This is a genomic window from Pseudomonas sp. AC247, from assembly GCF_979258015.1.
Genome location: NZ_OZ409829.1, coordinates 5028966 through 5086636, shown reverse-complemented (window position 1 = coordinate 5086636; position 57671 = coordinate 5028966). Strand labels below are relative to the sequence as shown.

Annotated in this window: 47 protein-coding genes (2 of these 47 cut by a window edge); 19 read left to right on the top strand and 28 right to left on the bottom strand. The window is 60.6% G+C overall.

Features of this window, described 5'->3' with window-relative positions; translation table 11 throughout:
- The 12 genes from urtC to cbiE form a co-directional block, all read right to left on the bottom strand.
- Positions 1 to 707, bottom strand: partial view of an urea ABC transporter permease subunit UrtC gene (gene urtC / locus ACZZ0B_RS23115; RefSeq protein ID WP_008078130.1) — the 5' portion only. It extends 373 nt beyond the left edge of the window; 707 of the gene's 1080 nt are visible here — the first part of the coding sequence; it begins with the start codon at positions 705 to 707; its stop codon lies beyond the left edge, outside the window.
- Positions 707 to 2218, bottom strand: coding sequence for an urea ABC transporter permease subunit UrtB (gene urtB / locus ACZZ0B_RS23110; protein WP_463546321.1), 1512 nt, complete (start codon positions 2216 to 2218; stop codon positions 707 to 709). Before urtB ends, urtC begins: the two co-directional genes overlap by 1 nt.
- A 238-nt stretch (positions 2219 to 2456) precedes the next feature.
- Entirely contained in the window at positions 2457 to 3722 is a 1266-nt protein-coding gene (gene urtA / locus ACZZ0B_RS23105) for an urea ABC transporter substrate-binding protein (protein ID WP_397482639.1), read from the bottom strand.
- A gap of 298 nt (positions 3723 to 4020) precedes the next feature.
- Entirely contained in the window at positions 4021 to 5400 is a 1380-nt protein-coding gene (locus tag ACZZ0B_RS23100; RefSeq protein ID WP_463546320.1) for a PepSY-associated TM helix domain-containing protein, read from the bottom strand.
- Between the two features lie 101 nt (positions 5401 to 5501).
- Positions 5502 to 7622: a TonB-dependent copper receptor gene (locus tag ACZZ0B_RS23095; RefSeq protein WP_463546319.1), complete on the bottom strand. Its 2121-nt coding sequence runs from the start codon at positions 7620 to 7622 to the stop codon at positions 5502 to 5504.
- Between the two features lie 84 nt (positions 7623 to 7706).
- Positions 7707 to 8153: a DUF2946 domain-containing protein gene (locus ACZZ0B_RS23090; RefSeq protein ID WP_463546318.1), complete on the bottom strand. Its 447-nt coding sequence runs from the start codon at positions 8151 to 8153 to the stop codon at positions 7707 to 7709.
- 21 nt (positions 8154 to 8174) lie between these two features.
- Positions 8175 to 8654, bottom strand: a complete 480-nt coding sequence (locus ACZZ0B_RS23085) for a copper chaperone PCu(A)C (RefSeq protein ID WP_463546317.1) — start codon at positions 8652 to 8654, stop codon at positions 8175 to 8177.
- A 48-nt stretch (positions 8655 to 8702) separates the two neighbouring features.
- Positions 8703 to 9101, bottom strand: coding sequence for a DUF2946 domain-containing protein (locus ACZZ0B_RS23080; RefSeq protein WP_440094951.1), 399 nt, complete (start codon positions 9099 to 9101; stop codon positions 8703 to 8705).
- Positions 9102 to 9148: 47 nt separating this feature from the next.
- Positions 9149 to 9460 (bottom strand): hypothetical protein, encoded by a 312-nt coding sequence (locus ACZZ0B_RS23075; RefSeq protein ID WP_463546316.1) that lies wholly within the window; start codon positions 9458 to 9460, stop codon positions 9149 to 9151.
- Between the two features lie 353 nt (positions 9461 to 9813).
- Positions 9814 to 10542, bottom strand: coding sequence for a cobalt-precorrin-6A reductase (locus ACZZ0B_RS23070; protein ID WP_463546315.1), 729 nt, complete (start codon positions 10540 to 10542; stop codon positions 9814 to 9816).
- Positions 10539 to 11636 carry a cobalt-precorrin-5B (C(1))-methyltransferase gene (locus tag ACZZ0B_RS23065; RefSeq protein ID WP_463546314.1) on the bottom strand — a complete coding sequence of 366 codons (1098 nt, stop codon included), beginning with the start codon at positions 11634 to 11636 and terminating at the stop codon, positions 10539 to 10541. Before ACZZ0B_RS23065 ends, ACZZ0B_RS23070 begins: the two co-directional genes overlap by 4 nt.
- Positions 11629 to 12840: a precorrin-6y C5,15-methyltransferase (decarboxylating) subunit CbiE gene (cbiE, locus tag ACZZ0B_RS23060; protein ID WP_463546313.1), complete on the bottom strand. Its 1212-nt coding sequence runs from the start codon at positions 12838 to 12840 to the stop codon at positions 11629 to 11631. Before cbiE ends, ACZZ0B_RS23065 begins: the two co-directional genes overlap by 8 nt.
- 132 nt (positions 12841 to 12972) lie before the next feature.
- On the opposite strand from cbiE, the gene cobG reads away from it, so the two are divergent.
- The 5 genes from cobG to ACZZ0B_RS23035 all read left to right on the top strand — a co-directional run bounded on the left by cobG (position 12973) and on the right by ACZZ0B_RS23035 (position 24874).
- Complete coding sequence (gene cobG / locus ACZZ0B_RS23055) at positions 12973 to 14271, top strand: precorrin-3B synthase (protein ID WP_463546312.1); 1299 nt, start codon at positions 12973 to 12975, stop codon at positions 14269 to 14271.
- Positions 14264 to 14890, top strand: coding sequence for a precorrin-8X methylmutase (locus ACZZ0B_RS23050; protein ID WP_008078150.1), 627 nt, complete (start codon positions 14264 to 14266; stop codon positions 14888 to 14890). Before cobG ends, ACZZ0B_RS23050 begins: the two co-directional genes overlap by 8 nt.
- Positions 14887 to 15621, top strand: a complete 735-nt coding sequence (locus tag ACZZ0B_RS23045) for a precorrin-2 C(20)-methyltransferase (RefSeq protein ID WP_008078151.1) — start codon at positions 14887 to 14889, stop codon at positions 15619 to 15621. Before ACZZ0B_RS23050 ends, ACZZ0B_RS23045 begins: the two co-directional genes overlap by 4 nt.
- Positions 15621 to 17321, top strand: coding sequence for a precorrin-3B C(17)-methyltransferase (gene cobJ, locus ACZZ0B_RS23040; protein WP_008078152.1), 1701 nt, complete (start codon positions 15621 to 15623; stop codon positions 17319 to 17321). The genes ACZZ0B_RS23045 and cobJ overlap by 1 nt, the downstream gene beginning before the upstream one ends.
- Positions 17322 to 17959: 638 nt before the next feature.
- Positions 17960 to 24874: a TcdA/TcdB pore-forming domain-containing protein gene (locus ACZZ0B_RS23035; RefSeq protein ID WP_463546311.1), complete on the top strand. Its 6915-nt coding sequence runs from the start codon at positions 17960 to 17962 to the stop codon at positions 24872 to 24874.
- A gap of 64 nt (positions 24875 to 24938) precedes the next feature.
- Here the strand turns inward: ACZZ0B_RS23035 and ACZZ0B_RS23030 are convergent, their stop codons facing one another.
- Positions 24939 to 25739: a hypothetical protein gene (locus tag ACZZ0B_RS23030; RefSeq protein ID WP_463546310.1), complete on the bottom strand. Its 801-nt coding sequence runs from the start codon at positions 25737 to 25739 to the stop codon at positions 24939 to 24941.
- Positions 25740 to 25838: 99 nt separating this feature from the next.
- Here ACZZ0B_RS23030 and ACZZ0B_RS23025 point away from each other — a divergent pair, with 99 nt between their 5' ends.
- Positions 25839 to 26657 carry a hypothetical protein gene (locus tag ACZZ0B_RS23025; RefSeq protein WP_463546309.1) on the top strand — a complete coding sequence of 273 codons (819 nt, stop codon included), beginning with the start codon at positions 25839 to 25841 and terminating at the stop codon, positions 26655 to 26657.
- A gap of 52 nt (positions 26658 to 26709) precedes the next feature.
- Positions 26710 to 27393, top strand: a complete 684-nt coding sequence (locus ACZZ0B_RS23020) for a hypothetical protein (protein ID WP_008078158.1) — start codon at positions 26710 to 26712, stop codon at positions 27391 to 27393.
- A 35-nt stretch (positions 27394 to 27428) separates the two neighbouring features.
- On the opposite strand, the gene ACZZ0B_RS23015 is transcribed toward ACZZ0B_RS23020, so the two are convergent.
- From ACZZ0B_RS23015 to gcbA, 13 genes are all read right to left on the bottom strand, one after another.
- Positions 27429 to 28025, bottom strand: coding sequence for a MarC family protein (locus ACZZ0B_RS23015; RefSeq protein WP_008078162.1), 597 nt, complete (start codon positions 28023 to 28025; stop codon positions 27429 to 27431).
- Between the two features lie 47 nt (positions 28026 to 28072).
- Positions 28073 to 30850, bottom strand: coding sequence for a hybrid sensor histidine kinase/response regulator (locus ACZZ0B_RS23010; RefSeq protein ID WP_008078166.1), 2778 nt, complete (start codon positions 30848 to 30850; stop codon positions 28073 to 28075).
- Positions 30851 to 30949: 99 nt separating this feature from the next.
- Positions 30950 to 32245, bottom strand: coding sequence for a phosphoribosylamine--glycine ligase (gene purD / locus ACZZ0B_RS23005; protein WP_463546308.1), 1296 nt, complete (start codon positions 32243 to 32245; stop codon positions 30950 to 30952).
- A gap of 174 nt (positions 32246 to 32419) precedes the next feature.
- Positions 32420 to 34027, bottom strand: coding sequence for a bifunctional phosphoribosylaminoimidazolecarboxamide formyltransferase/IMP cyclohydrolase (gene purH, locus ACZZ0B_RS23000; protein ID WP_440094966.1), 1608 nt, complete (start codon positions 34025 to 34027; stop codon positions 32420 to 32422).
- A gap of 83 nt (positions 34028 to 34110) precedes the next feature.
- Positions 34111 to 34431, bottom strand: a complete 321-nt coding sequence (gene fis / locus ACZZ0B_RS22995; RefSeq protein WP_003221275.1) for a DNA-binding transcriptional regulator Fis — start codon at positions 34429 to 34431, stop codon at positions 34111 to 34113.
- On the bottom strand, positions 34428 to 35438 hold the full coding sequence (dusB, locus tag ACZZ0B_RS22990; protein ID WP_008078180.1) for a tRNA dihydrouridine synthase DusB: 1011 nt from the start codon (positions 35436 to 35438) through the stop codon (positions 34428 to 34430). Before dusB ends, fis begins: the two co-directional genes overlap by 4 nt.
- 185 nt (positions 35439 to 35623) lie before the next feature.
- Positions 35624 to 36910 carry a DUF3426 domain-containing protein gene (locus ACZZ0B_RS22985; RefSeq protein ID WP_463546307.1) on the bottom strand — a complete coding sequence of 429 codons (1287 nt, stop codon included), beginning with the start codon at positions 36908 to 36910 and terminating at the stop codon, positions 35624 to 35626.
- Between the two features lie 30 nt (positions 36911 to 36940).
- Entirely contained in the window at positions 36941 to 37819 is an 879-nt protein-coding gene (gene prmA / locus ACZZ0B_RS22980; protein ID WP_008078183.1) for a 50S ribosomal protein L11 methyltransferase, read from the bottom strand.
- Between the two features lie 268 nt (positions 37820 to 38087).
- The gene (gene accC / locus ACZZ0B_RS22975) at positions 38088 to 39446 is read right to left on the bottom strand and encodes an acetyl-CoA carboxylase biotin carboxylase subunit (protein ID WP_102899385.1); all 1359 of its coding nucleotides are present in this window, start codon (positions 39444 to 39446) and stop codon (positions 38088 to 38090) included.
- A 17-nt stretch (positions 39447 to 39463) separates the two neighbouring features.
- A complete protein-coding gene (accB, locus tag ACZZ0B_RS22970; RefSeq protein WP_008078186.1) occupies positions 39464 to 39922 on the bottom strand; it encodes an acetyl-CoA carboxylase biotin carboxyl carrier protein in 459 nt (152 codons plus the stop codon).
- A 48-nt stretch (positions 39923 to 39970) separates the two neighbouring features.
- Positions 39971 to 40423 carry a type II 3-dehydroquinate dehydratase gene (gene aroQ, locus ACZZ0B_RS22965; protein WP_008078187.1) on the bottom strand — a complete coding sequence of 151 codons (453 nt, stop codon included), beginning with the start codon at positions 40421 to 40423 and terminating at the stop codon, positions 39971 to 39973.
- A gap of 248 nt (positions 40424 to 40671) precedes the next feature.
- On the bottom strand, positions 40672 to 41715 hold the full coding sequence (locus ACZZ0B_RS22960; protein WP_463546958.1) for a methyl-accepting chemotaxis protein: 1044 nt from the start codon (positions 41713 to 41715) through the stop codon (positions 40672 to 40674).
- Between the two features lie 954 nt (positions 41716 to 42669).
- Complete coding sequence (gene gcbA / locus ACZZ0B_RS22955) at positions 42670 to 44340, bottom strand: diguanylate cyclase GcbA (RefSeq protein ID WP_463546306.1); 1671 nt, start codon at positions 44338 to 44340, stop codon at positions 42670 to 42672.
- A gap of 436 nt (positions 44341 to 44776) precedes the next feature.
- Here gcbA and ACZZ0B_RS22950 point away from each other — a divergent pair, with 436 nt between their 5' ends.
- The 7 genes from ACZZ0B_RS22950 (at position 44777) to ACZZ0B_RS22920 (ending at position 52482) form a co-directional block, all read left to right on the top strand.
- Positions 44777 to 45844 (top strand): DUF2333 family protein, encoded by a 1068-nt coding sequence (locus ACZZ0B_RS22950; protein WP_008078193.1) that lies wholly within the window; start codon positions 44777 to 44779, stop codon positions 45842 to 45844.
- A gap of 3 nt (positions 45845 to 45847) precedes the next feature.
- Complete coding sequence (locus ACZZ0B_RS22945) at positions 45848 to 46405, top strand: NUDIX hydrolase (protein ID WP_008078197.1); 558 nt, start codon at positions 45848 to 45850, stop codon at positions 46403 to 46405.
- A 308-nt stretch (positions 46406 to 46713) separates the two neighbouring features.
- Positions 46714 to 47085, top strand: coding sequence for a translation initiation factor Sui1 (locus ACZZ0B_RS22940; RefSeq protein WP_007914613.1), 372 nt, complete (start codon positions 46714 to 46716; stop codon positions 47083 to 47085).
- 219 nt (positions 47086 to 47304) lie between these two features.
- On the top strand, positions 47305 to 49218 hold the full coding sequence (gene speA, locus ACZZ0B_RS22935) for an arginine decarboxylase (RefSeq protein WP_463546305.1): 1914 nt from the start codon (positions 47305 to 47307) through the stop codon (positions 49216 to 49218).
- Positions 49219 to 49450: 232 nt separating this feature from the next.
- Complete coding sequence (locus tag ACZZ0B_RS22930) at positions 49451 to 50797, top strand: contractile injection system protein, VgrG/Pvc8 family (RefSeq protein ID WP_463546304.1); 1347 nt, start codon at positions 49451 to 49453, stop codon at positions 50795 to 50797.
- A complete protein-coding gene (locus ACZZ0B_RS22925) occupies positions 50794 to 51588 on the top strand; it encodes a DUF4123 domain-containing protein (protein ID WP_463546303.1) in 795 nt (264 codons plus the stop codon). Before ACZZ0B_RS22930 ends, ACZZ0B_RS22925 begins: the two co-directional genes overlap by 4 nt.
- A gap of 18 nt (positions 51589 to 51606) precedes the next feature.
- Entirely contained in the window at positions 51607 to 52482 is an 876-nt protein-coding gene (locus ACZZ0B_RS22920; RefSeq protein ID WP_463546302.1) for an alpha/beta hydrolase, read from the top strand.
- On the opposite strand, the gene ACZZ0B_RS22915 is transcribed toward ACZZ0B_RS22920, so the two are convergent.
- The gene (locus tag ACZZ0B_RS22915) at positions 52476 to 53825 is read right to left on the bottom strand and encodes an MATE family efflux transporter (RefSeq protein ID WP_463546301.1); all 1350 of its coding nucleotides are present in this window, start codon (positions 53823 to 53825) and stop codon (positions 52476 to 52478) included. The two genes, ACZZ0B_RS22920 and ACZZ0B_RS22915, sit on opposite strands and share 7 nt — an antisense overlap.
- Before the next feature lie 149 nt (positions 53826 to 53974).
- Entirely contained in the window at positions 53975 to 54268 is a 294-nt protein-coding gene (locus ACZZ0B_RS22910; protein WP_007914623.1) for a hypothetical protein, read from the bottom strand.
- Between the two features lie 235 nt (positions 54269 to 54503).
- Between ACZZ0B_RS22910 and ACZZ0B_RS22905 the strand changes: the two genes are divergently transcribed.
- From ACZZ0B_RS22905 to ACZZ0B_RS22885, 5 genes are all read left to right on the top strand, one after another.
- The gene (locus ACZZ0B_RS22905; RefSeq protein WP_007914625.1) at positions 54504 to 54806 is read left to right on the top strand and encodes a MazG-like family protein; all 303 of its coding nucleotides are present in this window, start codon (positions 54504 to 54506) and stop codon (positions 54804 to 54806) included.
- Positions 54806 to 55555 (top strand): methyltransferase, encoded by a 750-nt coding sequence (locus ACZZ0B_RS22900; protein WP_440094979.1) that lies wholly within the window; start codon positions 54806 to 54808, stop codon positions 55553 to 55555. Before ACZZ0B_RS22905 ends, ACZZ0B_RS22900 begins: the two co-directional genes overlap by 1 nt.
- Positions 55556 to 55567: 12 nt before the next feature.
- Positions 55568 to 56182, top strand: coding sequence for a DUF4136 domain-containing protein (locus tag ACZZ0B_RS22895; protein ID WP_463546300.1), 615 nt, complete (start codon positions 55568 to 55570; stop codon positions 56180 to 56182).
- Between the two features lie 54 nt (positions 56183 to 56236).
- The gene (locus tag ACZZ0B_RS22890) at positions 56237 to 56794 is read left to right on the top strand and encodes a DUF4136 domain-containing protein (protein WP_008078236.1); all 558 of its coding nucleotides are present in this window, start codon (positions 56237 to 56239) and stop codon (positions 56792 to 56794) included.
- 284 nt (positions 56795 to 57078) lie between these two features.
- Positions 57079 to 57671, top strand: partial view of a hypothetical protein gene (locus tag ACZZ0B_RS22885; protein ID WP_463546299.1) — the start only. It continues 1396 nt past the right edge of the window; 593 of the gene's 1989 nt are visible here — the first part of the coding sequence; it begins with the start codon at positions 57079 to 57081; its stop codon lies beyond the right edge, outside the window.

Sequence of the window (57671 nt, the reverse complement as noted above, 5' to 3'; positions counted from 1 at the left end):
GCGGTCAGCACGCGACCGAACTTGCTCTGCGCCAAACGCCAACCGATGAACAGGCTCGCTACCAGCAACAACACCGTGGCCAGAAACAGCACCGCACGGGTGCCCGGTTCAGTGATGCCGAAACCGAGAATCGTGCGGAAATTGGTGAAGCCGTTGTTGCCGCCAAACCCGGTCTCGTTGCGGAAAAACAGGAGCATGCCGGCGAAGGTCAGGGCCTGGGTCATGATCGAGAAATACACGCCTTTGATCCGCGAACGGAAGGCGAAGAAACCGAACACCAGCGCCAGCAAACCCGGGGCCAACACCACCAGACACATCGCCCAGAGGAAGCTGCTGGTGCCGGTCCAGTACCATGGCAATTCGCTCCACGACAGGAAGGTCATGAACGCCGGCAGACCATCGCCGGCAGCCTGACGCATCAGGTACATGCCCATCGCGTAGCCGCCGAGGGCGAAGAACAGACCGTGGCCCAGTGACAGCAAACCGGCGTAACCCCAGACCAGATCCAGCGCCAAAGCGACGATGGCGTAGCAGAGGATTTTGCCGACCAGCGTCAGCGTGTACGCCGAGATGTGCAGCGCATTGTCGGGCGACAACAACGACAGCAGCGGCAAGGCGATCAGCAGGGCGAGGATTACCGCACCGATGGCAATGGTGACTTTCGGCCCGGCCTTTTGCGTGGCCGTGACTAACAGAGGCTGGTTCATCAGTCGATCACCCGTCCTTTCAGTGCGAAGAGGCCTTGCGGACGTTTCTGGATAAACAGAATGATCAGCGCGAGGATCAGGATCTTGCCGAGCACCGCACCGATCTGCGGTTCGAGAATTTTGTTGGCGATGCCCAAACCAAATGCCGCGAGCACGCTACCGGCCAACTGGCCGACGCCGCCGAGTACCACCACCAGGAATGAATCGATGATGTAGCTCTGGCCGAGGTCCGGGCCGACGTTGCCGATCTGGCTCAGCGCCACACCGCCGAGGCCGGCGATGCCCGAGCCGAGACCGAAGGCGAGCATGTCGACGCGACCGGTCGGCACACCGCAGCAAGCCGCCATGTTGCGGTTCTGGGTAACGGCGCGGACGTTGAGGCCCAAGCGCGTTTTGTTCAGCAGCAGCCACGTCAGCACGACGACGAACAGTGCGAAAGCGATGATGACGATGCGGTTGTACGGCAGCACCAGATTCGGCAGCACTTGAATACCGCCGGACAGCCACGCCGGGTTGGCGACTTCAACGTTCTGCGCGCCGAACAACAGGCGCACCAGTTGAATCAGCATCAGGCTGATGCCCCACGTGGCGAGCAGGGTTTCCAGTGGTCGGCCATAGAGGTGACGAATCACCGTGCGCTCCAGTGCCATGCCGATTGCCGCCGTGACGAAGAACGCCACCGGCAGCGCGATCAACGGGTAGAACTCAATCGCTTGCGGTGCGTAGCGCTGGAACATCAGTTGCACCACATACGTCGAGTAGGCGCCGAGCATCAGCATCTCGCCGTGGGCCATGTTGATCACGCCGAGCAGGCCGAACGTGATCGCCAGACCGAGTGCCGCCAACAGCAGGATCGAACCGAGGGACATGCCGCTGAAGGCCTGACCGAGGATCTCGCCGATCAGCAGTTTGCGTTTGACCTGGGCGAGACTGGTTTCGGCGGCGGTGCGCACGTTGGTGTCGGCTTCGACGCCGGGTTCGAGCAAGCCTTCAAGGCGAGTGCGGGCGAGTGGATCGCCGGTTTCGCCGAGCAATCGCACGGCGGCGAGGCGCACGGTAGGGTCAGTGTCGACCAGTTGCAGATTGGCCAGCGCCAGGCTGAGGGCGGCGTGGACGCTGTCATCTTTTTCGCCAGCGAGTTGCTGGTCGAGGAATTTCAGCTGCGCGGGTTTCGCGCTTTTCTGCAATTGCTGCGCGGCAGTCAGACGGATTTTGGCGTCGGCAGCGAGCAATTGATGGCTGGCCATGGCGGTGTCGATCAGACCCCGCAGGCGATTGTTCAGGCGCAGGGTTTTCGGTTGGCCGTCGATGGTCAACTCGCCTTGTTGCAGGGCGTTGATCAGTTCGATACGCGCCGGGTCGGGCTGCGCGGCCCAGGTTTCCAGCAGTTTGGCCTGTTGCACGGGATTGGCCGCGACGAAGTCTTCGGCATCGCCGGCATCGCCGGCATGGGCGAGCATTGGCAGCAACAGTGCGATGGCACAGATAAAGCGGTAGAGAGCAGTGGGCATAGTCAGTCGCCTTGACGCGGACATTGTCGGATCGAGCTTTTGTGGCGAGGGGATTTATCCCCGATGGGTTGCGAAGCAGCCCCTAATCCAGCAGTCGCGGTGTATCAGAATGATCGCGTCGACTGATTTCGCGACTGCTTCGCAGCCGATCGGGGATAAATCCCCTCACCACAAAAACTCACTCCTACAGGGGGATTGTGTCGGGCCGATAATCCTCGTCAGCCCGACATCCAGTGACTCAGTTGCTCTTCACCGCATAATCCGGCTTCTTGTCGTTGCCCTGAATGAACGGGCTCCACGGTTGCGCACGGATCGGCCCTTCGGTCTGCCACACGACGTTGAACTGACCATCGGCCTGAATCTCGCCGATCATCACCGGTTTGTGCAGGTGGTGGTTGGTCTTGTCCATGGTCAGCGTGTAGCCCGACGGCGCCGCAAACGTCTGCCCGGCCAGCGCTTCACGCACCTTGTCGACGTCAGTGGATTTGGCTTTTTCAACTGCCTGCGCCCACATGTGGATGCCGACGTAAGTGGCTTCCATCGGGTCGTTGGTCACGGCTTTGTCCGCGCCCGGCAGGTTGTGTTTCTTCGCGTAGGCTTTCCAGTCAGCGACGAATTTCTTGTTCTGCGGGTTTTCGACGGATTCGAAGTAGTTCCACGCCGCGAGGTTGCCCACCAGCGGTTTGGTGTCGATGCCGCGCAGTTCTTCTTCGCCGACCGAGAACGCCACCACCGGTACGTCGGTGGCTTTCAGGCCTTGGTTGGCCAGTTCTTTATAGAACGGCACGTTGGAGTCGCCGTTGACCGTCGAGATGACCGCAGTCTTGCCGCCGGCCGAGAATTTTTTGATGTTGGCGACGATGGTTTGATAGTCGCTGTGACCGAACGGCGTGTAGACCTCTTCGATGTCCTTGTCGGCGACGCCTTTGGAATGCAGGAACGAACGCAGGATTTTGTTGGTGGTGCGCGGGTAGACGTAGTCGGTGCCGAGCAGGAAGTAGCGTTTGGCGCTGCCGCCTTCTTCGCTCATCAGATATTCAACAGCAGGGATCGCTTGCTGGTTTGGCGCGGCGCCGGTGTAGAAGACGTTCGGCGACATCTCTTCGCCTTCGTATTGCACCGGGTAGAACAGCAGGCCGTTGAGCTCTTCGAACACCGGCAACACCGATTTACGCGACACCGAGGTCCAGCAGCCGAACACCACGGCAACCTTGTCCTGAGTCAGCAACTGCCGGCCCTTTTCGGCGAACAGCGGCCAGTTCGATGCCGGGTCAACCACCACCGGCTCAAGCATCTTGCCGTTGACGCCGCCCTTGGCGTTGATCTCGTCGATGGTCATCAGCGCCATATCTTTGAGCGACGTTTCGGAGATCGCCATGGTGCCGGACAACGAATGCAGAATCCCGACCTTGATGGTCTCGGCGGCCTGGACAGTCCAGGTCATGCCCATCGCGGCAATCGATGCCGAGAGTGTGAAAGCCTTGATCAAACTGCGACGCTTCATTGTGCGATCTCCATGAACGTTAAAGTTTTTTATGGTTGGCAGATGCGGACGACTGAAGGTGTGTTTTGCAAGGGCTGTGCCCGGTCGGGTTCAGGCAGGAAAATGTCGTGTTAGAGCGCTTGCGCGGTTTTGCGCTGCACCACGAAGGGACGCGCAGGGCGCGTTGGTGCATGCGGTCGCGCCACTTTGGGGCGCGAAAAATCATGTGTAGGAGCTGCCGAAGGCTGCGATCTTTTGATCTTGCTCTTAAAACAAGATCAAAAGATCGCAGCCTGCGGCAGCTCCTGTATGGGGTGGATCAGGATGGGGTCGAGGCGGACTCGGTTTGCCTGCTCAGGCGCGACAGCAGCAGGCGATCCAGCAACCACACCACCACCAGCGAAGCCCCCACCAGCGGGAAAATCACCGCCAGCGCGAGCATGATCAGCACGCCGGTTTTCCACTTCGGCAGGTCATGGCGCAGCGGCGGCACGCCGACTTTGCCCTGTGGCCGGCGCTTCCACCAGATCACCACGCCGCTGACGGCACTGAGCAGAATCATCAGGCAGATCAGCAGCACAACGATCTGATTGAAGGTGCCGAACATTTTGCCTTCGTGAAGCATCACGCCAATTTCCGTGGCACGCGCTACTGCGCCGTACTGCTCGAAACGCACATCGGCGAGGACTTTGCCGGTGTATTGATCGACGTGCAGGGTGGCGTCGTTGCGTGGGTCATCGGCGAACACGGCGATGGTGAACACGCCGGTGGCGGTGGTCGGCAACGTGATGCTGTAGCCGGGTTCGACGTTGTGTCCGGTGGCGATGTTCTGCACGTTTTGCAGGCTGATGGTCGGTGCCGCCGGGCCTGCGTTGGCACCACCGTGGGCCATGTGTTCGGCGTGGTCGCCGGACATCGGCATCGGCGTGTTTTCCATTGCCCAAGGCACGGTCTGGCGCGTGGCGCTGTTGAGGCTGCGGGCTTCAACATCGGAGGTCGGCACGTTGTCCCACATCGCTGCCGGGAAGACGTTCCACACTTGCGCGTATTGCTTGCCCCAGAAACCGGTCCAGGTCATGCCGCTGAGCAACATCACCAACAGCAGTGTCGCGCCCCAGAAACCGGTGACCGCGTGCAGATCCCGCCACAACACACGACCGCGACTGTTCAGCCGTGGCCACAAAATGCCTGCGGCCTGACCGCGCGGCCACCACAGGAACAGCCCGGACACCACCAGCACCACGCCCCAACCGGCGGCCATTTCGATGAGCCGATCACCGACGGTGCCGATCATCAATTCTCCGTGGATGGCGCGGGCGATGGCTTGCAGGTTCTGCTTGGCATCCTGTTCGCCAAGGATGTCGCCGTGGTACGGATCGACGAACACATTGAGTTCGTGACCGGCGTTGGTCACGACGAATTGCGCGCTGCGTTCGGCGTTGACCGGTGGCAGGTATTGGGTGACCTGGCCTTGTGGATAAGCGCTCTTCACCCGTTGCAGCAGGTCATCGGCCGAGACGGTGTGATGGCCGGCCGGGACGTTGAGCAGGCTGCTGTACATCAGTGAATCGAGCTGCGGTTTGAACAGGTAGATGATGCCGGTCAGGGCCAGCATCACCATGAAGGGGGCAACGAAGAGACCGGCGTAAAAATGCCAACGCCAGGCCAGGTTGTAGAAATTCGGTTTGGGCTGTTTCATCACGTGTGCTCCGCTGGGCGAATTTTTTTAGATCAAGAGATCGCAGCCTTCGGCAGCTCCTACAGGGGGACATGCGGGCTGCGATCTTTTGACTTTTCTTGTTAGAAACTCATGTCGACCTTGGTCCAGAGCGTGCGCCCCGGCTCATTGATCGCTTGCGGGTCGTTGGCCGGGTAGCCGAAGCCGGCGTTGCCCGCCAGGTTCAGGTGTTCGGCGTAAGCCTTGCCGAACAGGTTGTCGACGCCGCTGCTGACCTTCCAGTGTTGGTTGATCCGATAGGCACCGTTGAGTGAGAACACGCCGAAGCCCGAACTCTTGTCGTAATCCTTGCCGACCACGTTGCCCTTGTTCTGGTCGATGCGGTTTTGTGCGGCAACCACCCTCCACAGTGCGCCGGCGCTCCAGTTGTCTTTGGTATAGGTCAGACCGAAGCGTGCATCCAGCGGCGGCATCTGCGGCAGGGCTTTGCCATCGCTGCTGTTCTTGCCCCAGGCGTAGGCCAGGGTCGCATCGGCTTTCCAGTGATCGGTGAGTTTGTACGCGGCACCGAGTTCACCGCCCATGATTCGCGCGTCGATGTTCTCGGCGCGCGAGGTGCTCATGCCCATCATCCCGGGCGTGTAGTCGAAGAGGATGTAGTCGCGGACCACACCGACGTAGCCCGACGCCCAGGCTTCGAGTTCGGCGCTCTTGTAGTTCACGCCGAAATCCAGCTGCGTGGTTTTTTCCGGTTTGATCGAATCGAACGCGTTGACCGATCCCGCCGGGCCGGACTTGGGCGAAAACAGCTCCCAGTAATCCGGGAAGCGCTGCGCGTGGCCTAACCCTGCATAAAGCGTGGTCGGGCTGTCGGCCAAGTCATGCTCGTAGCGGACGAAACCGCTGGGCAGGGTGTCGGCGCGGGTATCGTCGGCGGTCGGATTCGGTCGGCTCATCATTCCCGAGCCAGAGGCCTGCCGATAATCCTTGGCCGAAGCGCGGTCGACGCGGGCGCCAGTGATCAGGCGATCACGGTCGGCGGCGTACCAGGTCATCTCGCTGAATACGCCGTAGTCATGAAAGTCGGCGTCCTTGGTGTACGGCTGATTCTTGTAAGTATCGATGCCCATGCCGCTGCGTTGGCGGTGTTCGTTGGTCTGCGCATCGAGGCCGGTGATCAGTTGAATATCAGCCCAGCGCCAGGTCGCCTTGATCCGCGCGCCGAGGGTGCGGCGGTCGACGTTGGAGGCCATGGGACCTGCCATCATGCCGGTGCCGGACGGTGTGCGCAGGGTGTAGTTGTCCATCACGTGGTCGGCGTAGTTGTAGTAGACCTGCGCTTCGAGTTTCTCCAGCACGTCAGTGATGTTGGATTTCTCGAAACGCAGGCCGAGGCTTTCGCGCAGGAACTGCGAGCCGTCCATGCCGCGCCCGGCGTAGCGTGCTTCACCGTCGCCCTTGCCGGCGGTGAGTTCGATCAGGGTGTCGGCGTCCGGGGTCCAGCCGACGGCGACGTCGCCGTTCCACTTGTCGTAACGCGAGGCGACGATGTCGTTGTTGCCGTCGCGGTAGTCGTCGGAATGCGCGGTGTTGCCGATTACTCGCACGTAGCCCAACGGCCCGCCGGCAGCAGCATCGACGACTTTGTCGAAGCGTCCGTGAGAACCAGCCAGTACGCTGGCGTTCACTCGAGTACCGAGTTCGCCGAAGCTTTCCGGCTCGCGATCAAACAGCACCGTGCCCGCTGATGCGCCCGGACCCCAAAGCACGGTTTGCGGGCCTTTGATCACGGTGAGTTGGTCGTAGGTCTCCGGCGAGATGTACGAGGTCGGTGCGTCCATCCGACCCGGGCAGGCACCGAGCATCATGCTGCCGTTGGTAAGGATGTTCAGACGTGAGCCGAACATGCCGCGCAGTACTGGATCGCCGTTGGTGCCGCCATTGCGCACCAGCGCGAAGCCCGGAATGGTCTTCAGATAATCACCGCCGTCGCTGGCCGGCACCGGTTGGCGCGGGTCCTTGGGATTGGTGACGATGGTCAGCGGCGAGCTCGGCGCAATCGCGGTGATCACCGTCGGACTGAGTTCATCATTGTGGCCGGCGTGATCATCGGCCAGCACCAGCGGGGACAGCAGGACGCCGCAAAGGACGGCGGTAGCGTGCCTGAAACGAATCCGCGATTCGTTCAAAGCGAAGGACGCCGGGGCAGAACCCGAGCGTGGAACAGCAGCAAACCTGGACATGACAATTTCCATCAAACAGTCGTAAACGACACGGCCGGCAGCCTCGAGCTGTCTTCTCAACCGTGTGCAATCAAAGGTGCGTGTTTACGCGGCGATGGGCGGGGCGCGGGTGCGGGCGCCGGGGAAGAAGGTCTGCCGGGCGTGGCCCAGGCGGGGGGAGGGTGGGGTGAAGGTGTTCAGCGGCGCAATATTGAAGGCAACGAAATCGCCGCCACCGGTCAGCGCCGGGCAGTTGAACAGCAGGCTGCAATAGCCGCACTTTTCCCACAGCACGTGGTGCGAGGATTGCGGCGGGCAGTGTTCGGCATTTGGTTTCGCGTCATGGCCACTGTGATCCATGCCCGGCATGGCCATCGACATGTCCATGCTCATCGGCATCGATGTCGAGGCGTGTTGATCCATCGGCATCGACTGAGAGATCAGTGGGCCGATGAAGATCATCAACATGGCGAACAGAGCGATCCAGCTGCCGCGGGTCAGGGGTTGAGTCTGACGGCGTTGCAGTGGCGGCCTGGCGCACAGCGGGCGCATGGGCGGAGTCTGCCGGAGGGCTTACTGAGCGTGCGCGTGAGCCTGCGTGGTTTCCGGCGGTTTCTTCTGCACCGAGACGTCGACGGTGACGTCACCGGCCTTCTCGAAGTGCAGGGTCAGCGGGAAGCGTTTGCCGTCGCTGAGCAGGCTGCGATCGGTCGGGTTGAGCAGCATCACGTGATAGGCCATCGGCGCAAACGTCACGTTGCCGCCGGCCGGGATTTCCACGCTAGGCACTTGCTGCATCTTCATCAGATCGCCCTGCATGACGTGTTCGTGCAGTTGCGCCTCTGCAGCGATGGGCGAGTCGACGCTGAGCAGGCGGTCGTTCGTCTTGCCGGCGTTGTGAATGATGAAATAGGCGGCGACCGTCGGCGCATTCGGCGGCAGCTCTTGCGACCACGGATGAGCGATTTCCAGCTCGCCGGCCTTGTATTCGTGAGCATGGGCAAAGCACGCCGGCAGCAGCAGCGCAGCGATTACGATGAATTTGTTCAACATGGCAGTTCTCCAGAACGATTTGAAACGCAGGTCAATTGCGCGAACAAATCAAACCAGAGGGGAGGCGCGGGGATTGAGGCTCGGCCATTGCTGGCGCGGCGTGGGTGTTTGCAGCAAGGCGGGCGCGACGCTGCGATTGCTTTCGTAGCGGGCGAAATACAGCTGCGGCGAATGCCCCGGCAGCGCCACCAATGGCGCCGAGCCCGAGCAGCACCAGCAATGCTGCATGTTCGAATGCGTGTCGTTGCCCGGGGCTTTTTGCTCGGTGGTGCCGATGTTGATCGCCACCATCTTGGTCCCGCTGCCGGTGCAAAAACTGCTCCAGAGCAATTGTTCGGCCGGTGAATTGGCCGCCTGCGCCATCGCCCCGGTCATCGGCATGGCGAGCATGTTGAACAGCACTGCAAAGCAGGCGATCCAGGCAATTGCTAGCCGGTGTCGGTTCATGGGACAGATCCATTGGGTGGGCGATCAGGCGCGGCTATTTAGCCTGATCAGGGCCGATAAGTAAAAAAGCCTCGTGCGGTTTGGTGTCGCAGCGCTTCGTGCAAGAGCTTGAGAAGCCTGCGCCCCAGCTCGATTTCGCCGTTGTAAATGAGTGTAGCGGCTTCGATTCGCATTGCCTGGGCGAAATTCGAGTCGCTTTCTATTCGTGCGCGAATTGTCTGCTTGACGTCTCGGAGCGCTACTCGGTTGAGCTGCCCATCGCCGGAGTCTTCGATCTCACAACCCTTCATATAATGACCAAGATCGGCAGGTGTTTTGAGGTAATCCTTGACGTCGAAACGGGAGAATTTCTCTGACATTGAATGTGTACGCCCTTGGAATCAAAGACGTTGAGCGTAGAGGTGGACGCTGACTGCCGATAGTCAGTGATTCGTTAAGTTGTTGTGGGCAGTGTCCGGCGCGTTTGTAGGATTCAAGTCATATGCCGCAAGACCCGACGTCTTCGCCGGCAAATCGAATCGTTGCTCCCGTTTATCACGCAGGACAGATCTTCAGTCGAACCCGGGACGTTGTAGGAGTGAGCCTGCTCGCGATAGCGGTGTGTCAGGCAATGAGGTGCTGGCTGTGCTGACGTCATCGCGAGCAGGCTCACTCCTACACTGTGTGTGCCGTCCAGATGATCTGTGTACACCGGAGTGACGTTACGAATGATTTAAATACGATTGAAGGTCGCGAGGGCAGCGAGAATTTCGTCAATCGAGGCAAACTCCCGATCAACCCCCGGCAACCCCGGCCGCTTCAACACCAGCACCGGAATCCCACGCTCGCGCGCCACTTCCAGCTTCGGCTCGGTCGCGGTGCTGCCGCTGTTCTTGCTGATCAACACATCGATCTGCCGCCGCTCGAACAGCGCTCGCTCATCCTCAAGCAGAAACGGCCCGCGCGCGCCGATGACTTCGCAGCGTTGGTTGCCGGGGTAGACGTCGAGGGCGCGCAGAGTCCAGAACTGATCCTGAGGGATTTCATTGAGGTGCTGCAGTGGTTCGCGGCCGAGGGTGAACAGCGGTCGGCGAAACGGCTTGAGCGCAGTGATCAGCTCAGCCCAGTCGCTGACTTCGCGCCAGTCATCTCCGGGCTGCGGCTGCCACGCCGGACGGCGCAATGCCCAGCAAGGGATGCCGGTCAGTTGTGCGGCGTTCGCAGCGTTCTGGCTGATCTGTGCGGCATAGGGATGCGTGGCGTCGAGCAGCAGGTCGATGCCTTCGTCGCGAATGAACTGCGCCAGACCTTCGGCGCCACCGTAGCCACCGACGCGCACCTGACAGGTCAGATCCGTCGGTACCCGGCCAACGCCCGCCAAGCTATAGATATGTTCCGGCCCGAGCGTGCGAGCAATCGCCAGCGCTTCCGTGACGCCGCCCAGCAGCAGAATCCGCTTCATGCAAAACCTCCGGCATGCCCGACAATGCCGCCCTGACGATCAATCGCAAACACCTCGACCTGCACCTGCGCCGGCACCACGCTGCGGGCGAAATTCAACGCATGGCGACAGACCTCATCGCCGAGCGCGATCCCCACCGCACTGGCCATCGCCAACGCCTGCTGACTGGTATTGGCTTCACGAATGCCTAGCTGCAACGCCTCATCGGCGCCAATCGCGGCGGCCCACTCCGCCAGTTGCGGCAAATCGATACTCGAATGCCGCGAATGCAGATCCATGTGCCCGGCCGCCAGTTTGCTGATCTTGCCGAAGCCGCCGCACAGGCTGAGTTTATCCACAGGTACTTTGCGTAAATGCTTGAGCACCGCGCCGACGAAGTCGCCCATTTCGATCAGGGCGATTTCCGGCATATCGTAGACCCGGCGCATGGTGTCTTCACTGGCGTTGCCGGTGCAGGCGGCGATGTGCAGATAGCCGTTGGTTTTCGCCACATCGATGCCCTGATGAATCGAGGCGATGTACGCCGCGCAGGAGAACGGCCGGACGATGCCGCTGGTGCCGAGGATCGACAGCCCGCCAAGAATGCCCAGACGCGGGTTCATGGTTTTCAGTGCCAGCGCTTCGCCGCCCTCGACGTTGACCGTGACGTCGAAACCGCCGGCATAACCGGTCTCGGCGGCGAGCAGTGTCAGGTGATCGCTGATCATTTTGCGTGGCACCGGATTGATCGCCGGCTCACCGACGCCGAGCACCAGTCCCGGCCGGGTCACGGTGCCCACGCCGGCACCGGCATTGAAGCGAATGCCCGGCTCGGCTATCAGCCGTACCCGCGAATAGAGCAGGGCGCCGTGGGTCACATCGGGATCGTCGCCGGCATCCTTGATCGTGCCGGCCTCGGCACCGTCCTCGGTCAATCGGCAGAACTCCAGGCGCATCTGCACCTGCTTGCCTTTGGGCAAGACAATTTGCACGGCATCGGCCGACAGCCCACCGAGCAACAGGCGTGCGGCGGCGAGGCTGGTGGCGGTGGCGCAACTGCCGGTGGTCAGGCCGCTGCGCAGAGGCGCGGGTTGTTCGGCGGTTTCGTCACGCATCGAGGGGTTTGACCAGATCGAGCAGGGTGATCGGCAACGCCTGACGCCAAGTGTCAAACTCGCCGAGCGGCTGCGCCTGGGCAACATGGATACGCGTCAGCTCGCCACCGTAACGTTCACGCCAGCTCATCAGGGTGACTTCGCTTTGCAGGGTCACCGCGTTGGCGACCAGTCGGCCACCGGGTTTGAGGTGTTCCCAGCAAGTTTCGAAGACGCCTTCACGGGTCACGCCGCCGCCAATGAAAATCGCGTCCGGGCGCTCCAGTCCGGCCAATGCCTGCGGGGCTTTGCCGCGAATCAGCTGCAGGCCGGGCACGCCCAGCGCATCGCGGTTATGCTCGATCAATTGCTGACGGCCATCATCGGCTTCGATGGCCAAGGCGCGGCAACTCGGGTGCGCGCGCATCCACTCGATGCCGATCGAACCGCTGCCGGCGCCGACATCCCAGAGCAGTTCGCCGGGTCTCGGGGCGAGGCGGGCGAGGGTGATGGCGCGCACGTCGCGCTTGGTCAGTTGGCCGTCATGCTGGAATGCCGAGTCGGGCAGCCCGGCGAGGCGCGACAGGCCGCCAATGCCGGAATCGGCCAGGCATTCGATGGCGATCACATTGAGATCGGCAATCAACGGGTCATTCCACTCGGATGCGCTAGCGTCGACGCGACGTTCGGCGCTGCCCCCCAAATGTTCCAGCACGCTCATTCGACTCGAACCGAAACCGCGCTCGCGGAGCAATTGCGCAACCGCCGCCGGGCTCTGACCGTCGTTGCTCAGCAACAACAACCGCACGCCACTGAACAATTGGGCATTGAGCGCGGCCAGTGGTCGGGCCACCAGCGACAGCGTCACCACGTCCTGCAACGGCCAGCCGAGACGTGCGGCGGCCAGTGAGCAGGACGACGGTGCCGGCAGAATCACCATTTCCTCGCTCGGCACCTGGCGGGCGAGGCTGGCACCGACGCCGTAGAACATCGGATCACCACTGGCCAGCACACAGACTGCTTCGCCACGTTGCTCCAGCACCGGCGCGAGGGCAAACGGGCTAGGCCACAACTGCCGCTCGCCGCGAATACACACCGGCAGCAAATCCAGTTGACGCTGGCCACCGACGATCCGCGAGGCGCCCATCAGGGCACGCCGGGCGTTTTTGCCCAGGCCCTTGAAGCCGTCTTCACCGATTCCCACTACCGTCAGCCAGGGTGACATCTATATTCCTCTAAACACGCCGTTCCGACGGGCAGACTTTTCATGCCACCGGACAAAGCAGGCATAATACCGCGCCTTCGCCCGCGAAGCGCCTTTCCCACGCAGCCGGTCCGCCCCTTGAACGAACGCCCGATGTCCACCGCCTTACGCCCCTCGGCCTGCCCGGGGTTGCTGCGTATCGTCCAGGCACTGGATGGCGGCATCTGCCGGATCAAGCTCAATGGCGGCTCGATCAGCGCCGATCAGGCTGACGCGGTGGCCGAGGCCGCCAAGCAGTTTGCTGGCGGGGCCATTGAGGCAACCAACCGGGCCAATCTGCAGATTCGCGGGATCGGTGAGCAATCCGCTGCGCTGATCGAACGTCTGCTCGCCGCCGGGCTCGGCCCGCGCACCGCCGCCGGTGATGACGTGCGTAACCTGATGCTCAGCCCGGCTGCCGGCATCGATCGGCAGATGCGCGTCGATACCCGCGCACTGGCCGAGCAGATCCTCGACACCTTGCAGAGCCATCCACGCTTTCATGAGTTGAGCGCCAAATTCGCCGTGCAACTGGACGGCGGCGAAGCGCTGGCGATGCTCGAACATCCGCATGACCTGTGGTTGTCGGCGTTCGAGCGCGACGGTGAACGATTGTGGGCGTTTAGCCTGGCCGGATGCCCGACAGATCGCGCCATCGGTGCGGTGGCGGCGGAGCATGGTCATGCGCTGGTGGTCGCTGTGCTGGAGTTGTTCCTGCAACTGGCCCGCCCCGAGCAAACACGGATGCGGCATTTGCTCGATGAACGGCCGATGCCGGGCTTTCTCGACGCACTGAAAACGCGCTTGCCGATCGAGCCGATTGGCGATTGGCAGCGCTGCGCCGTTGCGCAAGATCTGCACATTGGTGTTCATCCGCAAAATACCTCGGGGCGGGTGTACATCGGCGCCGTGCCAGCGCTCGGGCGTCTTCATCCGGCGATGTTGCGCGCGGCGGCGCAACTGGCTCGCCAGTATGGTGACGGCAGCCTGCGCTTCACCCCATGGCAAAGCCTGCTGCTGCCCAATGTTGAAACGGCCGACGCGGCGATTGTGCTTGAGGCGCTTGAACAGTCGAACCTGCTGACCCGTACCAGCGAAGCGCTGACCCGTCTGATCGCCTGCACCGGAGCCAGCGGATGCGGCAAAGGCCTCGCTGACACCAAACAGGACGCGCGCCATTTGGCCACGCTGCTGCCATCGGGCGTCAGTGTGCACCTGAGCGGTTGCCCGCGCTCCTGTGCCGCCGCCCATCGTGCACCGGTGACCCTGCTGGCGGTCAGCCCCGGTCATTACGACCTCTATTTTCGCGATGCAACGCAGCCGGGTTTCGGCGCGCTGCACGCACGCAACCTTACTATTGAAGCGGCCGCGATATTGCTCGACGTCCGCGCTCGGAGCCCCCTTGATGCTTGATTACATCCGCGACGGTCAGGAGATCTATCGCAACTCCTTCGCGATCATTCGCAGCGAGGCCAATCTCGCGCGAATCCCGGCCGATCTGGAAAAACTCGCGGTGCGGGTGATCCACGCCTGCGGCATGGTCGAGGCCATTGACGGTCTGCAATTTTCCGAAGGTGCCGGCAAGGCCGGGCGCGAGGCGCTCGCCGCTGGCGCGCCGATCCTGTGTGATGCGCGGATGGTCTCCGAAGGCGTGACCCGTGCGCGTCTGCCGGCCAACAACCCAGTGATCTGCACCCTGCGCGACGACAGCGTGCCGGAACTTGCGCGTGAACTGGGCAACACTCGTTCCGCCGCCGCACTGGAGCTCTGGCGTCCGCACCTGGAAGGCAGCGTTGTGGTGATCGGCAACGCGCCGACCGCGCTGTTTTACCTGCTGGAAATGCTCGATGCCGGCGCACCGAAACCGGCGCTGATCCTCGGCTTCCCGGTGGGCTTCGTCGGCGCTGCCGAATCGAAAGCGGCACTGGCCGCCGACAGCCGCGGCGTGCCGTTCGTGATCATGCAAGGCCGCCTCGGTGGCAGCGCCATGGCTGCGGCTGCCGTCAACGCCCTCGCCACGGAGATCGAATGATGCAGGCTCAAGGACGTTTGATTGGCCTGGGCGTCGGCCCCGGTGATCCGGAACTGATTACCGTCAAAGCCCTGCGTTTGTTGCGTGAGTCGCCGGTGGTCGCGTACTTCGTCGCCAAGGGCAAAAAGGGCAATGCGTTCGGCATCATCGAAGCCCATTTGCAGGAAGCGCAGAACCTGCTGCCGCTGGTCTACCCGGTGACCACCGAAGCGCTGCCGGCGCCGCTCTCCTATGAACAGGTGATCAGCGATTTCTACGATGAAGCCGCCGAAACGGTGGCCGCACACCTGGATGCCGGTCGCGACGTCGCAGTGATTTGTGAAGGCGATCCGTTCTTCTACGGTTCCTACATGTACCTGCACGATCGCCTCGCCACGCGCTATGAAGCGCAAGTGGTGCCGGGCGTCTGCTCGATGCTCGGCGGCGCTTCGGTGCTGGGCGCGCCGTTGGTGTATCGCAATCAGAGCCTGTCGGTGCTCTCCGGCGTCTTGCCTCATGAAGAACTGAAGCGCCGTCTGGCCGATGCCGACGCCGCCGTGATCATGAAGCTGGGGCGCAACTTCCCGAAAGTCCGTCAGGTGCTCGAAGAACTCGGTCTGGCCGAGCGTGCGCTGTATGTCGAACGCGCGACCATGGCCAATCAGAAGATTGTGCCGATGGATCAGGTCGAGCCGATGTCCTCGCCGTATTTCTCGCTGATCATCGTGCCCGGCGAACGGTGGCAAGGCTGATGACTCAATCAACGCCAGCCATTGTCATTCTCGGTCAGGGCAGCCTGGCCACGGCCCGTCGCGTTCAACAAGTCTATCCGGCGGCGCAGATCCATGGCCTCGCCGGGCGGGTCGAGGGCGCCGATTGCAGTTATCAGGAGTTCGGCGCAACCCTGCGCGCGCTGTATCAGCAGGACACGCCGATCATTGCCTTGTGCGCCGCCGGCATTGTCATCCGCACGCTGGCGCCGCTGTTGCTGGAGAAGGGCGCCGAGCCTGCCGTGCTCGCCGTGGCTGAAGACGGCAGCGCTGTGGTGCCGCTGCTCGGTGGCTTGGGCGGGGTGAACGTCATGGCGCGGGAAATCGCGGCGGCGTTGCAAGTCGCCGCCGCTATCACCACCAGCGGCGAATTGCGCTTTGGCACGTGCCTGCTCAACCCGCCCAGCGGTTATGCGCTGGCGGACCTGGAGTCGGGCAAGCGCTTTGTCTCGGATCTGTTGGCCGGGCACAGCGTGCGTATCGAAGGCGCGGCGCCGTGGCTGGATCAGGCGCAGTTGCCGGAAGATCCACAGGCGCAGCGTTCGATTCATGTGGGCAGTGCCGCGCGTCAAGCGAGCGCCAATGAATTGCTGATCTATCCGCGCAGTGTGGCGGTGGCGATCAGTGCCGACGTTGGGGATCTGCCGGAAGCTGTTCGCGCGGCGTTGCTGCACGCGAACATTGCGCTGCCATCGCTCGCCTGCCTGCTGGCCGCCGACACTGAAATGGCCTCGATGAACTTGCACGAGGCAGCGCTTGAACTCGGCGTACCGCTGCGGTTTGTCGCCGCGCAAAGTGACCTTGCCGCATTGGCAGCCGTTGCCGTATCTGACGCAAAGATCGTCACTGCCGACAACCTTGCCGTCGCGATTGCCGAGCAACCGCTGGACGTTGCAACGATCGGTCGTCGACGCGGGCGTCTCGCCGTCATTGGCCTCGGCCCCGGCGCTGCCGAACTGATGGTGCCGGCGGTCAAGGCCGAACTGGCGCGCTGCACCGACGTGCTCGGTTATGAAACCTACGTACGCATGGCCGGCCCGTTCCGCGATGACCAGGTGCAACATTGCACCGACAACCGCGAAGAAATGCAGCGCGCCCGCCACGCCTTCAGGCTGGCGGCCGAGGGCCGTTCGGTGATCGTGGTGTCGTCGGGTGATCCGGGCGTATTCGCCATGGCGGCGGCGGTGCTCGAAGCGTTGCACGAGTCGGATGATCCGGCCTGGCACAGCGTCGACCTGGAAATCCTGCCGGGTGTCTCGGCATCGCTGGCCACTGCAGCACAGGCCGGTGCGCCGCTGGGGCACGACTTCTGTGTGATGTCGCTGTCGGACAACCTCAAGCCGTGGTCGATCATCGAGAAACGTCTGGACCTGGCTGCGGAGGCGGATCTGGCCTTGGCCTTCTACAACCCGATCTCCAAGGCTCGGCCGTGGCAGTTGGGCCGCGCGCTGGAAATCGTCGGCCAGCACCGCACAGCGCAAACCCCGGTGGTACTGGGGCGCGACATTGGCCGACCAGGGCAGACACTGCGCGCCACGACGCTGGGGGCGCTGACCCCGGATCAGGTGGACATGCGCACGATGGTGCTGATCGGCTCGTCCACCACCTGCACGTTCCCGCGTGCCGACGGTAGCAGCTGGGTTTACACCCCACGCTGGTACGGTGAAAAACCCGCCTCCTGAAATCATGCGGCCCGCGCTGGGCCGCCTATCCCTTCCTGCGTCAGCCTCGCTCAGGTATTTATTCGCTTATCGCTGTAGGCATCTTCCTGAATGCCGACGTAAAGCCAGCTGGCGGGTGCAGGTTTTTTTACATTGGGTTGTCAGTCTATTTACTGCCTTGATTGAAGTTGTTTCCGACTGATTGCAGATGTAAGTAATGTTTTTGTTGTTTTACGCTGTGAGCGCTATTTGCGTGCTGGCTTGAAATTCATATTGTGTATTGTGTTTCCATGCCGCTGTTTATTGATTCGACATGTAGCCGTGTTCCTGAAAACAATTGAATTCCTTGTGGCTTGATCGCGTTGGCGGGGAGGAATAGTTTTTCCTTGTTCAAAAGGTCAAAGCGGCCTTGTGTTACTCAAGTCAATGGTTGATAAAAGGGATTTTAGTGTATGAGTGAGTCAGAAGTCTCGCCGGCGAACGGCTATGTTGAATTTGTAGAACTTTTTAAACTGCAAACGCTGGAAGATGCATTGTCGGCCTATAAGAGCAGTAAGCAGCATGACGCGATCTTGCGTTATTACGCCGGCTGCGTTGCGGCAGATACGGCCTCTGAATTACTTGAGCCGGTGAGATTGTTACAGCAGGCGCTTGCCTCGTTGACTGATTCTCCTGGTGGTCGCCGTCGACGTTCAACAGAGCCCGCTGCTCCTGTAGCGGAAGAAACCAAGGCTGATGCGGAGTTGACGGTTATCAGCAACAGAATCGATGAATACGCCACTCGCCTGGCCAACAGCGTCGAGCAACTGAATGCCTCGGCCAGGGAAGTGGTGAAGTTGCAGCACTTTGTCTGGCTTGGCGGCGGGATCGGCGATATCCAGCGTGATTACATCAATGTCTGGACGCAGGTGCTGGGCCCCGAAGGCTATGCCTTCAAGCTTTGGTACGACAGTGATGCACTGCTGGTTCATGAAACCAATCGGATTGTGGTGGAAGCGGCAAAGGCTGATGCCATGGCGGCCGGAGGCGCAAGCGTTTCCGCGGGATATGATTTGGCCGATCTCTACGAAGCGCGTCTGGAAGTTTTGAAACTACAACTGTTCGAGCATGTGCAGGCGGGAAAATCTGGCGCCGATGAAGCGCGAATAGACTTGCTGGTACGTGCTTACGGTCAGGACGAAACAAGGCTACGAGAGCTGCGGCAGAAGAACCTGGTGACACTGCAGGCCATGAACCAGGATTTTTTGCGGTTAGTTGATGTGCGTGAGAAGGACTATTCATTCCCGCTTGTGGATATCTATGAACGTGAATTGAACATGCGTGGCAATCTGGCGGCGGCGGGCGATGTTCTACGCTACCAGGTGTTATTCAATGAAGGCGGAACTTACAGCGATGTAGATTACTTGCCGCCGTTCAAGAAGATGCTGGGCGAAGTTCACGTCGATATGATCCGGGGAGATAAGCCCGCGCTGGCGGTACTGCAATTGATCCTTGATCGTAACCCGCATTTTATGCCTGGTCGTCAGGCTTTACGCGACCGCTACAACAGTTATGCAGAGGATATTCCGGCGGAGTTATTACCTGAAATTGAGGCGTTTGCTGCCAGCGGCCCTTTGTTGAAGGACGTGTTTGCCGCCCCCGAACCTCGTGTAGCCATTCCAGACGCATTGCGGGCTGCTTACGTTGATAATTCCGCTTTGAGCAATGCTTTTTTGATCGCTCACGCAGGCGCGGCGAGTTTGGAGGCTGTTACATCGCGTGTGCGATTCATGTACGAGTTGATGGATCAGTACAGAGATGCATTGATTGAGCAGCGAGTACCTGCGCTCGACGGTGACACCCAAATTCGGATTGCTACTGATGTGATCGTTGGCGCACCGGGGTTTAATGAGCTACCTCGTGAAATTCAGCACTACCTTCAGGCTCGAATACAAGATCTCCTCGGTTACTTTGGCGAAGGGGTGACACCCAATGCCAAAGGCACCATTCATTTGACCGGGCCGGGCGTCATGCGCACGGGGATGTCAGTCTACGAAGCAGCCCATTTCACGCCCCGCGCTGCAGCGGTGTTCAGCGAGCAGGCGAAGTTGCAGGACGGGTTCAACTACTTCACTGAAGAAGAGCAGGATCACAGCTGGCACGAGAAGTTTTCTGACTTCGAACAGTGGCGTTTGAGTGAACAGAAAAAATCGCAGGAAGGCGTATTCAAGGCCCGCTATGTCGGCGATGTCGCTGAGCTGCTCAAACGCCAGAGCATCGAATTCGATGAAGGCTGGCCCGTCATCGAAGGTCGTTATGTGCTGGCAACCGATATCCTTCAGGACCTCGCCGAAGGGCTTGGCGAACCTTTCTTGCGGGCGATGCGTGAAGGCTTCACCGGCACCGTGGGCTTTGCCCGTCTGGTGCCGCTGGGTTTTGATCAGCGTCAGGCCATTGTCGCGCAGAAGGCCAACGTCTTCGCCCCTGCTTCAGGCGCTACCGCAGAGACGCGCGATCTGCCACTGGATGAATTCCTGCAGCGATACGCCAAGGGCACGTTCGGGCTAGAGCAACTCAGTCCTTGCCAGCGCCTGTTGCTCGGCTCGTTGCTGGGTGCGCCGAGCCTGGACAAACACAGCTTTGAAGCGCTTGTCGTGGAACTCGATAACATCGCCAACGGTGTTTCGGAGCTGGGCATCTCAAATCGTTATGCGGTCATCGAGCGTGAGCTGTTCAAGCGTCAGGCACCGGCGTTTCTCGCCGGGCTGAAACGCCCGCCGGCCTCGCCTCCGGCCCATGATGAAACGGCATTGGCGTTGAAGAAGTATGCGCTGGAGCAACCACTGACACTGAGTCAGTGGGGGGAACATGTCGCGCGCATCCAGCAGGTGGCGAAGCTCGAGTTTCGCGACCGTATCGTCGAGCGCCTGAGTGATGTGCTCGACAGCTTCCACGGTGCCGACACCAAACTGGTGCCTCAGGATCTGTTGCTGGAAGGGGCGGGCGACACCATCGGTGGCCGCTGCTACCCGCTGGCGCTGGTGATGGCGGCTGCCCTGCATCAGGGCGCTGACGCCATGAACACCCTGCGCGAGCGTTTCTACCTGGGCGTGATCGAGCCTTCTGATCGCGACTCGATGGCGTTTTTGCAAGTACTTGAAGAATTGCGCGATGAAAGCCTGGCTGATTCCGGCAGCGCCCTTGAGCGTTCAACGCTGGAGCAGGTGGTGGGCCTGCTGGAGGACGCCGATGCTACTCGCACGATCATGCTCAACTCTGACAATCACGCCATGCTGGTCGCTAAAACGCGGACTGGCGAGGGCAGCGCCTATCAATTTTACGATCCCAACTTTGGCGTCTTCGAATTTGCCCAGGCGCAGCCGTTTCGCGAGGCGTTGGAACGCTTTTTCATTGAGCATGAAATGGCTCGTCACTACGCCACGTTCGGCGAATTGTCCGCACCGACATTTGATCTGATCGAGCTGAATGCTGAACGCGTCGGGGCGCTCGTCGTGCCGTCGGGGTTGCAGGTGAACGAACTGCTGGCGCCGGGAGCACTGCGCGAAAGGCCGCTGTTGCCCGGGCGCCAGCGCCTGACCAGTGCGCGCGGGCAGTCGCTGGTGAGCAACATCAATCTGGGCAACAGTCTGCGTGATCTGGACGGTCACTGGTGGGCACAACAGATCGAGCAGGCCACCCGCCAACTGCAAATCGACAACCAGCTGACAGCAAGCTTTGCGCCGGTGTTTGATTCGCTGGAGGTGACGCCGACCGGTGACTATCACCTCAGCCTGGTCAACCTCGAGGATCCGCAGCAGTGGGTGAAAGTCACCACCCGCGATCATGGGTTCTTGCGCATCAAACAGTTCTTGAGCGAGCGTTTTGCCAGTCTCGCCCGACAGCCTGTGTCCGCTGGCAGTCCGCCGGATCCGACCGAAGCCGGCAGCGTCCACACCCTCAACGCCGGGTTTACCATTCAGGCACTGATGCATGCACTGCGTTCGCGCGAGGTTGATACGCGGGAGCTGACCATGGCGGTGCGTTTGCACGCCTACATCAACTACGCGCAGTTGCTGCACGGCAACCTGGTGGATATCGCCGGTGTCATCCAATTGGTGCGTCAGGCGCTGGCACAGGAAAAACTCATCGCCCAAACCAGCTCCTCGGTGGTCGGTGAAGCCCTCGGGCATGCCGCCGGCGAAGGCGTTGGCGCGGTGTTGGGGCTGGCCAACGTCGGGTTTGATATCTATCAGTTGAGCGAGGCGGGCAGTGATGCCGAGAAGGCGCGCTTCAGCACACAACTGGCGTTTGACTCCGCCAGTTTGCTGGTCACCGGTTCCGGACTGATCGCGGCAGCCGCCGGCGCAGGCACAGCGGCGGCGGTGCTCGGCGGCGCCGGGGTGATTCTGGGTGGACTGGCCATCGGTGTCGGCGCATTGGTTGAAGGATTCGCCGGTATTTTTGAACGGGCCAGACAAGTCGGGTTGTTCTTTTACGAGTTCGATAAAGCCGTGCGGCAGGGCGGTTATCGTCTGGATCCGCAGAGCAAGGCGTGGACGGCCCACGCCTCGCTGGTGGTCGAGTCCGTTGACCTGCTGACCGGCCAGCTACGCCTGGGCAGCCCTCAACTGTTTCCGCTGCGTGATCATTTCGGTGTTCCGGACTACGAGGTCGATTTCACCCGTAGTGTGGATATTCGCCAAGGCCTGGAGTTGCCGCAGACGTTGGCTTTTTCGCCGCAGGCAGGCGACTTGATCGTCCTGCCCTGTACGCCGAAAACCTGGTATGGCTACGGCTACAAAGCCTTTCCGTTCGCCAATGAATTACACACCGAAGGCTTCGAGCTGGCGCGTCGCCTGGAGAAACCCGAGGCCGATGGCAAGCGCAGGTTTCTGTTTTCGTTCTACTCGTTTCCCAGTGAGTACCTGGTCGCAGACATGGCGCCGGTCTACAAACCCTCATCGATTGAAGTGCGGCTGGACACTGTCGAACGAACGCTGGTGGTGCCGGTGTTGCCGAAAAACTGGCACGGCTTGATCAGTTACGACATTGAGGGCTGTGGAGCGCCGTGTACTTTGTTGCTCAATCCCGGGGTCAGCCTGACATTCGCCGGCACTCATATGGCCACCACACGCTGGACATTGCTGGCGAGTTGGGCGACGCAAGCCGATGTCAGCTTGTCCGGCGACCGGCTGGATATCGGTGAGATGAGCCTGTGCTTCGACGACGTCAATCTGCATGAGGTCAGCCTCAAACTGGCCGATCAGGTTCTTCGCGTCGACTTCACGCAGCAGACGTTGCTGCTGGTCTCGGCAGATCTGCAGCCGGGCATGATGGACCCGCGCACGCTGCATGGGCACTTCAAGAAACTCGCCCATGAGCATCGCCTGGCGTTGCCTTACACGCCGGTGCATAACTATCGGGTGCCCTTCGAAGACCCTGGCCAACCGCGCGACACGACGGCGTTCTACGACGCCCGGGAGGATCGCTTCATCTACATTCGCGATGAAGACCTGCCGTTAGCCGATGAGGCCCAGTTGGGTATGGTCATGGGCCAGGATGCGTTCTTTTATCAACCCGACAGTTTCCTGGTTTGGCAGGTCGATGTCGTCACCGGTCTGATCAGCCATCACTACCGTCTGCTGGCGAGCGTCACGGGTAGCCGCATCACTCGCTGCGAGCCTGTTGCCGGTGGCGCCGTACAGGTGACGCAGGAGATACCTCGCGCCGGTCAGGCTGCAGATGTGCTGAGCTACCTGATCCGCGATGGCGAGGTGTATCTGACTTCATTGGTACGCGGGCCGGACAGTGCATTGCAGGCGCTTTTCAGTGCGACACCGACGTTGTCCGACTGGTCGCTGGTGCTCGGTGAATTCTATAAATTGCGCGAGCGCGAACACACCGCAACCGCTGTCGTCGTCAATTGGCAGCCGGCGCCGATAGTCTCGGTCTGCTGGGCGATCGATTCGAACCAGCGCGATATGGCGTGGGTGCGTCATGAGGATCGTTTGATCATTCGTCCGCCGGCGCGGCGGCACCATGACCGTGGTTGGGCCGACTTGATCAAGAATATGCAGGACCTGTTGTTGATAGTGCCCGCAGACGGACAGCAGGATCTGTTCGTCGTGTACGACAAACTGCACAAACGCCTGTTGCGCTTGCAGCGCAATCAGAGCGAGCAAGCGGGGGCACACTGGTCGCAGGCAAATATCTGGGTCGACGGGTTGCAAAACATTCTGGCCACAGACCACGGTTACGTGGCGCTGAGTGAGAACGGGCTGTGCTTCGACGTGACGAATGATGGTCAGCTGGCGCTCAGTGGCCTGGCCGAATCGTGGTTCAAACAGCGCCCTGAGTGGTGGGCGCGCTTGGCAGAGGTCGCGGCGCAACATCCCGTTACCCGTTTTGCGCTGCTGGGATTGAGCAACGCCGCCGGTGATGCAAAGTTGTGTGCCTGGTACGTCGACGATCGTTTGTTGCTCGCCGACCTGGGGCCGGGTGCCCATGTGCGTCTGCTCGGGGTTACGCCGGACCGGCAGGCCGCCTGGTTGTTCGAGGTTGATAGCGGCGTCATCTATCGCCAGGGTTTCATCGCGGCTGATCGACTGTCAGCAGCGTTCGGTCAGGGGACTCGGCTGTTACAGGCTGACAGACTGCCGGCACCCCAACGGCTGTGGGCGGATTGGCCTTTTGTCGATGTGACAGCCAAGGGTGCAGAGCTTAGAGGCGTTACTGCGCAAGGTCTGATGTTGACCTTGCAACAGGACCAGCCCGCGTTGCTGACCGGCGTCGAAAGCCAGTGGGTTTCGACGCATGAAGACAGGTTGCTGGCTGACCTTGCGGCACTGGCGAACTCCCATCGACACGTGGATTTCCTGTCCGTCGACACGCCGCAGAAAGTCCAATGGTACGTCGCCGCCAGCGGGCAGTTGCTCGGGGTTGATCGTGCCTTGCTGCAGCCTTCCAGTGCTTTGCTTGGGACGCGGCAGCAAGGCCATGCACTGATGATTCATGACCCGGCGCGGGGTGTGGTTCAAGCCTTTCCGGGCGAAACCCGAATCGGGCCACTGCCTTATGCTCGACGTGACACTGACGTGATGACGCTGGAAGGTCAGCAGTTGATCGGCGATGTTTTGCCTTTGCTTCCCGACGATGTCAAAACCCTGGTATTGCGCCTGGGGCAGGGCGCCGTGACGTATCGACTGTCGCGGGGGGCCTGGCTGAGGCTGGATTCGCTGGTGCTCGATTGCCGACCGGCCTTGGCCGGTAAGCCAGCGATTCCCGGCAAGTTGATCTGGGAGCTGGATGATCCCGGCAAGTTGCTGCTGAGCATCGTTGGCCAACATCTGGTGCTGATCGAACCGGACAGTGGTCACGCGGTGATCATCCGGGAAGCCTGCGCAGCTGATGTCAGCTTGCGTGGCGAGGTTGTCCTGGCGTTTGCCGGCTATCGCTCGCTGCTTGTGTCTGCGCTGGTCGCGGCGATCGCTGATTTGGGGGCCGCCGCAACAGGCGTGTCGCTGGATGAACTGGTGGGGCGTGCGACCAATTCGGTCGAGGTGGCGCCTGCCGACCTGGATGCCTTGATCGATTGAAAATGACGCCATTGTGCGTGCCCCGGTTTGGCCAGCGCCGCCAAACCGGGTTTTCCTGGCCGGTTTATGAGCGTTTCTTGCGCAAGGCAAAGCGCTGTGCAGTCAGTTTTTTGCGTAAAACTTCAAATAGACGCATTTTTTGTTCATCAAGGATATTTCGATCAAGAACAAAAAAAGCCTTGCGTTGAAGGAGGGTCGTCGATGTCTCCTCCCACTTCCAGAATAGAAACTTGCTTTGCTTCACTTTGCTGATCAGTTCGAGTTGGAAGACCGCCAGATGAAGATTTCCTTTGGAATCATAATGAGTGGGGGCCACTTGAAAGCGCCGCCCCATGGAACTCTCTTTATCGAATGAAACCAGGGCCGTCTCGTCCGAACTCAATGCGTCCAAGGTATCAATCATCGCGTTTCCCTGAGGGCGGCCATTGAATAATTCAATATTTTGCACCAAATGATCGGCGATGGTCCCGGAGATATTGTGTTTTTGGGTCTCTGTATATCGCCCCCCGTCCAAGGCTTTCCATCCAAAATATTGCAGGTTGGAATAGTACTCTTGAGCCCACTCCAGAGAATCGCCAAAACGACTGGTACTTCTTTCGGAGAGCATTGTTACGATGCGAGTGCAATCCGTCAGATAGTCATAATCTTCTATCGGCAGGCTTCCGATGAGCGAGATCAAGTTGTGGTTTTCGAGGATGCCCGTTGGTGTTTCGTTGTTCATTGTTTTCTCTTTAGGGTTAAGTTCTGTTCGGTGTGGTGGCTGTTTGTTGTGGTTGATATTGGCAAGTATTACTGGTTCTGGCTTGAAGTTGTTGTGAGAAATTATTTGTTGGTTGTGTTGGCGTTCTAGGGTGGTTAATAACATTGTGAATTAACTTGATGTTGTTGGTTTTTGTTTGATGGGTTAGTTTCGTTTTGCGCTGTCACTTCGATGCGTTATTAATCAAAAGGAGTTTGAATTTTTATGGAATGCAAGATTTCGTGTAAAGAAAGCAACGCACTGGTCAAGGCACGTATTGGCAAACGCCAGTCGCTGCCTGTGGAGGTTTTCCGTAGCGCCCGTGTGCAGGCGTTCGGCGCCGTCGATCCAAACAGCCCGACCAGGGATCTGGACGCTATCGTATTGGCCAATACCCTGGTGGGTTACGGTGACAATATCTCTCTGGAGAACATGGCGATCATCGAAAACATCATCAAGTTCTCCAAGCTTGAAGCCAACTTTGAAGTTCCTGGGAACGATCCTGAAGCGTGGTACCGCGCCTTTGTACAATGCATGGAAGATGCCGGCTGCTTCGTGGCCGACTCCGGTTATTCGGTATACAAGAAAAGCACCCAGCAACTGACCATGGATAATATTGTGGTTGATATTGTCAAGGCCGGCATCGCGGCAGCCAAAGCGGCCATTCCGGGGGCAACAGTGCTCTCGGCAATTACCGACTCGACCCTGGATGCCTTGAAGAAAGAGCCGGAAGCTATCAATCTGCTGAATCGTGAAGTGACCAAGGATAAAGGTGTTCGGCTTGCAGTAATGCCGTGCGATCAACTAAAAAATGGAATTATCCTGACGTCGCTGTCGTCGATCGACAGTGTGGGCGGCGGGAATGAAACTTCGCCGTTGTTTTTCAACTGGAAAACAACCAATCGCAGCATCTTTCGCGGCAGTGCTTACATCACTTTCAATCCGTTGCGTTATGCAGACTTGAAAGGCGATCTTGAAGAGTACCTGGGCGAGCACTTCAAGGCCGCACTGAGCAAACGCTTCCAGCGCCGTAAAACCAAGTAATCCGTAGAGACAGGCTGCCGGCACTATCGCCGGCAGTTATCGGAGTAAATAGATGAACTACTCGGTTTATGTCAATGCGGGCGTGCTTCTGGTGGTATCCAGCGCCTTGCCGTCGACGATCAAACAGGATGTGCTGGACACGTTGGCATTTGCCCGGCTGGCGGCTGACGAAGATGTGCCGCAGGGCGTGCAGGATTCACGGTGGTTCGACATCTACTCGGGGATCCTGTCGGCCTGTGGCTGGAGTTTTTTCGCCGAGCAGCAGACTGATCTAGCCCTTTTGGGGCCGGAGTCGACTGTTTCAGGCCAGGAGGAAATGCTCGAGTTGGCTGAAACCCATTTGCCTTCCGGGCAGGGGCTGTTGATCTCGGCGGCTTTGCGCAGGCTGGCGTCAGCCTCCAGCGATGCGGCGCTGATGCAAAGCCTCAAGCGTCATTGCTTGTCCGCAGAGGCCGGGAGCGTGCGGTTCAGGGCAATGGCCGGGGTGGTCGAGGCGGGTGGTTTTCTCGGCATGGTGTCCGTGTCATTCGACACGCAAGGCAAAATTGACCCGTGTTATTGGGAGAGTGGGGCTGCGCGGCACACGCCCGTCGGCAACGTCATTCGCCGTGGTTATTCGGCCCGTTTCAATCAGGCTTTATACGACGAATTCAGAGCCGACACACGGGAGTGGCTGGCGGCTGAGTTACATCCACCCTCGGTCGAGATCGGCCCGTTGTTCAGCGAAAAGCACTGACCTGTCGCGTGACGACACACCTCGACGTTCGGGGCTTATGGCACCAGGTAGCCTTTGACCCCGGTGAAGATGATTTGCGCGGCCAGCGCACAGACAAACAGGCCCATCAAACGGCTGACGATCTGCAGACCCTGATCGCCGAGAATTCTCTCGATCCGGTTCGACAGGTACAGCACCACGCCGACGGTGAAACTGGCCAGCACAATACTCAGAATTGCCGTGAGCTTGTCGTCCCAGTGCGGCTGGCTCACGCCCATCACCAACAGCGCCCCGATGGTGCCGGGGCCGACCGTGATCGGAATGGTCAGCGGCACGATGGTCACGTCCTGCTGCACGTTATCGGCCTGCACCGCTGATTTGCCCTGCGCCATGCCCAGCGCCGAAATGAACAGCACGCTACCGGCGCCGATCCGGAACGCGTCAACGGTAATGCCGAAGACGTCGAAAATCACCCGCCCGAACAAGTACAGCAGGACACTGGAGATCAGCGTGGCGAGGGCCACTTTCCAGGCCAGGCGCCGTTGTTCCTTGCGTGAATAACCACGGGTGAGGGTAATGAAGCACGACAACACGAAGAACGGGCTGTAGAGCACCAGCATCTTCAGGTAAACACTGAACAACACGTGGAGCATGGTGCTGGCTCACTGGCGAGGGTAGTCGTGGGGGAGTCTATCAGGCGCTACGACGGTTGGGTTGTCGCTCGATTCTGCTGATCGCGCTCAGCCACCCAATGCTCGATCAACTCACGCAACTGCGACAACTCCACCGGTTTGGACATGTGCCCGTCCATTCCGGCCTGGCGTGCACGTTCCTTGTGTTCGGCGAGGATGTGCGCGGTCAGCGCGACGATCGGCGTGCGGATACGCTGATTGCTGACTTCCCAGGCGCGGAGTTGCTGGGTGGCGGAGAACCCGTCGAGGATCGGCATTTCGCAGTCCATCAGCACCAGGTCGTAACGCTGGGCTTTCATCGCTTGCAGGGCTTCTTCGCCGTTGCTGGCGGTGTCCGGCTGCAGGTTGAGCTTGCCGAGCATGCCGCGAATCACCTTGGTCGAAATCGTGTTGTCTTCGGCGACGAGGATGCGGAAGTCGCTGGGTACTTTGGCGGCCGTGGCGGCGGTCACCACCTGCGGCTGGAACACCACCTGACCTTTGTTGCGCTGGTTGAGCTCGTCCGCCAGCGTGGTCTTGAGGGTATACCCGGCCACTGGTTTGGCCAGAATGCGCTTGATCCCCGAGTTGCGCGCGATGATCTTGCTCGGCGCATTGCTGATGCCGGTGAGCATGATCAGCAGGATGTCGTGATTGAGGCTCGGGTCTTCCTTGATCTTGGCGGCCAGTTGCATGCCGGTCATGCCGGGCATGTTCTGATCGAGCAGCACCACGTCGAAGTAATCGCGCAGGTGCGCCTTGGTGCGCAACAGCGCCAGCGCTTCCTTGCCCGACGGCACGGCACTGACATTCAGGCCCCAGGCGCTGCACTGCTGGACCAGCACTTTGCGGCACGTGTCGTTGTCGTCGACCACCAACACGCGCGCGCCTTGCAGCGGGCTGTCGAGGTCAGAGGTCGGGTGTTCGAGGCGATCAGGATCGAGCGGCAGGGTCAGCCACAAGGTGCTGCCCTGAGTGGCGCCGCTCTTGATGCCGAATTCGCCATGCATCAAACGAATCAACTGGCGGGCGATGACCAGGCCGAGGTTACCGCCCAGACGGTTGGCCGAGAGGAAGTGCTTGCTGTGCAGTTCGGCGTGCATCAGCGCGTCGCGCTCTTCCTGTTCCATCGGTGCGCCGCTGTCCTGCACAGCGATGCGCAGACGCGGTTTGCTGCTGCGCTCGTCGAGGGCGACGACGATCAGCACTTCACCTTCCTCGGTTTTCTTCAGGGCGTTTTCCAGCAGGCTCAACAGTGTCTGGCGCAGACGCGTCGGGTCGCCGCTGATCACGCGCGGCACTTGCGGCTGGATGAAACTGATCAGCTCGACATTCTGCTGTTCGGCCTTGGCGCGGTAGATGCTCAGGCAATCGTCAATCAGGGCGTTGAGGTCGAACTGCACGTCATCGAGTTCAATCTGCCCTGACTCGAGTTTGGAGATGTCGAGGATCTCGTTGATCAATGTCAGCAGCTCGTTGCCGGCGCTGTGGATGGTCTGCACGTAGTCGCGTTGCTTGACCGACAGCGGTGTGCCCAGCAGCAGTTCCGTCATGCCCAGCACGCCGTTCATCGGCGTGCGGATTTCGTGGCTGATCTTGGCGAGGAATTCGGCCTTGGCGTTGATTTCGGCGTTGCTCGCGGCAAGGTCGCGGCTGACGCTGAAGCGGCTTTCGGTAATGCTGCGCTGACGTTCGCCGAGGGCGATGCTCATCAGCAGGCCGCTGATGCAGATGAACGCCATCAGCGTCATGATCAGGCCCTGCGGCGACACCAGTGTCAGCCCCAGCAGCGCAGGCAGGATGATCAGCGTGCCGATGTTGAACACGACCATGGCGGCGACGAACAGGCGCGCCGGGCGGTAGCCCTTCTGCCAGTGATAAAACGCAACGAACAACATGCTCAGCCCGGCCAGTGCCACCAGCGCGTAGGTGATTATATTCAGCGGCAGCGTGTTGACGAATAACAACAGCAGGCTGCATGTCACGATAAACAGGATGTCGCCCAACAGCAGCTTGTTCAGCGGGTGCGGGCCGAGCGGGGCGAAGAAGCGGTAGGCAAACATCAACCCGGCCGGGGCCGTCAGCAGCAGGGCCAGATAGGCGCCCGGCGTCTGGATTGCATGCCAGTTCGGCAGCCAGGGGCCGGCGAGGTTAAGCAGCAGCAGCAGACTGAGCCCCAGCAAACCTTCGCAAACCGCCAGCCACAGGCTGCTGCGCGAGCGCGAATAGGCGTAGCGCACCAGGTTGTGCAACAGCAGCATGCCAAGGCAGCCGAACAGCAGGCCGAAGATCAGCGTCTGGTTGTGATTGGCTGCGCTCATCACCGCCGATTGCAGGGTGACGTGCGGGCGCAACTGATGGTCGGAGACCATGCGCAAATAGATATCGAGGGGTTTGTCGCTTTGCGGCAGCGCCAGCAGGAAGTCGCTGCTCGGCAACGGCCGTTCGGCCTGGGGCTGGTCGGTGCCGGTGTTGCGTTGTTCGATCAGCTTGTCGCCGTCGAGCACGTACAGACTGAGCTGCGACAGGTCGGGGGCAAAGATACGCAGCACTTGTTCATGCTTGCCCGGTGCCAACCGAAAGCGCAGCCACTGTGCGCCATTGGGCTCGGACGCGGTGAGGCGATCAAGTTCAATGGGGCTGAATTGATTGGTGTAGCGAGCGGAACGGATGTCGCTAAGTTGCAAATTGCCCTGATCGTCAAGCAATACCGACCAGCCACTGCCTTGCGCGGCCTGGGCCGGAAGCATGCAGAGCAAAGTCAGCAGCGTGACGGTGAAGCTTATGGCAATCCTGAGCCAGCGCACGGCGAAATCCCTTCGTAGGTTGATGCCAGAATATAACGATGCGCGGCGGCGGAACAGCCCGGCAGGGAATAGCCTCCCCCGCCAGGCTTGATCGACAGCTTATTCCTGGGTTTCGCCACGTTCACGGGCAATGGCGCGGTAGCCAATGTCCTTGCGGTAGAAGCAGCCTTCCCAGTCGATGGCCGCTGCCAGCTTGTACGCTTGCAGCTGAGCTTCACCCACGCTTGCACCCATCGCGGTGGCACAGAGTACGCGACCGCCGGCGGTGACGACGTTGCCGTCTTTCAGTGCGGTACCGGCGTGGAAGACTTTACCTTCCAGCTTCGCCGCTGCATCCAGACCGTTGATCGCCGCGCCCTTGGCGTAGTCGCCCGGGTAACCGCCGGCGGCCAGTACGATGCCGACGCTCGGGCGTGGATCCCACTGCGCTTCAACCTTGTCCAGCGCTTGCGCCAGCGCGGCTTCGACCAGCAGCACCAGGCTCGATTGCAGACGCAGCATCACCGGTTGGGTTTCCGGATCGCCGAAACGGCAGTTGAACTCGATGACTTTCGGGTTACCGGCCTTGTCGATCATCAGACCGGCATACAGGAAGCCGGTGTAGACGTTACCTTCTTCAGCCATGCCGCGCACGGTCGGCCAGATCACCAGATCCATCACGCGTTTGTGTACGTCGGCGGTGACCACCGGGGCAGGGGAGTAAGCACCCATGCCGCCCGTGTTCGGGCCGCTGTCGCCGTCGCCAACACGTTTGTGGTCCTGGCTGGTGGCCATCGGCAAAACGTTTTTGCCGTCGACCATGACGATGAACGACGCTTCTTCGCCGTCGAGGAATTCTTCGATGACCACGCGTGAACCGGCGTCACCGAAAGCGTTGCCAGCCAGCATGTCGCGCACCGCGTCCTCGGCTTCAGCCAGAGTCATGGCGACGATCACGCCTTTACCGGCGGCCAGGCCATCGGCCTTGATCACGATCGGTGCGCCTTTTTCACGCAGGTAAGCCAGGGCCGGCTCGATCTCGGTGAAGTTCTGGTAGTCGGCAGTCGGAATCTTGTGACGGGCGAGGAAATCCTTGGTGAAGGCTTTCGAACCTTCCAGCTGTGCAGCGCCGGCAGTCGGGCCGAAGCAATCCAGACCACGGGCGCGGAACAGGTCAACAACGCCAGCCACCAGCGGCACTTCCGGGCCGACGATGGTCAGGGCAACGTTTTTCTCGGCGAAGTCGGCCAGTTGCTCAAGGGCCAGCACGTCGATGGCGACGTTCTCGCACTTGGCTTCAATGGCGGTGCCAGCGTTGCCTGGCGCGACAAAAACCTTCTGCACGCGCGGATCCTGAGCCACTTTCCAGGCCAGGGCGTGTTCACGGCCACCGCTGCCAATGATCAAAACATTCATTTCAAAAACCTCAAAATTCTGTGGGCGCTACCAAACCTCAGCATTCAAACCCTGTAGGAGTTGCCGAAGGCTGCGATCTTTTGATCTTGCTTTTCAAAAACAAGATCAAAAGATCGCAGCCTCGTTTTACTCGTCAGCTCCTACATGGCTCCTGCGTGCAGAGGGAGCGGGGAATCAGTGACGGAAGTGGCGCATGCCGGTGAAGACCATGGCGATGCCGGCTTCGTCAGCGGCGGCAATCACTTCAGCATCACGCATCGAGCCGCCCGGCTGGATCACCGCAGTGATGCCGACCTTGGCGGCGTTATCCAGACCGTCGCGGAACGGGAAGAACGCGTCCGAGGCCATCACCGAACCGGCCACTTGCAGACCAGCGTGCTCAGCCTTGATCGCCGCGATACGCGCCGAGTTTACGCGGCTCATCTGGCCCGCGCCGACGCCGATGGTCTGACGGTTCTTGGCGTAGACGATGGCGTTGGATTTAACGTACTTGGCAACTTTCCAGGCGAAGATCAGGTCGTGGATTTCCTGTTCGGTCGGCGCACGTTTGGTCACGACTTTCAGGTCATCGGCGCTGATCATGCCGATGTCACGGCTCTGTACCAGCAGGCCGCCGTTGACGCGTTTGTAGTCCCAAGCCGAAGCGCGGTCAGCCGACCACTCGCCGCAGGCCAGCAGGCGCACGTTGGCTTTGGCCGCAACGATGGCGCGGGCTTCTTCGCTGACGCTTGGGGCGATGATCACTTCCACGAACTGACGCTCGACGATCGCCTTGGCGGTCTCGGCATCCAGTTCACGGTTGAAAGCGATGATGCCGCCGAACGCCGATTCGGTGTCGGTGGCGTAAGCCAGTTCGTAGGCCTGACGGATGCCGCCTTCAGCGTCCGGGCTGACCGCCACGCCGCACGGGTTGGCGTGCTTGACGATGACGCAGGCTGGCTTGACGAAGCTCTTCACGCATTCCAGCGCAGCGTCAGTGTCGGCCACGTTGTTGTACGACAGCTCTTTGCCTTGCAGTTGGGTCGCGGTGGCGATGCCGACTTCGGCAGGCTTGGCTTCAACGTAGAACGCTGCACTCTGGTGCGGGTTCTCGCCGTAGCGCATTTCCTGCGCCTTGATGAACTGGCTGTTGAAAGTGCGCGGAAATTCGCTGCGACCTTCAGTGCTCAGGGTTTCAGCGGCCTGGTTCACGGTGCCCATGTAGTTGGCGATCATGCCGTCGTAGGCAGCAGTGTGTTCGAAGGCCTTGAGCATCAGGTCGAAACGCTGAGCGTAGGTCAGGCCGCCGGCCTTGAGGCCTTCCAGCACGCTGGCGTAATCGCTGGCATTCACCACGATCGCGACGTCTTTGTGGTTTTTCGCTGCCGAACGGACCATGGTCGGGCCGCCGATGTCGATGTTCTCGATCGCGGTCGGCAGGTCGCAGCCTGGTTTGTTGATGGTGGCTTCGAACGGGTACAGGTTGACTGCCACCAGATCGATCGGCTTGATGCCGTGCTCGCTCATGATTGCGTCGTCGATACCGCGACGACCGAGGATGCCGCCGTGGATTTTCGGGTGCAGGGTTTTCACCCGACCGTCCATCATCTCGGCGAAACCGGTGTAATCCGCGACTTCCACTGCGGCAACGCCGTTGTCACGCAGCAGCTTGAACGTCCCGCCGGTGGAGAGGATCTCGACGCCCAGAGCTTCAAGCTCCTTGGCGAATTCGAGGATCCCGGTCTTGTCGGAAACGCTGATCAAGGCGCGGCGGATCGGCAGGCGGGTAGTCTGGTCGGTCATCTCAATTTCCATCAAAAGCAAAGGAAGTCAGCAAAAAAGGCGACCGTTTTTTACGCGGGCGCCTTTCTGGTTTGATTGAATGCTTACAGCAGATCGTACTGCTTGAGTTTCTTGCGCAGCGTGCCGCGGTTGAGACCGAGCAGCTCACTGGCCTTGGTCTGGTTGCCCTTGACGTAGTTCATCACGCTTTCGAGCAGGGGCGCCTCGACTTCGGAGAGCACCAGGTTGTACACATCCGTGACGGATGCGCCCTCAAGGTGGGCGAAATAATTGTGCAGCGCCTTCTCGACACTCCCGCGAAGGGTCTGGCCTTCTTCGCTCGGGGTATTGAGGTGCTGTTTCAAATTCACGTTGTCGCTCACGGGTGCTGTTCCACTCACTAAAGTCTCGGTCATCATCGTCATGCGGCCACCCCTTCTTCGTCCCCTGTCAGGCTCTTGTAATGCTCGGCGAAGAACTCCCGAACATTGGCGCATTGTGTTTCCGTACCATCCAAACGATTGAAGTGGGCGCGAAACTCCTTGGCGCCCGGCAAGGTTGCGAGATACCAGCCCACATGCTTCCGAGCAATTCGCACGCCCATCACGTCCCCATAGAAAGCGTGAAGTGCGGCCAGATGCTCAAGCAGTATGTGTTCCACCTCGATCAGCTTCGGCGCCGGCAATTTCTCGCCGGTACGCAGGAAGTGTTCGATCTCGCGAAAAATCCATGGCCGCCCTTGGGCGGCACGGCCTACCAACAGGCCATCGGCACCGGTCGCATCAAGCACGTAACGGGCCTTCTCCGGCGAATCGATATCGCCATTGGCAAACACCGGAATCGACACGGCCTGCTTGATCGCGGCAATCGTGTCGTACTCGGCTTCACCCTTGTACAGATCGGCGCGCGTGCGGCCATGCACGGCCAGCGCGGTGATCCCGGCCTGCTCGGCGATCTTCGCCACGGTCAGGCCGTTCTTGTTGTCGCGATCCCAGCCGGTGCGGATCTTCAGGGTGACCGGCACATCAACCGCAGCCACAACGGCCTGCAGGATCTCGGTCACCAGTGCTTCATCTTTCAACAACGCGGAACCGGCGGCCTTGTTACAGACCTTCTTTGCCGGGCAACCCATGTTGATATCAATAATCTGTGCGCCCAGCTCTACGTTGGCCCGGGCTGCATCCGCCAGCATCTGCGCGTCGCCACCGGCAATCTGTACCGAGCGTGGCTCGGGATCGCCTTCGTGGATCATGCGCATGCGCGACTTGCGGGTGTTCCACAAGCTCATGTCGCTGGTGACCATTTCCGAGACAACAAGCCCTGCGCCCAGACGCTTGCACAGCTGACGAAAGGGCTGATCGGTGACACCCGCCATCGGGGCGAGAATCAAGCCGTTCTGCAATGTGTATGGGCCGATGCGTACCGCCGACATAGGACTTCCCTGAAGTGGGGCCGGATCATGAGAGTTCGAAAAAGGGTTGGCATGATACCCGCTCTCGATGACTGGATAAAGGCTGAATTGAACAAAATCTGAACAGTTATTCTGTTATTGCCAGCGGTTTGGTTACGCGCTGCAAAGTCAGAAAACTGCCGTCAATTCAGAAACGATGAAGCGATTCACTCGGGCGAGTGGAAACTCAGGCTGTAATTCACCGCTTTGGGGCCTGGATCGAGAATATCCAGCGCGATGTGGATCGGCGTCTGCGGCGGCATTTCCGCCAGGCCTTCGAGATCACCGCTGAGGTATTCGCCGGGTTTGAAGCGACGACTGGCAATCAAGTGACCGTTGAGATCGGCAAAGCGCAGTTCCAGCAGCGGAAACGGCTGGGAGAACGTCGCACGGTTATAGATGATTGCGTCCACCACCAGGGCGCCACTGAATTCGGGATGGCTGCGCACCACCAGGTTGCTGCTCTTGATCCTGGCGATGTCTACCTTCGACGGCACGCTGCAGCCGATCTGCGGGCAAATCTGCTGGAACCACGGACGGTATTGATCCTGTCGCGCCAGTTCGTCGAAATGATAAGACACGTATTGGGCGACGAGACCGCCCGCCGCCAGCAGTACCAACAATAGCCACAGCAGGCGTCGGCCCCATGGCGAACGGCGCTTCTGCCAGTCCAGTTGCAGCGGGTCGTCGGTCAGGTCTTGCAATACTTCAGCGCGGACGCCCGGCTCGGCGCGGTCACGTTTTTTGCGCGACGGTTCGATCGTCGGCAGGTCGTCGTCATCGCTTTCGTCGCTGGCCGTGAAGCGTTCGCGACGGACCTTCGGATCAATCGGATCGTGCAGGCGCAGTTGCGGAATGGCCGGTTCGTCGTCCAGATCCACCGGTTCCAGCGACAACGAAGGCTCGGTGCGTGCGGCTTTGACCGGCTCGATGTCGACGGTTTCTGGCTCGTCTTCTTCGTGTTCGGCAGTGTGCTCATCGGAGCGTGCGCTGAACAGGCTGTCGCGCCAGAGCGTTTCATCCGGTTCAGGGCTATCGCGGCGTGCGCTCAGGGAATCTTCGCGTTGACGACCGAATTCGGTGGTCGGCTGGATTTCCCGTTGTTCGAGGCGAGCGAGTTCTTCGTCCAGATCGAGGCTGTCAAGATCCAGCTCCGAGGCGCTCCACTGCTTCTGGCTGATGGCACGCGGCGCCACTGGCTCAATAGCTGGCGGCTCGACAACAGGAAGTTTGGCCAGGCTCGGCGGCTCGGCGGCAGGCAGCTCGGCAAGCGGCGGCGCGACCGCTGTCACCGCGTCCTTGCCGGCGTGTTGTTCCAGCAGCTGCTTGGCCGCGTTGAACACTTGCAGGCAGGAGCCGCAGCGAACCACCCCGCGGGCCACGCTCAATTGAGCGTGGCTGACACGGAAGCTGGTTTGGCAATGCGGGCACTGGGTGACGAAGCTGTCGGTCATGCGGCGATCCGGATTATGCAGGCGGTCATTCTAGCGCCGACGGCCGGTGATGCGCACCCAGCCATCGCGATTGGCGATCGGATCGAGATCGAAGTCCTGCGCGTAAGCGGCGGCCACTTCATCGCCTTGCTCGGCAAGGATGCCCGACAGCGCCAGACGGCCACCGGATTTCACCAGGCTGGACAACTGCGGCGCCAGCGAAACCAGCGGGCCGGCGAGAATATTGGCGACCAACACGTCGGCTTGCACTTGCGGCAGATCTTCCGGCAGGTACAGCGGGAACAGTGCTTCGGCAATATTGTTGCGCCCGGCGTTGTCGCGCGACGCTTCCAGCGCCTGCACGTCGATGTCGGTGCCAACAGCTTCTTTCGCGCCGAGCAGCAGGGCAGCGATGGCCAGAATCCCCGAGCCGCAACCAAAATCGAGCACGTTGCAGTCTTTCAGGTCCTGACCGTCGAGCCATTCCAGGCACAGCGCGGTGGTCGGGTGGGTGCCGGTGCCGAAGGCCAGACCCGGATCCAGCAGCAGGTTGACTGCGTCAGGTTCCGGCGCGGCGTGCCAGCTCGGCACGATCCACAGGCGCTGACCGAAACGCATCGGCTCAAAACCGTCCATCCAGCTGCGTTCCCAATCCTGATCTTCGATGACTTCGCTGTGATGCTCGGGCAGCGGGCTGCCGGTCAGCAGTTCCAGATGGGCCAGAACCGGTGCCGGTTCAGTGCCGCCTTCGAACAGCGCCAACAAATGAGTGTGCGCCCACAGCGGGGTGGTATTGAGTTCCGGTTCGAAGATCGGCTGATCTTCGGCGTCCATGAAGGTCACCGACACGGCGCCCACTTCAAGGAAAGCGTCTTCGTAGGTTTCGGCTTGTTCCGGGCTGATGGCGAGACGTACTTGCAGCCAAGGCATGGCGGGCACCTTTGAAAAATATTGATTGCAGCCTAGCGGCCGGCGAGAAGCGCGCAAGTTTACGCGAGCGCAGGCGGTTTGTGGGAGCTGGATTTGTAGCGCCAATCCCTTGTAGGAGTGAGCCTGCTCGCGATGGCGATGTTGCCGTCAACATAAATGCTGAATGTGCCGGCCTCATCGCGAGCAGGCTCACTCCTACAGGGATTTATGCAATCTGCAGAAACAACAAAGCCGCCCGAAGGCGGCTTTGTCTGGTGCGGGCCGAAGCTTAGTGCTTCTCGCCAGCCAGCTTGTGCTCGAGGTAGTGAATGTTCACACCACCCTTGCAGAAGCCTTCATCACGAACCAGATCGCGGTGCAGCGGGATGTTGGTCTTGATCCCGTCAACCACGATTTCGTCCAGGGCATTGCGCATGCGTGCCATGGCTTCGTCGCGGGTCGCGCCGTAAGTGATCAGTTTGCCGATCAGCGAGTCGTAGTTCGGCGGAACGGCATAGCCACTGTACAGGTGCGAATCGACGCGAACGCCGTTGCCGCCTGGAGCGTGGAAATGCTTGACCGTGCCCGGGCTCGGCATGAAGGTTTTCGGGTCTTCAGCGTTGATCCGGCATTCCAGCGAGTGACCGCGGATAACCACATCATCCTGAGTGAACGACAGCTTGTTGCCAGCGGCGATGCTGAGCATCTCCTTGACGATGTCGATACCGGTGACCATTTCCGAAACCGGGTGCTCCACCTGAACACGGGTGTTCATTTCGATGAAGTAGAAACGACCGTTCTCGTACAGGAACTCGAAAGTACCCGCGCCGCGGTAGCCGATGTCGATGCACGCCTTGACGCAGCGAGCCAGTACTTCCTCGCGCGCTTTCTCGTCGATGCCCGGTGCCGGCGCTTCTTCGAGAACTTTCTGGTGACGACGTTGCAGCGAGCAATCGCGGTCGCCCAGGTGGATCGCATGACCCTGGCCGTCGGACAGCACCTGAACTTCGACGTGACGCGGGTTGGTGAGGAATTTTTCCAGATAGACCATCGGGTTGCCGAACGCCGCGCCAGCTTCGGTGCGGGTCAGTTTGGCGAAGGCGATCAGGTCTTCTTCCTTGTGCACCACACGCATGCCGCGACCACCACCGCCGCCAGCGGCTTTGATGATCACCGGGTAGCCGACTTCACGACCAATGCGCAGCGCCGTTTCTTCGTCTTCCGGCAGTGGGCCGTCGGAGCCTGGAACGGTAGGAACGCCCGCTTCGATCATCGCGTGCTTGGCCGATACCTTGTCGCCCATCAGGCGAATGGTGTCGGCTTTCGGGCCGATGAACGCGAAGCCGGAGTTCTCGACCTGCTCGGCGAAATCAGCGTTTTCCGCGAGGAAACCGTAGCCTGGGTGAATGGCGGTAGCGCCAGTCACTTCGGCGGCCGCGATGATGGCCGGGATGTGCAGGTAGGACTGAGCGGCAGACGCCGGGCCGATGCAGACGGATTCGTCTGCCAGGCCCAGGTGCATCAGCTCTTTGTCGGCCTTGGAGTAAACGGCGACGGTCTTGATGCCCATCTCTTTGCAGGCACGCAGAATCCGCAGGGCGATCTCACCGCGGTTCGCGATCAGAACTTTTTCCAACTTCGCAGTCATCAAAGGCTCTCCGCAGTTCAAACGATGGTGAACAGCGGTTGGTCGTACTCAACCGGCTGGCCGTCTTCGACGAGGATGGACTCGATCACACCGCTGGTTTCAGCTTCGATGTGGTTCATCATCTTCATGGCTTCGACGATGCACAGAGTGTCGCCTTTCTTCACGGTCTGGCCGACTTCAACGAAGGCTGGCGAGGCTGGCGAAGATTTACGGTAGAAGGTGCCGACCATCGGCGAACGGGCAACAGTGCCGTTCAGCGCTGGCGCAGCAGCGGCAACCGGGGCTGCAGCAGCTACCGGAGCAGCAACAGGTGCGGCAGCCGGCGCTTGCATCGGGGCCGGCGCGTAGTACTGCTGAGCCGGGGTCTTGCTGTGACGGCTGATGCGTACGGACTCTTCGCCTTCCTTGATCTCGAGCTCGTCGATGCCGGACTCTTCCAGCAATTCGATCAATTTCTTAACTTTACGGATATCCATGAATCATCAACTCCCAAGGGTCGGTCAGGGGCGCTTAACGCTTGTATTTCAAGTCGTTGCCGGTGTTTCAAGCTGTTCTAGTGCAGCCTCCAGGGCCAGTCGGTAACCGCTGGCGCCAAGGCCGCAGATCACTCCCACCGCTACGTCGGAGAAGTAAGAGTGATGGCGGAAAGGTTCGCGTTTGTGCACGTTGGACAAATGCACTTCGATGAATGGGATGCTCACTCCCAGCAACGCGTCACGTAATGCGACACTTGTGTGTGTAAAAGCTGCTGGATTGATCAGAATGAAATCCACACCTTCGCCGCGCGCGGCGTGGATGCGGTCGATCAATTCGTACTCGGCATTACTTTGCAGATAGAGCAGATGATGGCCGGCTTCACGGGCGCGGCGCTCCAGATCCTGATTGATCTGCGCCAGGGTCGTAGAACCGTAAGTACCGGGTTCGCGGGTGCCGAGCAGGTTCAGGTTGGGGCCGTGCAGCACCAGAAGGGTTGCCATCTGCGTTGTCCTTGTTATGGGTGAGCAAAGTTCAGAACCCGGCGACTATGCCGCAAAGACTTTGTGACTGTCCAGTTCTATGCAATAGCCAGCACGATGGCCGATGTTTGCGCAAAATATGTGACCGAGTGATTAGATCCGGTCATTTGCGGTAATCCCTGTAGGAGCTGCCGAAGGCTGCGATCTGTTGATTTTTAGAAGCAAGATCAAAAGATCGCAGCCTTCGGCAGCTCCTACAGGGATTTTCGTCAGACGCGAAAGGCCTGTACGGCTGTATGCAGTTGGCCGCCAAGTACCAGCAAGTTCTCGCCTTGTTCGCGCCCGCGACCGATCCGCAGCAGATTATCCCCACCCAACTGATGAATCCGCTCGCTGTGGTTGCGAATCTCGCTAACTGCGCCACTTTGTTGCGCCGTAACGTCGGCAATGCGGATGGCCGTGTCGGAAATGGTCTGGATCGCACCGACAATTTTATCCAGCGCGCCATCCGCCGCCTGCGCCTGATTGGCCGTGGCTTCGGCGTGTTCGACCTGTGCGCGCATGCCTTCGACCGATTGCCGCGCCGCCGTTTGCAGTCCGGCAATCAGCGTCTGAATTTCCGCCGTAGCCCCGGCAGTGCGCTGCGCCAGTGAGCGTACTTCCTCGGCGACCACAGCAAAACCACGACCCATTTCCCCAGCCCGCGCCGCTTCAATCGCCGCGTTGAGGGCCAGCAGATTGGTCTGGTCGGCAATCGAGCGAATCACCGTCAACACACCACCGATGGTCGCTGACTCCTCAGCCAGATGCTCGATCATCTGCGCATTGCCTTGCACTTCACCGACCAAGGCATGCAGTCCGGTCAGGCTCTGGCCGATCACGGTTTGGCCATGTTCGACGGCCAGTCCGGCATGACGGCTGGCGTCTGCGGCCTGCTGCGCGTCACCGGCCACTTGCTGAATGGTCGCTTCCAGTTCACCGAGGGAATCGCGGATCAGCGCGGTATCGCCGGCCTGATGTTCGGCGCCGCTGTGCAGATCGTTACTCAGTTCGGCGAGGGTGCGACTGCTGCCCGCGACTTGTTCAGCATTGCCACGAATGGTGCCGACCAGGTCCACCAGATAGGCGCGCAAGCGATTGAGCGAAGCCTCGATGTCGTGCAGTTCACGGTTGGTCTTACCCAAATGAATGTCGCGGCTGAAGTCGCCCTCGGCCCAGGTTGAAAGCGCCGGGGCGAGATTGGTCAGGGTGCGCGAGAGCCGCCGCTGCAAGGTATCGATCAGCAACGCGATCAGCAGAATCAAGCCGATCATCACACCTTGCATCAGGCGTACTTCGCCTTGAATTTGCCCGTGTTGCGCACGCACCACCGGTTCCAGGCCGGCGATGGCCTGCTGCACAGCGGTGATTTTCTGGTGGGTGGCGGTACTGAGCTCGGTGCGTTTCTGGATCTGCTCCCGGGTACGCGCCAGCTCCGCCGGATAGCGCCCGAGCAGGCTGTTGAGTTCACGTTTGAGGCCGACACCGGCATCTTCGGCGACAGTTTTTTCGCTGCTTTCGATGCCCATCATCGCGGCGAAATCGTCGCTGCCAGATTCGTTGTTGGCGACGACGCCGAGCAAGGGCAGGGCATCGATTGCTTGAGCCTGGGAGCGGATATTAGTGACTTCGCGCTCAACGTCGGCGGCCAGTTCACTGCGCCCGCTGCTGACCAGTTTGTCCCGTGCCAGCGACAGTTTGCCCAGGTGCTGCGAAGCGGCGAGCAGCGGCGTCAGATAAGCCGCATTGCCATTGGCGTAGGTGCTGAGTTGATCGAGACTGGCGCTCAGTTCACGTTCGGCCTGCAACAACAAGGCTTGCGGGTCACCGGCCAGTTTGCCGGCAGCGAGCAGGTCGGTTTTGCTGAATTCTTCCAGGCCAGTCAGGCTCGGACGCAGGGTGTCGGCCAGCGCTGGCGGTAATTCATTCAGTTCTGTCTGCAGGCCGGCGATGGCTTGGCTGGCGGCGCTCAGGCGCAAGGCATCACCGCTGGCGAGGTAATCCTCGACGTTGCGCGCCACGTCATTCTGAAATTGCTGCGACAACCCCAGATACCGCTCCATCAACAGATACGGGCGTTCGAGGGCTTTTTGCGACCACCACAACGTGGCGCCGAGTGCGAGGCACACGGCGACCAGCAGCAGCGTATTGAGATTGGTGAGCAACTTCAGGCGCATGACGGCTACCAACGGCAGAAATGGTAAGCGCCTGAATTTATTGCGGTTCTGTTACAGGGTTATGACCGATTCGGCGGAATCCGATGAAAAAGTGGCACTTTGCTTTGATTCGCGCGCGGTCTGCACACGATTGCGCCCGGCACCCTTGGCACGGTACAGCACCTCATCGGCCTGGCTGGCCATCATCAGGCTGTCGCAATCGTCATGCATCTCCACCACGCCGGCGCTGAAGGTGCACCACAAATCCTGCGGTTGCGCCGGGTAATGGATCTCGGCGAAGCGCTGACGGATTTCGTCGAGCACTTTGTGCGCAGCTTCCATATCGGTGTCGGGCATGACGATGGCGAACTCTTCACCGCCGTAGCGGCCGATGAAGTCGGTCTTGCGCAAGCGCTGTTTAAGGAACAGTGCGAGGCTCTTGATCACGCGGTCGCCCATTGGGTGGCCGTGGCTGTCGTTGACCCGTTTGAAGTGGTCGATGTCGAGCATGGCAAAGCTCAGCGGCTTGTTCTCGCGGCGGGCGCGGAACGAGCAGTCTTCGAGCAATTGCAGAATGTGTGTGTGGTTGTACAAACCGGTGAGGCTGTCGCGGACCATTCGCGCTTTCAGATTGCGCGCGCGGGCGGCGCGGTTGCGCACGGTAGTGATCAGATGGCGCGGCTTGATCGGTTTGGTCAGGAAGTCGTCGCCGCCCTCGCTCATCGCGTCGAGCTGCTTGTCCAGATCGTCCTCGGCCGACAGATAGATGATCGGCACGCTGACATAACGGTCGTTGTGGCGGATCACCTTGGCCAGTTCGGTGCCGGTGCAGGCCGGCATGTACATGTCGAGAATGATCAGGTCAGGCTGGAAATCCGCCAGTTCGGCCATCGCCTGAATCGGTTCGATCAAAGTGCGGGTGACGATGCCGGCGCTGTTGAGCAGGCGCTCGGTGTGCAGGGCCTGTGCGCGCGAATCGTCGATGATCAGCACTTTGTAAGGTTCGTACTGGGCGACGCAGGTGAGGACTTCGATCTTTTCCAGCAGGCTCGACGCTTCGAGGGTGCCGGTGAGGAACTCCTGGCCACCGGCGCGTACGGCGGCGAGACGGGTCGGGGTGTCGGTTTCATGCAGGCTGAAGAACAGCAACGGCAGCGGTTCATCCAGACCGACCTGGGCTTCGGCGGCGAGCTTCAGGCCGACACCGGTACCGCTGAAATCCACGTCCATGACGATCGCCGCGGGCAAGCGCTCGACCATCGAGGAGCGAAACGCGGAAACGCTGTCCAGCGCCTGCGCGCTCAACCCGAAGAATTCCAGTTGTTTGGCCAGACGCTCGGCACGGTCGTGATCCTGCAGCATCACGTAAATCGGTTTGCGCAGCGGCGGCAGGAACGTCTGGTCGAGTTGATCGCCATGGCGCAGGCCGGTGCGCGACAAGCGCTGCATCAAGCGATTGAGGTCGGTGATCAGGCCGCTGCTGAGGCGGCCGCGATTGGCGTCCACCGCTTCCAGCGACTGGCTGATGTGGTGCGCGAGTTGCGTGTGTTCCGGCTGTTCGAAACGCTCGGCAAAACGCAGCAGGCGCAAGTTCGCCTCGCTCAATTCGGCGAGGTCGACGGTGGACCATTCACTGCGTTGCAGGCGCTGCCATATCTCAAGAATCTGACGTGCCTGATGAATTACCCGCTGGGCAAAGTGGTGCTTGAGACGCTCACGGCTGGGGTCTTCTGGCTCGGTCATATCCTGACTACTAGTTAGGCTGCATGCTGAGATCGACTGGTGGCTCTATGCTAGCACCTCTTTTCCCTTAGACGAGTGTCGTACATCAATAATCTGCAGTACGACACAATTCAGTTTCTGACCGAAGAGTCCTGTTTTCGACCTGTTCGTCGACGAAGTCCCCGCTAACCGGGCGTATTCCCGGTCAGGTGCTTAACTCAGGGTGATTTCTCGCGGGCTTTCGTATCCATGCGCTGAATGAGCGTTTGGCGGATTTTCCAAGGTCCGCATCAGCCCGGATACACATGGCGGCCTCAGGGATTCCCCTAGTTCTGATCGATACGTCATTCGCCCACATCATTTGCGGCTTATCTTTGCCGGCGGGTGCCCGGCCTTGGCACGTTGTTGTATGGTTGTGGTCGAACCGTTGAACCCAAGTGATTGAAAGGATATCGCCATGCTGGACTGGAAAAACCGCGCGGGCAGCGCGCCTGAACGTGCCGCTGAACCCAAGTCGGCCACCCGCAGCTACGTTGGCGGGCTGTTGTTCAGCCGCGCACTGGCCACCTTGATCGGCATTTACCTGCTGGTGACCATTGGCCTCGGCTGGTACTGGAGCCAGGAGCCCGCGCTGTTTCCGGTGGCGCAAAATGCCCAGGCGGCAGCCGAGAAAGAAGGCAAAAAAATGGTGGTCGGCTACACCACGGTGGAAACCCTGAAGACTGTCGCCGGCACCTTGCTCGACAAGCCGGGCGGTTATATTTCCAACGATCGTTTTCCGCCTGGCCTGTGGATGGACAACACGCCAAGCTGGGAATACGGCGTGCTGGTCCAGGTCCGCGACCTGACGCGCGCCCTGCGCAAAGACTTCGCCCGCTCGCAATCGCAGTCGGCTGAAGATGCCGATCTGGCCAAGGCCGAGCCGCGCTTCAACTTCGACAACAAGAGCTGGATCCTGCCGTCCAGCGAGTCGGAATATCAGGAAGGCATCAATTCCCTGAGCCGCTATCAGGCACGTCTGTCTGACCCTACCCAGAAAAACGCCCTGTTCTATGCGCGCGCCGATAACCTCAACAACTGGCTGGGCGATGTCGGCACTCGTCTTGGTTCGCTGTCGCAACGGCTGTCGGCCAGCGTTGGCCGGGTCAAGCTCAACACGGCGCTGAAAACCGAGGTTCCGGCGGTCGGCGAAGTGCCGCAGGTTGACGAAGAAGTTGTCGAGACACCGTGGATGCAGATCGACAACGTGTTCTACGAAGCACGCGGTCAGGCGTGGGCGCTGTCGCATTTGCTGCGCGCGATTGAAGTCGACTTCGCCGATGTTTTGGCGAAGAAGAACGCCACGGTCAGCGTGCGTCAGATCATCCGTGAGCTGGAAGCCTCGCAGGAACCGGTCTGGAGCCCGATGATTCTTAACGGCAGCGGCTTCGGCGTCTTGGCCAACCACTCGTTGGTCATGGCCAACTATATTTCCCGTGCCAACGCCGCTGTGATCGATCTGCGTCAACTGCTCAATCAGGGATGAGTCATGTCCGATAGCGTGAAAGAAGCGGCGCACCGTGCCGCTTCGGATGCCGAACAGATCGCCTGGGTCGACGAGCAGGACAACCTGCTCGGCGCGCTGGTGCGTTCCGAGCTGCGCGAGCGCGGGCTGATCGGGCGGGGCACTTACATCATGCTGTTCAATTCCGCCGGTGAGCTTTGCGTGCATCGGCGCACCTTGAGCAAGGCGATTTATCCCGGTTACTGGGACGTCGCGGCGGGCGGCATGGTGCAGGCCGACGAAACCTACGCCGAGTCGGCGGCCCGTGAGCTGGAAGAGGAGTTGGGCGTGAGCGGCGTGGAACTCACGGCGCACGACCATTTCTTTTTCGAAGACACCGGTAACCGGCTCTGGTGTTCGGCGTTTTCCGCCGTGTGGGACGGCCCGCTGATCCTGCAACCGGAAGAAGTGCTGGAAGCGCGCTTTATTCCGGTCGGGCAGGTGATGCAGGAAATCCAGCAAAAGCCCTACTGCCCGGACTCCTTGGCCGCTTTGAAGCGCTATCTGAAGGCGCAGCAAAGCGACGTCGCAAAGAACACATAAATTGGCGCCGATTGGCACTTAGCAATCGGGATTTTTGCCGTTACACTGCGCGACCTTTTTTCAAACTGCACCGGATAGTTTGAGGTTGGCCTGCTGACCCACTGTAGGAGCTGCCGAAGGCTGCGATCTTTTGATCTTGTTTTTCAAGAGCAGGATCAAAAGATCGCAGCCTTCGGCAGCTCCTACATGTCAGCAGTCCATGATCGATATTCTGGTGCAGTAGCGCTGCCCCTGCCTGAGTGGGGCTTCGCGGTCGCTGACCTTGCCCAAGGTTGCGATCAGTCTTTGTCCTCCCAAGAGGATTGCCGGTGGCCAAAAAAGCCGCATCCTTCGCCGCCCTTGGTGGCCTGGTATTTTCCACCGACGCAGGTCGTCATTGCCCGGAATGCAGTAAGCCGGTGGACGCCTGTATCTGCAAACAAACCGTGATCCCGGCAGGCGACGGCATTGCCCGCGTGCGACGCGAGAGCAAAGGCCGTGGCGGCAAGACGGTGACCACCATCACCGGCGTGCCCCTGGCCGAAGACGCGCTCAAAGAGTTGGCGACAACGTTGAAGAAACGTTGCGGCACTGGCGGGGCGTTGAAAGACGGCATCATCGAAATCCAGGGCGATCATGTCGAGCTACTCTTGGCTGAGCTGATCAAGCACGGTTTCAAAGCGAAGAAGTCCGGCGGCTAGCAGCCTCTGTGAAATCCATCTGCGGCTTGATCCGGCGCTGAAATACTTCAGATCCGGCGTCGTCTCCATGGTTTTCACAGAGCCTGTTCATGACCGGTTTCTAAACTCCACGCGGTCAGCGCGGTCTACCGCCGCGCTGACGAATCGTCATTTTCATTCTTTAGACTGCGCCGGCCTGCAATCAGGCGACGCACTATGACTTCTTTATAGGGGACTTCGATGTCCGTACGACGCACACGTAAAGACGATGGCAGCCAATGGACAGTTGCGGACAGCCGCAGTGTTTACGGGATTCGCCATTGGGGGGCCGGGTATTTCGCGATCAATGAAGCCGGTCGCGTCGAAGTTCGTCCGAACGGCCCGAAAAGTTCGCCTATCGACCTGTTCGAGCAAGTCGACCAACTGCGCAAAAGCGGTTTGTCCTTGCCGTTGCTGGTTCGTTTCCCTGACATCCTGCAAGACCGTGTCCGCCAGTTGACCGGCGCCTTCGATGCGAACATCGAGCGCCTGGAATACCAGAGCAAGTACACCGCGCTGTACCCGATCAAGGTTAACCAGCAAGAAGCGGTGATCGAGAACATCATCGCCACCCAGGACGTCTCCATCGGTCTGGAAGCCGGCTCCAAGCCTGAGCTGCTGGCCGTGCTGGCGCTGGCGCCGAAGGGCGGCACCATCGTCTGCAACGGTTACAAGGACCGCGAGTTCATTCGTCTGGCGCTGATGGGCCAGAAGCTTGGCCACAACGTGTTCATCGTCATCGAGAAAGAATCCGAAGTCGCCCTGGTGATCGAAGAAGCCGCCTCGCTGAAGGTCAAGCCACAGGTTGGCCTGCGCGTGCGCCTGTCGTCGCTGGCGTCGTCGAAGTGGGCGGACACCGGTGGCGAGAAATCCAAATTCGGTCTGTCGGCAGCACAGTTGCTGTCGGTGGTCGAGCGCTTCCGCGCGGCTGGCCTGGATCAAGGCATTCGCCTGCTGCACTTCCACATGGGTTCGCAGATTGCCAACCTGGCTGACTATCAGCACGGTTTCAAGGAAGCGATTCGTTACTACGGCGAACTGCGCAACCTCGGTCTGCCGGTCGATCACATCGACGTCGGTGGCGGTCTGGGTGTCGACTACGACGGCACGCACTCGCGTAACGCCAGTTCGATCAACTACGACATGGACGATTACGCCGGTGTCGTGGTCGGCATGCTCAAGGAATTCTGCGACGCGCAGGCCCTGCCGCATCCGCACATCTTCTCCGAGAGCGGCCGTTCGCTGACGGCGCACCACGCCATGCTGGTGGTGCAGGTGACCGACGTCGAGAAACACAACGACGAAATCCCGCAGATCGAAAACAAGGAAGCGCTGCCGGAAACCGTGCAGTGGCTGGTTGACCTGCTCGGCCCGACCGACATCGAAATGGTCACCGAAACCTACTGGCGCGCGACTCACTACATGAGCGACGTGGCCGCGCAGTACGCCGACGGCAAACTGACTCTGGCTGAAAAAGCCCTGGCCGAGCAGTGCTACTTCGCGGTGTGCCGTCGCCTGCACAACTCGCTGAAAGCCCGTCAGCGTTCGCACCGCCAAGTGCTCGACGAGCTCAACGACAAGCTGGCCGACAAGTACATCTGCAACTTCTCGGTGTTCCAGAGCCTGCCGGACACCTGGGCAATCGATCAGGTCCTGCCGATCATCCCGCTGCACCGTCTCGACGAAGAGCCGCTGCGCCGCGCCGTGCTGCAGGATCTGACCTGTGATTCCGACGGCAAGATCAACCAGTACGTCGACGAGCAGAGCATCGAAACCAGCCTGCCGGTACACGGTTTGAACGAAGGCGAAGACTACCTGCTGGGCGTGTTCCTGGTCGGCGCCTATCAGGAAATCCTTGGCGACATGCACAACCTGTTCGGTGACACCGACTCGGTGAACATCTACCAGAACGCCGATGGCAGCGTGTACCACGCCGGCATCGAGACCCACGACACCATCGAAGACATGCTGCGTTACGTGCACTTGTCGCCGGAAGAACTGATGACCCACTACCGCGACAAGTGCGCCAGTGCGCGCATCAGTGCCAGCGAGCGCACGCAGTTCCTCGATGCCTTGCGTCTGGGCCTGACCCGTTCCTCCTACCTGTCTTCCTGACATCGGCTGTGATCTCGCCGGGTTGTCTGAATTTTTCCCACACGCTGTGGAAAATTCGGATAACCCGGTGGGATATCTCCTAAATTCCCTGCCAAATCCTCGCTTATCCCTGCCCGCAAACTCATTTGGTCTGCTTTTCTCGTAGGTCATTTCCTAAGTTGTACTTCGGCACTCTACTCGGCCATGGCTCTCGGCGAGAATCCCCGGCCGCCCCTCCTGTAGAGATCCGCCTATGTTTGATCCAGTCAACGAGCCGATGTTTCGTCTCGATGTAGCGGGCTTGTCCGACGCCTTCGAAGTGCTGGCGTTTTCCGGTAGCGAGGCCCTCAGCGAGCCGTTCGCCTTCGACATCGATGTGTTGGTCGAGGATGCGCAACTGGATCTCGCTGGCTTGTTGCACCGTTCGGTGTTTTTGCAGTTCGGCGCCGCGTGCAACGGCGTTCACGGGCTATTGCACAGTGTTGTCCAGCACGAGCACGGCCAGGGTTCGAGGCTGTGCCGGGTGCGGCTTGGCCCGAGGCTGAACTGCCTGGACCTGCGTTTCAGTCAGCGGGTGTTCAGTGCCTGTTCGATACCGCACATTCTCGCGCAGGTGCTCAAGGAGCACGGGATCGTCGGTGCCCAGCGACGCTTTGAGTTGGCGGGTGACTATCCGGCGCTGGCTTTCTGCACTCAGTACCGGGAATCGGATCTGCAATGGCTGCAGCGCTTGTGTGCGCAAGCCGGCATCCATTATCACTTCGAGCATCGACGCGACGGTCATTGCCTGGTGTTCGGCGACGATGTCGCGCGCCTGCCGCGCGCAGGGGCGGCGCGTTTTGCTGGCGCGGCGGAGAACGAGGCGCCAGCGGTCCGCCGATGGCGCCTGCAGGATGTCTGGTCGCCCGATGCCCACGGCGCGCCAGTTGCGCAAATGGCCGAGGGCGAAACCGATGTGCCGAGCCTGCGCAGTGGACGCTGGCTGCCGCTGGCGGGGCATCCGTTTGCCGAATGCAATCGCCAGTGGCTGTTGTCGCGGGTTGAACACCATGCTGATCTTTCGCAGGATCCGCCGTATGGCAACCGGGTTTTCGCCACCCTTAATAACCCATCGCGTGTCCCCGACATCCAACCCGTCAAGCCGCGGATGCACAGCCTGCAACGCGCCTGGGTGGTGGAAGTGGATGAGCCTCGTCCCGACTGCTCGCGGCCGGTGGCGGTGCAATTCGACTGGCTGTATCAGGGCGAAGGCGCCGCCGCCAGCCACTGTTGGCTGCCGTTGGCGCCAGCACTGGCCGACAAGGCATTGCCGTGGTTGCGTGAAGGGGTCGAGGTGGTGGTGAGTTTTCTTGAGGGTGATCCGGATCAACCGGTGATCAGTGGCGTGCTGCAGGCGCCGCTTGCCGATGAAGAAAAACCGCAGGAACCGGCCCCGCTGCCGGAGCATTTGCACAGTGAAGGCTTGCCGCAACTGTTGAAGAGCGCGCAACCGCTGGTGCTGTTGTGCCTGATGCCTGGCGGTGGCAGCTACAACCATTGTCGGCAGTCGGTTTGCAGCTGTCGGCTGGTCAGTGCGCTTGATCAGAGCGGTCGCGGATGAGCGCCGTAGCGCTCGACCCGATGTCGTCATGGTTGTTGCTGGATGTCCAGGAGTCGCCACAGGCGCTGAAGGTGTTGCGGCAGGCATTCGCCGGGCTCAAGTATTTCTGGCTGTTCGACAGCACCGAGTTTCAGGCCGTGCGTGAGCAAGGGCCGTTGCTGATCGAATTGCAGGACAGCGAAGCGCTGCAAGCGTTATGTCTGCGCGACCCACAGCTCTGGCGCGGCCTATTGCTGGAGAGCGCCGCTTCGACACCAGCGCTGCTTGCGCATTTGCGGCGCATGCTCACCGTTTCCTTCGGCCTGCACCATCGCGCCATGCTCGGCTATTACAACCGGCAGACTGCCAGTTACTTCTTCGATGCCTGTGATGCCCGTGAGTTGAGCCGCTGGCTCGGGCCGATCGACCAGTTGCGCTGGTTCGGCGGCACGTGGGCAGACCGGGCGATCGGCAGTCAGGGCTGGCAGCAACTGCGTAACCCAGGCCTGGCGGTGGCGCCGCTGGCCGTTGAGGAAAGCCTCTCGGCGCGGCAACGCGAGCGTCTGCAAAGCTGTCTGCTTGAGCAGCACATCTGGCGCTGGTGCCAATCAATGGGAACCGATTACGCAACGCTGTCCTCCCATGTTCAGCAGGGGCTGGCGCTGGGTTTCAGCGATCGTGACGTGCTCGATGGCTGGCTGTGGCTACGCTTGCTGCATCCGCGGGCTGTGCTGGTGCCGCCGCCAGCGGGGCTGACCCAGCAGGCAGGGCTCGATCATGTGCGCCGCCAATGGCAGAACGATCAACCGTGAAACAGAGGTTCGGCGCTTATGGCAGGTACGTTTGGGCAACGGTTCGGCGCACTGATCGGCGGGCTTATGCTCCTGGTGCTCGGCGCTTGCTCGCCGGTGAAAGTGCTCAATGCCCTGACGCCGGACGACACCTTCGACAAAACGGTGGGCATTGCCTACGGCGATGATCCACGGCAGAAGCTCGATGTCTACGTGCCGCGCCATCCGCTCAAGGGCGCGCCGGTGGTGGTGTTCTTCTATGGCGGCAGCTGGAACAGCGGCAATCGTGGGGATTACACCTTTGTCGGCGAGGCGCTGGCGTCGCGCGGGATTGTCGCGGTGCTGGCCGACTATCGGTTGTATCCACAGGTGCGTTATCCGCTGTTTCTGGAAGATGGCGCGCGCGCCGTGGCGTGGACCAAGGCGCACATCAGCGAGTATTCCGGTAACCCGCAGCGCCTGTATTTGATGGGCCACAGTTCCGGTGCCTACAACGCATCAATGCTGGCGCTGGATACGAATTTGCTCGGGGCGGTCGGGATGTCACCCAAGGACCTCAGCGGCTGGATCGGGTTGGCCGGGCCGTATGATTTTCTGCCGATCGAAAACCCCGACGTGCGTCCGGTGTTTTTCTGGCCGGGTTCTCCGCCGCAATCGCAGCCGATCAACCACGTCAGCCGGGGCGCGCCGCCGGCCTTGTTGATTGCGGCGAGCAAGGACAACCTGGTCAACCCGACGCGCAACACCGGCGGCCTCGCCAGCAAGCTGCGCGAAGCCTCGGTGCCGGTGCAGGATTTGTACTACTCGCGGCCCAGTCACATCACCCTGGTGGCCACGCTGTCACGCCCATTGCGGCGGCTGGCGCCGGTGCTTGATCAAGTGGTCGGCTTCATCGAACACACGCCGACTCAGTGAGCCGCACCGCTAAACCAGCCATCGTTGCGCTTGAGCCACCAGGCTTGCGCGCCGAGGGTGAGGCTGCGCAACACCATGAACAACAGGAAAGATATCCACAGGCCATGGTTGCCCAGGCCTTGCAGCGCCCAGGCGAACGGCAGCAGCAGAACCACCGTCATCAGCATGCCGTTGCGCATTTCGCGGGCGCGAGTGGCGCCGATGAACAAGCCATCGAGCAAATAACTCCACACCGCAATCAATGGCAGCACAGCGAGGTAGGGCAGGTAGATGAACGCGGTGTCGCGCACGCTCTGGATGTTGGTTTGCATCTCGATGAACAGATGCCCGCCGAGCAGGAACAGCGCGGCAAAACCGAGGCTGGCGATCAGTGACCAACCGCCGGCCACCACCAGCGAACGGCGCAGCGCGAGGCGATCTCGAGCGCCGATGGCGTGCCCGCACAAGGCTTCGACGGCGTGGGCGAGGCCGTCCAGCGCATGCGCAGTCAGCAGCAGGCCGTTGAGCAGCAGGGCATTGGCGGCGACGGTTGCATCGCCAAGACGCGCGCCTTGCACGGTGATCATGAAGAACACCGATTGCAGGGCGAGGCTGCGGATGAAGATGTCGCGGTTGACCGCCAGCAGCGGGCGCCAACTCTGCCAGACTTTCAGCGCGGCCCAGACGATGTGGCCCGGATACGCGCGCAACGCCTTGCGGGTCATGAACAGGCCGAGCAGGGCGCCGCTCCATTCGGCGATCACCGAGGCGCGGGCCGAACCGACCACGCCCCAGTCCAGACCGATGACGAACCACAGGTTCAGGGCGATGTTGATCAGGTTGGTGCTGAGCAGAATCGCCAGCGGCGCCCGCGCATTTTGCGTGCCGAGGAACCAGCCGACCAACGCATAACTGGCCAGCGCCGCCGGCAAACCAAACAGCCGCGTATGGAAAAAATCCCGGGTGAGCTGATCAAGCTCAGCCGACGGTTGCATGAAGTGCAGCGCCACGCCACTCAGCGGTACGCCCAGAGTGCCAAGTACCAGCGCCAGGCCCATCGCCAGCAACAGGCCCTGCAACAGAATCTGCCGCAACGCCGCGCCGTCACTACGCCCGGCCGCTTGCGCGGCAAAACCGGTGGTGCCCATGCGCAGAAAACCCATGGCCCAGGCGAGAAAGGTGTACAGGCTGGCGCCGACTGCCACCGCGCCCAATTGATGCGCGTGGGGCAAGTGGCCGATGACGGTGCTGTCGACCAGCGCCACCAGCGGCACGGAAATGTTCGAAAGAATCATCGGCGCGGCCAGCGCCCAGACCTTGCGGTGAGTCGGGCGGTCGCGCCAGTCGGCGATCAGGTTGGACATGCGGGCTCCTTGGGGGAGCGGCATTGTAGCGATTAACGCTATCCCCTGTAGGAGTGAGCCTGCTCGCGATAGCGTCGGTCCAGTCACAACAGCGTCGAATGACACACCGCTATCGCGAGCAGGCTCACTCCTACAGGAGGGCGGTGGTGTCAGTGGATGATCCAGCTCAGCAACCACAACCCCAGCAGCAACCAGATGATCCCGGCAATGATCGACGCATTCATGAACGCCCGAATCGCCGACCACAACAGCATCAACCCGACGATCAGCGCAATGATGCTGATGATCGACGTGTCCATGCCCAGGGTCTTCGCCAGCCCGTCGACAAAGTTGCCGCCGGCGTTACTCAAAATATTGAACAGCCCGCTGAGGCCATCGACGATAAAGCGGATGACCGAACCGAGTGCCTGGCCGAGCCATTCGAAAAAGCTTTCTACCTGCATGTGTTCATCCTGATGAAAGAGCTGAGCCTTGGGCCACAACGCAGGTGGCCGAGTTCCCTGCATGATAGTGGGTTTACACCGCCCTTGTAGGAGTGAGCCTGCTCGCGATAGCGGTGTGTCAGTCAACGGTGATGTTGAATGTAATGGCGTCATCGCGAGCAGGCTCACTCCTACAGGGTTTGCGCTTGCCTTCGGTCGATATCCGCTTGAAGCTATACGCCTTCAGGAGAGCCCGATGAACCTTGTTGAACTGACCGAACGCCTGCACGCCATTCGCGACCGCAATGACTGGCGGCAATTTCACAGCCCGAAAAATCTGGCCATGGCCGCCAGCGTCGAAATGTCCGAGCTGGTGGAAATCTTCCAGTGGCTGACCGAAGACCAGTCGCGCCAGTTGCCCGCTGACAAACTCGCCCACGCCGGGCAGGAAGTCGGCGATATCGTGCTGTACCTGTTGCTGCTGTGCAGCGAGTTGGGGTTGGACATGAATGAAGTGGTGCGCGCCAAGCTCGCCGACAGCGAACGGCGGTTCAGCTGATGAGCGACCGGCATTTCGATCAGTTGGCGACGCGTTTCGCCGAAAAAATCTACGGTGGCGCCAAGGGCGCGATTCGCCTCGCGGTGTTGCAGGCTGACCTCGCGGAAGCGCTGCCGGATCGTCCGTTGCGCGTGCTCGACATCGGCGGAGGCCTCGGCCACATGTCGCTGTGGCTGGCCGAGCGTGGCCACGACGTAACCTTCACCGAGCCGGCCGAGCCGATGCTCGACGGCGCGCGCCAGCGTTTCGCCGAAGCCGGGCAGACCGCAACGTTCATTCAGGCGCCGTGGCAGGAATTGCTTGGGCAACTCACCGAGCCGTATGACTTGGTGATCTGCCACGCCGTCCTCGAATGGCTCGCCGAACCCCACGCGATCCTGCCGGTGCTGCATCAATTGACCAAGCCCGGTGGCTGGTTGTCGCTGGCGTTCTACAACCGCGATGCGCTGATCTACCGCAACCTGCTCAAAGGCCATTTCAAGAAAATGCGCAAGAACGACATGGCCGGTGAAAAGCAGAGCCTGACCCCGCAGCAACCGCTCGATCCGCGCGAATTGGCAACGCAACTCGAAGGGTTGTGGCAGGTCGAAACTCAGAGCGGGATCCGGGTTTTCCACGACTACATGCCGGTGGAGTTTCAGGCCCGCGCCGAACTTGTCGATTTGCTCGAGATGGAGCTCGCTCATCGTCGTCACCCAAGCTTCGCCGGGCTTGGGCGCTACTTGCACTGGATCTGCCGGCCGATCTGATCGGAGCGCGACATGAAAGCTCAATCCGGGTTATTGCTGATCTGTCTGGGGTTGGCCGCCTGTCAGGGCAGCAACCCTTACGTGGCGCAGTCGCGGCCGTTGCCGCCGGCACCGCCGCAAGCCGCCAACACCTTTGACCGCAGCGCTTACCCGGCGCCGCCGCGTGATTACGGGCGCTACCGCAGTTGGGCCTGGCTTAATGGTCAATTGCCGCCGGGTACGGCGTGGGCGGATTCGGCGCAAGTGGCCGAGGCGGTCAGCAATGCACTGGATCAGCGTGGCCTGCGCCCTTTGCATGACAATCGTCCGGCCGACCTGTTGGTCAGCGCCCATCTGAGCCTGCAAACCCGCTTGCGTCAGGTGCAGGACGATTACGGCTACTACGGCGGCGGATACGGCGGCTATGATCGTTATGGGCGCGGCTACGGCATGTACAACAGCGTGCCGGTGGTGCGCACCTATTCCGAGCAGGTCGTGGTGGTGCAAGTCGATCTGTTCGACGCCGGAACGGGGCAACCGGTGTGGAGTGCCAGCGCGGAGACCGGCGCCAAGGGCAGTCAGATCGACCACACGGATTCGATTCGCGAGGCTGTGGAAAAGGCCATGTCGGCGTATCCTCCCAGTTAGCTTGCTGCAAATGAGAAGCTCTAGCAGGTTCATGTCTTCAACCGGAGAAAAATCATGTTCCGCCGTCTTGCTTTACTGGCCATGGCCGCACTGCTCAGTGCCTGCGCCGCCAACCAGGTCAATCATGACTTCGACGCCAGCCGCGACTTTGCCGCCTATCGCAGCTGGAGCTGGAAAGACCCCGCCCTGCAATATCGTCCCGATGATCCACGGATCAAAAGCGACCTGACCGAGCAACGCATTCGCCAGGCGGTAACAGATCAACTTGATCAGCGTGGTCTGCGCCCGGCGGCTGCGGGCGCCAAAGGTGATTTGAATGTGCAGACTTATCTGATCGTCGAGGATCGTCAGCAACAAGTGACGACCAATTACGGCGGCGGCTGGGGCGGCCCATGGAATGGCTACTGGGGCGCGCCGATGTACAACGAAACGCGCAACATCACCTACAAGGTCGCGACCATCCAGATCGACCTGCTCGACGGCAAGGACGGCAAACTGGTGTGGCGCGGCAGCGACGAGCAGATGCTCGCCAGCAAGCCCAACCCCGAGGACCGCAGCAACGCCATCCGCGAGACGGTCGCCCGCATCCTCACCAACTACCCCCCACGCTAATCTCCTGTAGGAGCTGCCGCAGGCTGCGATCTGTTGATCTTTAAAACGGCAACATCAAAAGATCGCAGCCTGCGGCAGCTCCTACCTGTTTGTTCGGGGCGCATAAGTCTTCACACAACATTTCCCCTGTAGGAGCTGCCGAAGGCTGCGATCTGTTGATTTTGAAAGGGCCGTTTCAACAGAACGCAGGGTTTTTGCTTGGAGGCTGGCGTGTTGCCAGCAGTCAGGCCCGGGCGCGTCTACACTCAGTTGCATCAATGGAGGTCACGGCAAAGGAGTGCGCCATGTCGCCTCGTTCGCATTTCAACGGCCCGGCCCGGCAACGCGGGGCGATCGGTCTGATGGCGGCGCTGACCCTCGGCCTGGCGCTGGTGTGCATGGTGCTGGTGGTCGACAGCGGTCGTCTGTACATGGAGCAACGTCGCTTGCAGCGGGTGGTCGATGTTGCCGCTCTAGAGGCGATTTCGCGCAGCGGTGATTGCCTGACAGGGCTCAGCGCCGCCGCTTTTGCCACCGCCAGCGCCGCGCGCAATGGTTTTGCCGTGGCGGCGGACACAACCCTTGCCGTGACCTGTGGCACCGTGCAAACCGGTGCCAATAACCTGCGCGCGTTCACCGTGGATGCCAGCAAAAAAGAAGCGATCAGCGTCGTCGCCACACGCGTCGTGACCACCAGCGTCGCCGCCGCGCTGTACGCGTTGTTCCAGCCAGGCAGTGTCTCGCCCACCACGCGTCTGCACGCGACGGCGGTCGGTACATCGGCCACCCTGCCGCCATTGGCGCAACTGACCATCGGCACCACCGCCCTGACTGTCGATGCCAGCAAATCAGCGGCACTGAATGCGCTGTGGGGCGGCCTTCTCGGCGGCAGCCTCAA

What these genes read in the sequence shown, in the direction of transcription:
- urtB (WP_463546321.1), bottom strand. Translation starts at nt 2,218, where the DNA reads ATGCCCACTGCTCTCTACCGCTTTATCTGTGCCATCGCACTGTTGCTG.
- urtA (WP_397482639.1), bottom strand. Translation starts at nt 3,722, where the DNA reads ATGAAGCGTCGCAGTTTGATCAAGGCTTTCACACTCTCGGCATCGATT.
- ACZZ0B_RS23100 (WP_463546320.1), bottom strand. Translation starts at nt 5,400, where the DNA reads ATGAAACAGCCCAAACCGAATTTCTACAACCTGGCCTGGCGTTGGCAT.
- ACZZ0B_RS23095 (WP_463546319.1), bottom strand. Translation starts at nt 7,622, where the DNA reads ATGTCCAGGTTTGCTGCTGTTCCACGCTCGGGTTCTGCCCCGGCGTCC.
- ACZZ0B_RS23090 (WP_463546318.1), bottom strand. Translation starts at nt 8,153, where the DNA reads ATGCGCCCGCTGTGCGCCAGGCCGCCACTGCAACGCCGTCAGACTCAA.
- ACZZ0B_RS23085 (WP_463546317.1), bottom strand. Translation starts at nt 8,654, where the DNA reads ATGTTGAACAAATTCATCGTAATCGCTGCGCTGCTGCTGCCGGCGTGC.
- ACZZ0B_RS23080 (WP_440094951.1), bottom strand. Translation starts at nt 9,101, where the DNA reads ATGAACCGACACCGGCTAGCAATTGCCTGGATCGCCTGCTTTGCAGTG.
- ACZZ0B_RS23075 (WP_463546316.1), bottom strand. Translation starts at nt 9,460, where the DNA reads ATGTCAGAGAAATTCTCCCGTTTCGACGTCAAGGATTACCTCAAAACA.
- ACZZ0B_RS23070 (WP_463546315.1), bottom strand. Translation starts at nt 10,542, where the DNA reads ATGAAGCGGATTCTGCTGCTGGGCGGCGTCACGGAAGCGCTGGCGATT.
- ACZZ0B_RS23065 (WP_463546314.1), bottom strand. Translation starts at nt 11,636, where the DNA reads ATGCGTGACGAAACCGCCGAACAACCCGCGCCTCTGCGCAGCGGCCTG.
- cbiE (WP_463546313.1), bottom strand. Translation starts at nt 12,840, where the DNA reads ATGTCACCCTGGCTGACGGTAGTGGGAATCGGTGAAGACGGCTTCAAG.
- cobG (WP_463546312.1), top strand. Translation starts at nt 12,973, where the DNA reads ATGTCCACCGCCTTACGCCCCTCGGCCTGCCCGGGGTTGCTGCGTATC.
- ACZZ0B_RS23050 (WP_008078150.1), top strand. Translation starts at nt 14,264, where the DNA reads ATGCTTGATTACATCCGCGACGGTCAGGAGATCTATCGCAACTCCTTC.
- ACZZ0B_RS23045 (WP_008078151.1), top strand. Translation starts at nt 14,887, where the DNA reads ATGATGCAGGCTCAAGGACGTTTGATTGGCCTGGGCGTCGGCCCCGGT.
- cobJ (WP_008078152.1), top strand. Translation starts at nt 15,621, where the DNA reads ATGACTCAATCAACGCCAGCCATTGTCATTCTCGGTCAGGGCAGCCTG.
- ACZZ0B_RS23030 (WP_463546310.1), bottom strand. Translation starts at nt 25,739, where the DNA reads ATGTTATTAACCACCCTAGAACGCCAACACAACCAACAAATAATTTCT.
- ACZZ0B_RS23025 (WP_463546309.1), top strand. Translation starts at nt 25,839, where the DNA reads ATGGAATGCAAGATTTCGTGTAAAGAAAGCAACGCACTGGTCAAGGCA.
- ACZZ0B_RS23020 (WP_008078158.1), top strand. Translation starts at nt 26,710, where the DNA reads ATGAACTACTCGGTTTATGTCAATGCGGGCGTGCTTCTGGTGGTATCC.
- ACZZ0B_RS23015 (WP_008078162.1), bottom strand. Translation starts at nt 28,025, where the DNA reads ATGCTCCACGTGTTGTTCAGTGTTTACCTGAAGATGCTGGTGCTCTAC.
- purD (WP_463546308.1), bottom strand. Translation starts at nt 32,245, where the DNA reads ATGAATGTTTTGATCATTGGCAGCGGTGGCCGTGAACACGCCCTGGCC.
- purH (WP_440094966.1), bottom strand. Translation starts at nt 34,027, where the DNA reads ATGACCGACCAGACTACCCGCCTGCCGATCCGCCGCGCCTTGATCAGC.
- fis (WP_003221275.1), bottom strand. Translation starts at nt 34,431, where the DNA reads ATGACGATGATGACCGAGACTTTAGTGAGTGGAACAGCACCCGTGAGC.
- dusB (WP_008078180.1), bottom strand. Translation starts at nt 35,438, where the DNA reads ATGTCGGCGGTACGCATCGGCCCATACACATTGCAGAACGGCTTGATT.
- ACZZ0B_RS22985 (WP_463546307.1), bottom strand. Translation starts at nt 36,910, where the DNA reads ATGACCGACAGCTTCGTCACCCAGTGCCCGCATTGCCAAACCAGCTTC.
- prmA (WP_008078183.1), bottom strand. Translation starts at nt 37,819, where the DNA reads ATGCCTTGGCTGCAAGTACGTCTCGCCATCAGCCCGGAACAAGCCGAA.
- accC (WP_102899385.1), bottom strand. Translation starts at nt 39,446, where the DNA reads ATGACTGCGAAGTTGGAAAAAGTTCTGATCGCGAACCGCGGTGAGATC.
- accB (WP_008078186.1), bottom strand. Translation starts at nt 39,922, where the DNA reads ATGGATATCCGTAAAGTTAAGAAATTGATCGAATTGCTGGAAGAGTCC.
- aroQ (WP_008078187.1), bottom strand. Translation starts at nt 40,423, where the DNA reads ATGGCAACCCTTCTGGTGCTGCACGGCCCCAACCTGAACCTGCTCGGC.
- ACZZ0B_RS22960 (WP_463546958.1), bottom strand. Translation starts at nt 41,715, where the DNA reads ATGATCGGCTTGATTCTGCTGATCGCGTTGCTGATCGATACCTTGCAG.
- gcbA (WP_463546306.1), bottom strand. Translation starts at nt 44,340, where the DNA reads ATGACCGAGCCAGAAGACCCCAGCCGTGAGCGTCTCAAGCACCACTTT.
- ACZZ0B_RS22950 (WP_008078193.1), top strand. Translation starts at nt 44,777, where the DNA reads ATGCTGGACTGGAAAAACCGCGCGGGCAGCGCGCCTGAACGTGCCGCT.
- ACZZ0B_RS22945 (WP_008078197.1), top strand. Translation starts at nt 45,848, where the DNA reads ATGTCCGATAGCGTGAAAGAAGCGGCGCACCGTGCCGCTTCGGATGCC.
- speA (WP_463546305.1), top strand. Translation starts at nt 47,305, where the DNA reads ATGTCCGTACGACGCACACGTAAAGACGATGGCAGCCAATGGACAGTT.
- ACZZ0B_RS22930 (WP_463546304.1), top strand. Translation starts at nt 49,451, where the DNA reads ATGTTTGATCCAGTCAACGAGCCGATGTTTCGTCTCGATGTAGCGGGC.
- ACZZ0B_RS22925 (WP_463546303.1), top strand. Translation starts at nt 50,794, where the DNA reads ATGAGCGCCGTAGCGCTCGACCCGATGTCGTCATGGTTGTTGCTGGAT.
- ACZZ0B_RS22920 (WP_463546302.1), top strand. Translation starts at nt 51,607, where the DNA reads ATGGCAGGTACGTTTGGGCAACGGTTCGGCGCACTGATCGGCGGGCTT.
- ACZZ0B_RS22915 (WP_463546301.1), bottom strand. Translation starts at nt 53,825, where the DNA reads ATGTCCAACCTGATCGCCGACTGGCGCGACCGCCCGACTCACCGCAAG.
- ACZZ0B_RS22910 (WP_007914623.1), bottom strand. Translation starts at nt 54,268, where the DNA reads ATGCAGGTAGAAAGCTTTTTCGAATGGCTCGGCCAGGCACTCGGTTCG.
- ACZZ0B_RS22905 (WP_007914625.1), top strand. Translation starts at nt 54,504, where the DNA reads ATGAACCTTGTTGAACTGACCGAACGCCTGCACGCCATTCGCGACCGC.
- ACZZ0B_RS22900 (WP_440094979.1), top strand. Translation starts at nt 54,806, where the DNA reads ATGAGCGACCGGCATTTCGATCAGTTGGCGACGCGTTTCGCCGAAAAA.
- ACZZ0B_RS22895 (WP_463546300.1), top strand. Translation starts at nt 55,568, where the DNA reads ATGAAAGCTCAATCCGGGTTATTGCTGATCTGTCTGGGGTTGGCCGCC.
- ACZZ0B_RS22890 (WP_008078236.1), top strand. Translation starts at nt 56,237, where the DNA reads ATGTTCCGCCGTCTTGCTTTACTGGCCATGGCCGCACTGCTCAGTGCC.